59 protein-coding genes and 3 pseudogenes (1 of these 62 cut by a window edge) are annotated in these 56,812 nt (G+C 39.1%); 14 read left to right on the top strand and 48 right to left on the bottom strand.

Annotation, left to right across the window (positions count from 1 at the left end; genetic code table 11):
• On the bottom strand, positions 1 to 677 hold the 5' end (the start) of the coding sequence (locus ACOT8F_RS18615; RefSeq protein WP_421653441.1) for a penicillin-binding transpeptidase domain-containing protein. The gene continues 1,321 nt to the left of window position 1, outside the view; only the first 677 of its 1,998 coding nucleotides appear in the window; it begins with the start codon at positions 675 to 677; its stop codon lies off the left edge, out of view.
• Between the two features lie 750 nt (positions 678 to 1,427).
• Here ACOT8F_RS18615 and ACOT8F_RS18610 point away from each other — a divergent pair.
• Positions 1,428 to 2,762 carry an APC family permease gene (locus tag ACOT8F_RS18610; RefSeq protein ID WP_421653440.1) on the top strand — a complete coding sequence of 445 codons (1,335 nt, stop codon included), beginning with the start codon at positions 1,428 to 1,430 and terminating at the stop codon, positions 2,760 to 2,762.
• Between the two features lie 180 nt (positions 2,763 to 2,942).
• Here ACOT8F_RS18610 and hutG read toward each other — a convergent pair whose 3' ends face one another.
• The 5 genes from hutG to hutP form a co-directional block, all read right to left on the bottom strand.
• The gene (gene hutG / locus ACOT8F_RS18605; RefSeq protein WP_421653439.1) at positions 2,943 to 3,884 is read right to left on the bottom strand and encodes a formimidoylglutamase; all 942 of its coding nucleotides are present in this window, start codon (positions 3,882 to 3,884) and stop codon (positions 2,943 to 2,945) included.
• On the bottom strand, positions 3,838 to 5,133 hold the full coding sequence (gene hutI / locus ACOT8F_RS18600) for an imidazolonepropionase (protein WP_421653438.1): 1,296 nt from the start codon (positions 5,131 to 5,133) through the stop codon (positions 3,838 to 3,840). Before hutI ends, hutG begins: the two co-directional genes overlap by 47 nt.
• A 5-nt stretch (positions 5,134 to 5,138) precedes the next feature.
• Positions 5,139 to 6,806 carry a urocanate hydratase gene (gene hutU / locus ACOT8F_RS18595; RefSeq protein ID WP_421653437.1) on the bottom strand — a complete coding sequence of 556 codons (1,668 nt, stop codon included), beginning with the start codon at positions 6,804 to 6,806 and terminating at the stop codon, positions 5,139 to 5,141.
• A 19-nt stretch (positions 6,807 to 6,825) separates the two neighbouring features.
• Positions 6,826 to 8,355: a histidine ammonia-lyase gene (hutH, locus tag ACOT8F_RS18590; RefSeq protein ID WP_421653436.1), complete on the bottom strand. Its 1,530-nt coding sequence runs from the start codon at positions 8,353 to 8,355 to the stop codon at positions 6,826 to 6,828.
• A 102-nt stretch (positions 8,356 to 8,457) separates the two neighbouring features.
• Entirely contained in the window at positions 8,458 to 8,895 is a 438-nt protein-coding gene (hutP, locus tag ACOT8F_RS18585) for a histidine utilization transcription antiterminator HutP (RefSeq protein WP_421653435.1), read from the bottom strand.
• A gap of 205 nt (positions 8,896 to 9,100) precedes the next feature.
• Here hutP and ACOT8F_RS18580 point away from each other — a divergent pair, with 205 nt between their 5' ends.
• A complete protein-coding gene (locus tag ACOT8F_RS18580; RefSeq protein ID WP_421653434.1) occupies positions 9,101 to 10,210 on the top strand; it encodes an NAD(P)/FAD-dependent oxidoreductase in 1,110 nt (369 codons plus the stop codon).
• 44 nt (positions 10,211 to 10,254) lie between these two features.
• Here the strand turns inward: ACOT8F_RS18580 and ACOT8F_RS18575 are convergent, their stop codons facing one another.
• The 3 genes and pseudogenes from ACOT8F_RS18575 to ACOT8F_RS18565 form a co-directional block, all read right to left on the bottom strand.
• Positions 10,255 to 11,133, bottom strand: coding sequence for a TRM11 family SAM-dependent methyltransferase (locus ACOT8F_RS18575; RefSeq protein ID WP_421653457.1), 879 nt, complete (start codon positions 11,131 to 11,133; stop codon positions 10,255 to 10,257).
• Positions 11,134 to 11,452: 319 nt separating this feature from the next.
• Complete coding sequence (locus ACOT8F_RS18570) at positions 11,453 to 11,713, bottom strand: DUF1292 domain-containing protein (RefSeq protein ID WP_421653433.1); 261 nt, start codon at positions 11,711 to 11,713, stop codon at positions 11,453 to 11,455.
• A 54-nt stretch (positions 11,714 to 11,767) separates the two neighbouring features.
• Positions 11,768 to 11,846, bottom strand: a pseudogene (locus ACOT8F_RS18565) (nucleotide excision repair endonuclease); the annotation flags it as partial.
• A 170-nt stretch (positions 11,847 to 12,016) separates the two neighbouring features.
• Here ACOT8F_RS18565 and ACOT8F_RS18560 point away from each other — a divergent pair.
• A complete protein-coding gene (locus tag ACOT8F_RS18560; RefSeq protein ID WP_421653432.1) occupies positions 12,017 to 12,331 on the top strand; it encodes a hypothetical protein in 315 nt (104 codons plus the stop codon).
• A 139-nt stretch (positions 12,332 to 12,470) separates the two neighbouring features.
• Here ACOT8F_RS18560 and ACOT8F_RS18555 read toward each other — a convergent pair whose 3' ends face one another.
• Complete coding sequence (locus ACOT8F_RS18555) at positions 12,471 to 13,028, bottom strand: recombinase family protein (protein WP_421653431.1); 558 nt, start codon at positions 13,026 to 13,028, stop codon at positions 12,471 to 12,473.
• A gap of 1,155 nt (positions 13,029 to 14,183) precedes the next feature.
• The gene (locus tag ACOT8F_RS18550; RefSeq protein WP_421653430.1) at positions 14,184 to 15,059 is read right to left on the bottom strand and encodes a LysR family transcriptional regulator; all 876 of its coding nucleotides are present in this window, start codon (positions 15,057 to 15,059) and stop codon (positions 14,184 to 14,186) included.
• A gap of 174 nt (positions 15,060 to 15,233) precedes the next feature.
• On the opposite strand from ACOT8F_RS18550, the gene gpmA reads away from it, so the two are divergent.
• A complete protein-coding gene (gene gpmA / locus ACOT8F_RS18545; protein WP_421653429.1) occupies positions 15,234 to 15,965 on the top strand; it encodes a 2,3-diphosphoglycerate-dependent phosphoglycerate mutase in 732 nt (243 codons plus the stop codon).
• Between the two features lie 96 nt (positions 15,966 to 16,061).
• Here gpmA and ACOT8F_RS18540 read toward each other — a convergent pair whose 3' ends face one another.
• Positions 16,062 to 16,823 carry a MerR family transcriptional regulator gene (locus ACOT8F_RS18540; protein ID WP_421653428.1) on the bottom strand — a complete coding sequence of 254 codons (762 nt, stop codon included), beginning with the start codon at positions 16,821 to 16,823 and terminating at the stop codon, positions 16,062 to 16,064.
• A 318-nt stretch (positions 16,824 to 17,141) separates the two neighbouring features.
• Between ACOT8F_RS18540 and ACOT8F_RS18535 the strand changes: the two genes are divergently transcribed.
• Entirely contained in the window at positions 17,142 to 17,543 is a 402-nt protein-coding gene (locus tag ACOT8F_RS18535; protein ID WP_421653427.1) for a DUF1761 domain-containing protein, read from the top strand.
• A gap of 58 nt (positions 17,544 to 17,601) precedes the next feature.
• Here the strand turns inward: ACOT8F_RS18535 and ACOT8F_RS18530 are convergent, their stop codons facing one another.
• Positions 17,602 to 18,426 (bottom strand): COG4705 family protein, encoded by an 825-nt coding sequence (locus ACOT8F_RS18530; protein ID WP_421653426.1) that lies wholly within the window; start codon positions 18,424 to 18,426, stop codon positions 17,602 to 17,604.
• A 704-nt stretch (positions 18,427 to 19,130) separates the two neighbouring features.
• On the opposite strand from ACOT8F_RS18530, the gene ACOT8F_RS18525 reads away from it, so the two are divergent.
• Positions 19,131 to 19,337, top strand: a complete 207-nt coding sequence (locus tag ACOT8F_RS18525; RefSeq protein ID WP_421653425.1) for a hypothetical protein — start codon at positions 19,131 to 19,133, stop codon at positions 19,335 to 19,337.
• 204 nt (positions 19,338 to 19,541) lie between these two features.
• Here the strand turns inward: ACOT8F_RS18525 and mnmH are convergent, their stop codons facing one another.
• Both mnmH and selD read right to left on the bottom strand, forming a co-directional pair.
• The gene (mnmH, locus tag ACOT8F_RS18520) at positions 19,542 to 20,600 is read right to left on the bottom strand and encodes a tRNA 2-selenouridine(34) synthase MnmH (RefSeq protein ID WP_421653424.1); all 1,059 of its coding nucleotides are present in this window, start codon (positions 20,598 to 20,600) and stop codon (positions 19,542 to 19,544) included.
• Between the two features lie 23 nt (positions 20,601 to 20,623).
• Positions 20,624 to 21,673, bottom strand: a complete 1,050-nt coding sequence (selD, locus tag ACOT8F_RS18515) for a selenide, water dikinase SelD (protein WP_421653423.1) — start codon at positions 21,671 to 21,673, stop codon at positions 20,624 to 20,626.
• A gap of 180 nt (positions 21,674 to 21,853) precedes the next feature.
• Here selD and ACOT8F_RS18510 point away from each other — a divergent pair, with 180 nt between their 5' ends.
• Positions 21,854 to 22,924: a permease gene (locus ACOT8F_RS18510; protein WP_421653422.1), complete on the top strand. Its 1,071-nt coding sequence runs from the start codon at positions 21,854 to 21,856 to the stop codon at positions 22,922 to 22,924.
• Positions 22,925 to 22,984: 60 nt separating this feature from the next.
• Here the strand turns inward: ACOT8F_RS18510 and ACOT8F_RS18505 are convergent, their stop codons facing one another.
• From ACOT8F_RS18505 to ACOT8F_RS18475, 7 genes and pseudogenes are all read right to left on the bottom strand, one after another.
• Positions 22,985 to 23,965: a DUF2705 family protein gene (locus tag ACOT8F_RS18505; protein WP_421653421.1), complete on the bottom strand. Its 981-nt coding sequence runs from the start codon at positions 23,963 to 23,965 to the stop codon at positions 22,985 to 22,987.
• Positions 23,958 to 24,872, bottom strand: coding sequence for an ABC transporter ATP-binding protein (locus ACOT8F_RS18500; protein ID WP_421653420.1), 915 nt, complete (start codon positions 24,870 to 24,872; stop codon positions 23,958 to 23,960). The genes ACOT8F_RS18505 and ACOT8F_RS18500 overlap by 8 nt, the downstream gene beginning before the upstream one ends.
• The gene (locus ACOT8F_RS18495; RefSeq protein ID WP_421653456.1) at positions 24,869 to 25,672 is read right to left on the bottom strand and encodes an SGNH/GDSL hydrolase family protein; all 804 of its coding nucleotides are present in this window, start codon (positions 25,670 to 25,672) and stop codon (positions 24,869 to 24,871) included. The genes ACOT8F_RS18500 and ACOT8F_RS18495 overlap by 4 nt, the downstream gene beginning before the upstream one ends.
• 157 nt (positions 25,673 to 25,829) lie before the next feature.
• On the bottom strand, positions 25,830 to 26,348 hold the full coding sequence (locus tag ACOT8F_RS18490) for a GNAT family N-acetyltransferase (RefSeq protein WP_421653419.1): 519 nt from the start codon (positions 26,346 to 26,348) through the stop codon (positions 25,830 to 25,832).
• Between the two features lie 297 nt (positions 26,349 to 26,645).
• Positions 26,646 to 27,842 carry an MFS transporter gene (locus tag ACOT8F_RS18485; RefSeq protein WP_421653418.1) on the bottom strand — a complete coding sequence of 399 codons (1,197 nt, stop codon included), beginning with the start codon at positions 27,840 to 27,842 and terminating at the stop codon, positions 26,646 to 26,648.
• A 97-nt stretch (positions 27,843 to 27,939) separates the two neighbouring features.
• Positions 27,940 to 28,200: pseudogene (locus ACOT8F_RS18480) on the bottom strand (CBO0543 family protein); the annotation flags it as partial.
• A 21-nt stretch (positions 28,201 to 28,221) separates the two neighbouring features.
• Positions 28,222 to 28,419: a hypothetical protein gene (locus tag ACOT8F_RS18475; RefSeq protein WP_421653417.1), complete on the bottom strand. Its 198-nt coding sequence runs from the start codon at positions 28,417 to 28,419 to the stop codon at positions 28,222 to 28,224.
• A 138-nt stretch (positions 28,420 to 28,557) separates the two neighbouring features.
• On the opposite strand from ACOT8F_RS18475, the gene ACOT8F_RS18470 reads away from it, so the two are divergent.
• Entirely contained in the window at positions 28,558 to 29,550 is a 993-nt protein-coding gene (locus tag ACOT8F_RS18470) for an LLM class flavin-dependent oxidoreductase (RefSeq protein ID WP_421653416.1), read from the top strand.
• Between the two features lie 426 nt (positions 29,551 to 29,976).
• Here the strand turns inward: ACOT8F_RS18470 and ACOT8F_RS18465 are convergent, their stop codons facing one another.
• The 4 genes from ACOT8F_RS18465 to ACOT8F_RS18450 all read right to left on the bottom strand — a co-directional run bounded on the left by ACOT8F_RS18465 (position 29,977) and on the right by ACOT8F_RS18450 (position 31,569).
• The gene (locus ACOT8F_RS18465) at positions 29,977 to 30,255 is read right to left on the bottom strand and encodes a DUF3219 family protein (protein WP_421653415.1); all 279 of its coding nucleotides are present in this window, start codon (positions 30,253 to 30,255) and stop codon (positions 29,977 to 29,979) included.
• 43 nt (positions 30,256 to 30,298) lie between these two features.
• Positions 30,299 to 30,694, bottom strand: a complete 396-nt coding sequence (locus ACOT8F_RS18460; protein ID WP_421653414.1) for an IDEAL domain-containing protein — start codon at positions 30,692 to 30,694, stop codon at positions 30,299 to 30,301.
• A 71-nt stretch (positions 30,695 to 30,765) separates the two neighbouring features.
• Positions 30,766 to 31,194, bottom strand: coding sequence for an RrF2 family transcriptional regulator (locus ACOT8F_RS18455; protein ID WP_421653413.1), 429 nt, complete (start codon positions 31,192 to 31,194; stop codon positions 30,766 to 30,768).
• Between the two features lie 75 nt (positions 31,195 to 31,269).
• Positions 31,270 to 31,569 carry an iron-sulfur cluster assembly accessory protein gene (locus tag ACOT8F_RS18450; protein ID WP_421653412.1) on the bottom strand — a complete coding sequence of 100 codons (300 nt, stop codon included), beginning with the start codon at positions 31,567 to 31,569 and terminating at the stop codon, positions 31,270 to 31,272.
• Between the two features lie 155 nt (positions 31,570 to 31,724).
• Between ACOT8F_RS18450 and ACOT8F_RS18445 the strand changes: the two genes are divergently transcribed.
• Together ACOT8F_RS18445 and ACOT8F_RS18440 are read left to right on the top strand one after the other, a co-directional pair.
• Positions 31,725 to 31,916: a hypothetical protein gene (locus tag ACOT8F_RS18445; protein WP_421653411.1), complete on the top strand. Its 192-nt coding sequence runs from the start codon at positions 31,725 to 31,727 to the stop codon at positions 31,914 to 31,916.
• 83 nt (positions 31,917 to 31,999) lie between these two features.
• Complete coding sequence (locus ACOT8F_RS18440) at positions 32,000 to 32,464, top strand: YndM family protein (protein ID WP_421653410.1); 465 nt, start codon at positions 32,000 to 32,002, stop codon at positions 32,462 to 32,464.
• 907 nt (positions 32,465 to 33,371) lie between these two features.
• Here ACOT8F_RS18440 and trhO read toward each other — a convergent pair.
• A complete protein-coding gene (trhO, locus tag ACOT8F_RS18435; protein ID WP_421653409.1) occupies positions 33,372 to 34,346 on the bottom strand; it encodes an oxygen-dependent tRNA uridine(34) hydroxylase TrhO in 975 nt (324 codons plus the stop codon).
• Between the two features lie 246 nt (positions 34,347 to 34,592).
• Complete coding sequence (locus tag ACOT8F_RS18430; protein ID WP_421653408.1) at positions 34,593 to 36,083, bottom strand: TerD family protein; 1,491 nt, start codon at positions 36,081 to 36,083, stop codon at positions 34,593 to 34,595.
• Positions 36,084 to 36,617: 534 nt separating this feature from the next.
• Here ACOT8F_RS18430 and ACOT8F_RS18425 point away from each other — a divergent pair.
• On the top strand, positions 36,618 to 36,788 hold the full coding sequence (locus tag ACOT8F_RS18425) for a hypothetical protein (protein ID WP_421653407.1): 171 nt from the start codon (positions 36,618 to 36,620) through the stop codon (positions 36,786 to 36,788).
• Positions 36,789 to 37,038: 250 nt separating this feature from the next.
• On the opposite strand, the gene ACOT8F_RS18420 is transcribed toward ACOT8F_RS18425, so the two are convergent.
• The 10 genes and pseudogenes from ACOT8F_RS18420 to ACOT8F_RS18375 form a co-directional block, all read right to left on the bottom strand.
• On the bottom strand, positions 37,039 to 37,470 hold the full coding sequence (locus tag ACOT8F_RS18420; protein WP_421653406.1) for a VOC family protein: 432 nt from the start codon (positions 37,468 to 37,470) through the stop codon (positions 37,039 to 37,041).
• Positions 37,471 to 37,931: 461 nt separating this feature from the next.
• On the bottom strand, positions 37,932 to 38,507 hold the full coding sequence (locus ACOT8F_RS18415; RefSeq protein WP_421653405.1) for a molybdenum cofactor guanylyltransferase: 576 nt from the start codon (positions 38,505 to 38,507) through the stop codon (positions 37,932 to 37,934).
• A gap of 26 nt (positions 38,508 to 38,533) precedes the next feature.
• Positions 38,534 to 39,538, bottom strand: coding sequence for a GTP 3',8-cyclase MoaA (gene moaA / locus ACOT8F_RS18410; RefSeq protein ID WP_421653404.1), 1,005 nt, complete (start codon positions 39,536 to 39,538; stop codon positions 38,534 to 38,536).
• A 183-nt stretch (positions 39,539 to 39,721) separates the two neighbouring features.
• Positions 39,722 to 39,955: a MoaD/ThiS family protein gene (locus tag ACOT8F_RS18405; protein WP_421653403.1), complete on the bottom strand. Its 234-nt coding sequence runs from the start codon at positions 39,953 to 39,955 to the stop codon at positions 39,722 to 39,724.
• Between the two features lie 6 nt (positions 39,956 to 39,961).
• Entirely contained in the window at positions 39,962 to 40,486 is a 525-nt protein-coding gene (gene mobB / locus ACOT8F_RS18400; protein ID WP_421653402.1) for a molybdopterin-guanine dinucleotide biosynthesis protein B, read from the bottom strand.
• Positions 40,471 to 41,739 (bottom strand): molybdopterin molybdotransferase MoeA, encoded by a 1,269-nt coding sequence (locus tag ACOT8F_RS18395; protein ID WP_421653401.1) that lies wholly within the window; start codon positions 41,737 to 41,739, stop codon positions 40,471 to 40,473. Before ACOT8F_RS18395 ends, mobB begins: the two co-directional genes overlap by 16 nt.
• Positions 41,740 to 42,090: 351 nt before the next feature.
• Positions 42,091 to 42,267: a diguanylate cyclase domain-containing protein gene (locus ACOT8F_RS18390; protein WP_421653455.1), complete on the bottom strand. Its 177-nt coding sequence runs from the start codon at positions 42,265 to 42,267 to the stop codon at positions 42,091 to 42,093.
• Between the two features lie 416 nt (positions 42,268 to 42,683).
• Complete coding sequence (locus tag ACOT8F_RS18385; RefSeq protein ID WP_421653400.1) at positions 42,684 to 43,121, bottom strand: hypothetical protein; 438 nt, start codon at positions 43,119 to 43,121, stop codon at positions 42,684 to 42,686.
• 351 nt (positions 43,122 to 43,472) lie between these two features.
• Positions 43,473 to 45,626, bottom strand: a complete 2,154-nt coding sequence (locus ACOT8F_RS18380) for a type IA DNA topoisomerase (protein ID WP_421653399.1) — start codon at positions 45,624 to 45,626, stop codon at positions 43,473 to 43,475.
• 153 nt (positions 45,627 to 45,779) lie between these two features.
• Positions 45,780 to 46,908: pseudogene (locus ACOT8F_RS18375) on the bottom strand (zinc-dependent alcohol dehydrogenase).
• A gap of 154 nt (positions 46,909 to 47,062) precedes the next feature.
• Between ACOT8F_RS18375 and ACOT8F_RS18370 the strand changes: the two are divergent.
• Positions 47,063 to 47,686 (top strand): flavodoxin family protein, encoded by a 624-nt coding sequence (locus ACOT8F_RS18370; protein WP_421653398.1) that lies wholly within the window; start codon positions 47,063 to 47,065, stop codon positions 47,684 to 47,686.
• Between the two features lie 224 nt (positions 47,687 to 47,910).
• Here ACOT8F_RS18370 and ACOT8F_RS18365 read toward each other — a convergent pair whose 3' ends face one another.
• Positions 47,911 to 48,687, bottom strand: coding sequence for an SDR family oxidoreductase (locus ACOT8F_RS18365; protein ID WP_421653397.1), 777 nt, complete (start codon positions 48,685 to 48,687; stop codon positions 47,911 to 47,913).
• Positions 48,688 to 48,875: 188 nt separating this feature from the next.
• Between ACOT8F_RS18365 and ACOT8F_RS18360 the strand changes: the two genes are divergently transcribed.
• Positions 48,876 to 49,631: a (S)-benzoin forming benzil reductase gene (locus ACOT8F_RS18360; RefSeq protein ID WP_421653396.1), complete on the top strand. Its 756-nt coding sequence runs from the start codon at positions 48,876 to 48,878 to the stop codon at positions 49,629 to 49,631.
• A gap of 205 nt (positions 49,632 to 49,836) precedes the next feature.
• Here ACOT8F_RS18360 and ACOT8F_RS18355 read toward each other — a convergent pair whose 3' ends face one another.
• From ACOT8F_RS18355 to ACOT8F_RS18325, 7 genes are all read right to left on the bottom strand, one after another.
• Positions 49,837 to 50,196, bottom strand: a complete 360-nt coding sequence (locus tag ACOT8F_RS18355; protein WP_421653395.1) for a YrdB family protein — start codon at positions 50,194 to 50,196, stop codon at positions 49,837 to 49,839.
• A complete protein-coding gene (locus ACOT8F_RS18350) occupies positions 50,193 to 50,777 on the bottom strand; it encodes a TetR-like C-terminal domain-containing protein (protein ID WP_421653394.1) in 585 nt (194 codons plus the stop codon). The genes ACOT8F_RS18355 and ACOT8F_RS18350 overlap by 4 nt, the downstream gene beginning before the upstream one ends.
• Positions 50,755 to 51,501: an MBL fold metallo-hydrolase gene (locus tag ACOT8F_RS18345; protein WP_421653393.1), complete on the bottom strand. Its 747-nt coding sequence runs from the start codon at positions 51,499 to 51,501 to the stop codon at positions 50,755 to 50,757. Before ACOT8F_RS18345 ends, ACOT8F_RS18350 begins: the two co-directional genes overlap by 23 nt.
• Before the next feature lie 454 nt (positions 51,502 to 51,955).
• Entirely contained in the window at positions 51,956 to 52,864 is a 909-nt protein-coding gene (locus ACOT8F_RS18340; protein ID WP_421653392.1) for a VanW family protein, read from the bottom strand.
• Between the two features lie 543 nt (positions 52,865 to 53,407).
• On the bottom strand, positions 53,408 to 53,869 hold the full coding sequence (locus ACOT8F_RS18335; protein ID WP_421653391.1) for a GNAT family N-acetyltransferase: 462 nt from the start codon (positions 53,867 to 53,869) through the stop codon (positions 53,408 to 53,410).
• A complete protein-coding gene (locus ACOT8F_RS18330) occupies positions 53,866 to 53,988 on the bottom strand; it encodes a hypothetical protein (protein ID WP_421653390.1) in 123 nt (40 codons plus the stop codon). Before ACOT8F_RS18330 ends, ACOT8F_RS18335 begins: the two co-directional genes overlap by 4 nt.
• A gap of 106 nt (positions 53,989 to 54,094) precedes the next feature.
• Positions 54,095 to 54,463, bottom strand: a complete 369-nt coding sequence (locus ACOT8F_RS18325) for a thiol-disulfide oxidoreductase DCC family protein (protein WP_421653389.1) — start codon at positions 54,461 to 54,463, stop codon at positions 54,095 to 54,097.
• A gap of 535 nt (positions 54,464 to 54,998) precedes the next feature.
• Here ACOT8F_RS18325 and ACOT8F_RS18320 point away from each other — a divergent pair.
• Positions 54,999 to 55,214 carry a CsbD family protein gene (locus ACOT8F_RS18320; RefSeq protein ID WP_421653388.1) on the top strand — a complete coding sequence of 72 codons (216 nt, stop codon included), beginning with the start codon at positions 54,999 to 55,001 and terminating at the stop codon, positions 55,212 to 55,214.
• A 35-nt stretch (positions 55,215 to 55,249) separates the two neighbouring features.
• On the opposite strand, the gene ACOT8F_RS18315 is transcribed toward ACOT8F_RS18320, so the two are convergent.
• Together ACOT8F_RS18315 and ACOT8F_RS18310 are read right to left on the bottom strand one after the other, a co-directional pair.
• Positions 55,250 to 55,444, bottom strand: coding sequence for a hypothetical protein (locus tag ACOT8F_RS18315; protein ID WP_421653387.1), 195 nt, complete (start codon positions 55,442 to 55,444; stop codon positions 55,250 to 55,252).
• A 90-nt stretch (positions 55,445 to 55,534) separates the two neighbouring features.
• Positions 55,535 to 56,539, bottom strand: coding sequence for an aldo/keto reductase (locus tag ACOT8F_RS18310; RefSeq protein WP_421653386.1), 1,005 nt, complete (start codon positions 56,537 to 56,539; stop codon positions 55,535 to 55,537).
• Positions 56,540 to 56,812: the final 273 nt, after the last annotated feature.

Genomic DNA, 56,812 nt, shown 5'->3' with positions numbered 1-56,812 from the left:
TTCAAAGGTACAAAATAACCAGGTTTAACCCAGGACTGATTCAGCTGCTTCATAATCTCTGACTCAGACATTTGTAGTTCCTTTGAAAGCTTGGAAAGAATCTCTGTTTTTTTATCCATCATCTTTTCCGGTATCAAGCCGATTTGATAAACCTTTCCATTTTCGGCAAGAGGGCTTCCATTCCTGTCGTAAATTTGCCCTCTCTTCGCATTAAGTGTCCGGACGCTGACCTTCTCATTCCCTATAAGCTGCGGGTATATGTAGCTCGGATCCCACTTTATGTACCAATCTGATTTTTTATCCCGCTCTTCTTTTACTAGAACCGCTTTTTTCTCAAAACTGACAGGCCCAGCCATCGTATCCATTTTAATGGAAACCGGTAAAGAAACTTGTTTCTTGTCCTTTGAATCCTGAGGTTTCTCAGGCTTCAGGTACGTTACCTTAAGATGATTGACTCCTGTCCCGCTATAAATCTTCTTATAACGGCTAACAAATTCTTCTTTGCTGGTCGACTTTTGAACATCAGAAGATAAGTCATTGTACATCCCTTCAAAGTTCCCGCTGTTCCATAGCCTTACATATTCCTGAAATTTGTCTTCCGGTTTAGGCTGTTCCGTACATGCTGAGAGCAGCAGAATGAAAACTGCCGGAATGAGTGCTGCGATTATTTTCTTCAATGACCCCGCCCCTTTTCTGTAAAAACGATATTAAAAGTATATCATAGGGAGAGGATTATTCTGGTAATCTACATTTTGCATACGAAATAAATTCCATAAGATTTTTATAAAAGGCACCTTTCTTATACTTTTTGTGGCTAATAACCCTAAAATTAGTTCTATTATTTCATATCTATATGCAAGTTCACGGCCAAGAAATTGAGCTTTAAATGCAATTTTCGAACCAATAGCAAGCGGTTTTGGAGACAGTCATTCTGCAGAATGTATATTTACATACAAATCAGGCGCTTTGTCAGGGTTCGCTGCATAGTTTGATACAACCTCAAGAGGACAATGAATACCTATTCTGTAAGGCTCTTTTCTTAAACTTTGTTGCTTTTCTATATAAATAATTCTATACATTTATACATCTGCTAATTTTAAGAAAAGATGCCACGAAGCCTATCTATAACCGTTTTCTAAACAAAATACGAAGAGCAACAACCTTTGCGAAAAACAGTCTTCTGTAAAAATATCTCTCTTTTTTGAATAAGGTTGGATGATGAATTTATTATTGTATTTCCAGAAAAATAAACATTGAATCAAATTTTTCTGTGTGCTAAAATTTGACACAATGACGTTTAATTAAACATATTAGGTTGAGTAAGTATATATTTGATCCCAATTTACTATTTTAAAATAAAATTTTTTTAAATTTTTTGTGAATTTTCTCACATTATATTAGACATCAAAGAAATTGGAGTGATGATTTTGTCTCAGCAGCACCTGAAAAAAGAAATAGGCTTCTTTGCAGCTTTAACAACTGTAATTGGAACAGTTATTGGAGCTGGCGTGTTTTTTAAACCCACTGCGGTTTATGGATTTACCGGATCATCAAGCCTAGGATTGCTTGCATGGGTGATCGGCGGAATCCTGACGATATGTGCCGGTTTAACAGCAGCCGAACTCTCAGCCGCAATCCCTGAAACAGGCGGCATGATGGCCTATTTAAAGAGGACATATGGCAACCTGACTGCGTTTTTGCTCGGATGGGCACAAACCGTTATTTATTTTCCAGCTAATATTGCAGCCCTTGCCATTATTTTTGGCACACAGGCCATCAGTTTGTTCGGACTGAGTGCAAATGATCATAAATTGATGATTGTTGGAATTGCCATTGTGACAGCTATCTTTCTAACTTTTATGAACTTTTTAGGGGCAAAGGCAGCAGGCGGAATCCAGACAGTTGCAACCATTTGCAAACTCATCCCTCTAGTACTCCTTATCATATTTGGGATGCTGCATAAAGGCGATGTGCCTTTTCAGTTGTTTCCTGTTGAAGCAGGCCCGGATAAAGCCTTTTTATCAGCTTTAGGATCTGGGCTGCTTGCTACGATGTTTGCCTATGACGGCTGGATTCTTGTCGGCAATATTGCTGGTGAAATGAAAAATCCGAAAAAGGATCTCCCAAAAGCCATTATTTTAGGATTATCAGCAGTAATGGCCATTTATCTCCTGATCAACATTGCCTTCTTAATGGTCATGTCTGCTGGCTCTCTTGCAGGGACAGATACTCCTGCTTCACAGGCAGCGCAAATCATTTTTGGCTCAATCGGAGGAAAACTTGTCAGCATCGGTATTCTCATCTCCGTTTTCGGTTCCATTAATGGTTATGTGATGACTGGAATGCGCGTACCTTATGCAATGGCGATGGAAAACAAACTGCCCTTCAGCAAATGGTTTTCAGTCTTAACCGTAAATAGCCGTGTTCCGTATAATTCAGGAATATTTATTTTATTGATTTCTATTGTCATGATGCTGATTGGCGGATTTAATACGTTAACAGACATGCTCGTTTTTGTAATTTGGATCTTCTATACAATGACATTTGCTGCTGTTTTGATTTTACGGAAAAGAGAACCGGACCTTATTCGTCCTTATAAAGTGCCTTTTTATCCGGTTCTGCCGATCATAGCTATTATCGGGGGATTGTTTATCGTCATCAACACCCTCTTCACACAGCCGCTGCTAGCCATATACGGGCTTGGAATAACAGCATTAGGCCTTCCTATTTATTACGCAATGCGGAGCAAACATATAAATTAAATTAAAAGCGGTACAAAGGAATATTCCTTTTGTACCGCTTTTATTTATGGCTGTTTTCAGAAAGATATGCTATTCGTATTGGTTTTGTGGGATCTTTTCTTAAAATTTCAGTCTAACTGGCAGGTTTATTAAAAAGGAGATAGGAAAACAACAAAGTTTAAGAAAAGAAAAGAGCCTTATTTATCTGTACATAAACCTCATCATTGCATGTGCTGCGAGGCGGCTTGTTATATCACGGAAATCCTTCGATGGATCAATTTCAACTATATCCAGCGCTTTTACTTTTTCATGCTTGGAAGCAGCAGATATAGCTGTTAAAAGCTCTCTGCTCGAGAGTCCCCCAGGACCGATAGCAGGACAGCCTGGAGCAAAAGCCTGATCCACCGCATCCATATCCAGTGAAAGGTAGATGTGATCTGTCTTCTGCGAAAGCCTGCTGACTTCCTTCATTATAATCGGCAAGATGCCTTCTTGCTCGACATCCCCCATAGTATATACCTTAATTCCCTTTTCCTTTGAATATTCATGGTACTGATAGGCATTTGAAAAGTCTCTGATCCCAATCTGAACAAGATGATGGCCCTTTATCACCCGATCTTCAATCAGACTTCTAAACGGTGTCCCATTCGTCCTTCCCCCGTCTTCAAGATTCCGCACATCATGATGGGCATCAAATTGAATGACGCCAATAGTACCGAAATTTTCTTGAAAAGCACGTATAGATGGAAAACTGACACCATGGTCTCCTCCTAAAAGGATATACCGGTCACATGCCTTTACTTCAAGCATTTGCTTAACACTAATGTAAAGCCTCTCCAATGTTTCTCCTACTTCTATCGGATGGGTTAATACATCACCAAAATCTATAATTGAATGATCTTTAAAATCTGTTTTTCTTTCTCCTGAATAAGTGGAATAAGCCCCTAGACAGGATCTTATTCTCACAGGAGCTTCTGCTGCCTGTGAAGGAGAAATAGAGGATTTTGAAAATGGGAGGCCGATAATGCCTGTTTGTCCTTTCATCCCTTTTTCAAATGCTTTTATCGTTTCATTGACCTTTGTGACATACTGATCTTTAAAAAGAGCTGGTTTCCCTGGCCGCAGATAACGGAATGGTTCCATAGGGCATTCTCTCCCATCTTTTTATGCCGCTGCAATAAACGCTTATTGCATGGTTTACCCCAAAATGATAAGGAAGGTAATGAAAGTTTGGCACATCCCAAATGACAAAGTCTGCTTGTTTTGATGCTTCAAGCACACCTGCTTCTCCTCCAAGCCCTATCGCATGTGCTGCATTGACAGTTACAGCATTCCAGATTTCTTCTGCTGACATTTTAAGCTTTAGTGCAGCAAGTGACATAATCATCTGCAGGTTTTCTGTCACACAGCTTCCAGGATTAAAATCAGTTGCAAGAGCAACTGCCGCACCTGAATCAATCATTGTCCGAGCCTTAGCATATTGGTCTTTTCCTAAGTAAAAAGTCGTTCCAGGTAGCAGCACAGCAACCGTATCACTGTTTCTTAATGCTTTAATTCCTTTATCCGAAGCAGCAACAAGATGATCAGCACTCGCTGCACCTAATGAAACAGCAAGTTCAAGACCGCCGAGCGGATCTATTTCATCTGCGTGAATTTTAACGCCAAATCCTTTATTCTTAGCTTTCTCCAAAAACCGTTTGGATTGTTCAATGGTAAATACGCCGGTTTCGCAGAAAATATCAGCGAATTGAGCAAGGTCTTCCTTTTTAATTTCATCTAGCAATCCGATCATTTCGTCCAGAAACAAATCTTCTCTTCCCTTATAGTAAGGCGGAATAGCGTGAGGCCCCAAGAAGGTTGAAATCAGCTTTACGGGATAAGTCTCCTGCAGGCGTTTCACCGTGCGAAGCTGCTTGAGCTCTGTTTCTCGATCAAGTCCATACCCGCTCTTTGCTTCCATAGCTGTAATACCAAAAGAGATCATCCTCTCCAAATGAAAAGCTGCTTTTGCAGCTAATTCTTTCTCCGTTGCCTGTTTCGTAGCAGTAACTGTAGATAAAATGCCTCCCCCTTTTGCAAGAATGTCTAAGTAAGAAACTCCTGCCTGTTTCAGAGCAAGTTCATCCTCCCTGCTGCCTCCGAATACAAGGTGGGTATGAGGATCAACAAGTCCAGGTGACACTACTTTTCCTTCTGCATTTATCCGTTCATTTGCATCAATGCCAACAGACTCCTTATTCTTGCCGATCCATAAAACAAGGCCGTCTTGAACAGCTAAAGCTGCGTTTTCAAGGATCGGAAGGTTTTTCATTTCCTCGCCTTTTAACGGTTTTCCAGAAGCTTTCGGGAGAAGCAACTGACCAATATTGTATATAAGTAAATCAGCCTTCAAATTGTTCACTCCTTTCTAGAATGTATCATTGGAATATCCACGCCTTTATCAGCTGCTGTTTCAATGGCTTTTTCATATCCCGCATCCGCATGGCGGACAATTCCCATTCCGGGATCAGTTGTCAGCACCCTTTGAAGCCTCGCTTCAGCAAGATTTGTGCCATCTGCCACTGCAACCATGCCGGCATGGAGAGAATACCCCATACCGACACCTCCGCCATGATGAACAGATATCCATGATCCGCCTGCAGCAACATTGATCAGAGCGTTCAAAATAGCCCAGTCTCCTACTGCATCGCTCCCATCCTTCATTGCTTCTGTTTCGCGGTTAGGAGAAGCTACGGAACCGCAGTCCAAATGATCCCTTCCGATAACAACCGGTGCTTTTAACTCACCTCTTCTAACCAAATCATTAATGGCGAGCCCCATTTTGACTCGTTCCCCATACCCAAGCCAGCAAATCCGAGAAGGAAGCCCTTGAAATTCCACTTTTTTCTGAGCCATCTCTATCCAGCGAAGAAGGGGCTCATTATTTGGGAAGAGCTCTTTGATCAAAGCATCAGTTCTGTAAATATCCTCTGGATCACCGGACAAAGCTGCCCAGCGGAACGGTCCTTTTCCTTCACAAAAAAGCGGTCTGATGTAAGCTGGAACAAATCCCGGGAAGTCAAAAGCCTCATTTAAACCTTCATCCTTTGCCACTTGGCGGATATTATTGCCATAATCAAAAACAACAGCACCGATCTTCTGAAATTCAAGCATGGCCTCTACATGCTTCGCCATGGAAGCAGAGGCTTTTTTTACATAAGTTTTCGCATCAGTCCTGCGAAGCGATTCTGCTTCCGCTATTGAAAGACCTTCAGGAATATATCCATTCAGCGGGTCATGAGCAGACGTCTGGTCCGTTACAATATCAATCGGAACGTTTCGCTTAAGCAGTTCATGATGAATAGCTGCTGCATTCCCTTCTAGCCCGATGGATAAAGCTTCTCCTTTACGTTTTGCTTCAAGGGCCCAAATAAGCGCTTCGTCCAGACTATTTGTCTTTTTATCACAGTATTTTGTTTTCAGCCTTTTATCGATCCTATCAGGATCCTTTTCTACAGCAATACATATTCCGCCATTCATTGTGACTGCAAGAGGCTGTGCACCGCCCATTCCGCCAAGACCTGCTGTTAGGGTGATGGTTCCTCTTAACGATCCGCCAAAATGCTGCCTGCTAACTTCGGCAAAGGTTTCATATGTTCCTTGCAGAATCCCTTGAGTCCCAATATAAATCCAGCTGCCTGCCGTCATTTGTCCATACATCATCAGCCCTTTTTGATCAAGCTCGTGAAAATGCTCCCAGTTCGCCCACTTCGGTACAAGGACAGAATTAGACAGCAAAACTCTCGGTGCAGCAGCATGTGTTTTAAATACCGCGACTGGCTTCCCAGACTGAATCAGCATTGTTTCATCGTTTTCAAGCCTCCTGAGCGTTTTCACGATAGCGTCAAACGCTTCCCAGTTTCTTGCGGCTTTTCCGATTCCGCCATATACAACCAGGTCTTCCGGTTTTTCCGCAACCTCCGGATCCAAGTTGTTGTATAGCATTCTGAGCGCAGCTTCCTGTTCCCACCCTTTACATTCCAGTTCCAATCCTTTTTTTGCACGAATGACTCGTTTTGTTTCCATCTCTCTTCCTCCTTTATCTCTAAAGAATGATTGCTGCCGTGTATTCATTTTTTAGGGCCGTCCATCCAGCTTTCTTTTTTTTAAGCCATTTTGCCATTCGTTCAATATCATCAGAAAATACCCGGTCTTCTTTAATGGAAGGCACGATCTTTCTTGCTTCAAGGTAAAAGGTTTTCGTTAATGGTGCCATCTGATCTATTCCCCTGTACTCCGCTGCCTGAAGAGCGCAAATGCATTCAATGGCAAGCACTCTTCTTACGTTTTGGATAATGGTGTAGCAGTGACGCGCTGCAATCGTCCCCATGCTCACATGATCCTCCTGGTTGGCTGATGAAGGTATAGAATCGACACTTGCCGGATGGGCAAGCGTCTTATTTTCAGAGACCAGTGAAGCTGCACAGTACTGAAGAATCATAGCTCCTGACTGCAAGCCGGGCTCTGGACTTAAAAATGGCGGCAAATCATTTAATTGCGGATTAACAAGCCTTTCAATCCTCCGTTCAGAAATGCTTGCGAATTCCGCCATGGCAATCTTCATAAAATCCATCGCAAGCGCAATCGGCTGGCCGTGAAAATTCCCTCCTGATATGACGGTGCTGCCTTCGTCAAATATAAGGGGATTATCTGTCGCAGCATTGATTTCAATTTCGAGTTTTTCTTTTACATAATCGAGTGCCTGCCAAGAAGCGCCATGTACTTGCGGAATGCATCTTAAGGAGTAAGCGTCCTGTACCCGTTTTTCTCCCTGACTTGTCGTAAGCTTGCTTCCTGCAAGCAGGTTTCTGATTCTTTCTGCGACATCACACTGCTGCTTAAACCCTCTTGCTTCATGAATGGCAGGATGAAAAGCATCCATTATGCCCTCAAGCCCTTCCAAAGTAAGAGAAGCAATCATTTCGCTCTGATATCCAAGATCACTTGCTTCAATGTAGCTGATGGCCCCCATTGCTGTCATTGCCTGAGTCCCGTTAATGAGGGCTAACCCTTCTTTAGCTTCAAGCTGAACAGGAGAAATATCTTTTTTCTTAAAAACTTTTTTGGTTTCATAAATTTTGCCGGAGTGAAAGACCTTTCCTTCTCCAATCAGAACAAGCGCAAGATGGGATAATGGTGCAAGGTCTCCAGAAGCGCCAAGTGACCCCTGCTCTGGGATATAAGGATGGATTTTTTCATTCAATAAGGTTAAAAGCAGCTCGGCAATCAAAGGACGTATGCCGGAATATCCTTTTAACAATGCATTGAGTCTAAGAAGCACCATAGCCCGTGATACGGTCTCTGGAAAAGGATCTCCGACACCGCAGGCGTGAGATCGTATTAAGTTCAGCTGCAGCTGATTCACATCTTCCCCGCCGATTATGACATCACTGAATTTTCCAAACCCAGTATTAATGCCATAGGTTATCTTCTTAGACTCAACAATTTTTACAACAGCTTCTCTTGCCTTCTTCACCTTGTACATGCTCTCTTCGCTAATGAAAACTTGTTCTTTGTCAAGGCAGATTCGCCTGACTTCTTCAAGTGTCAGAGTTTCACCTGTCAGCATGATCATGTTTTCTTCCTCCCTAAATAGAAAAAGGAGACGATAATGGCATCATAAATACCATCATCGCCTCCTCATAACTAATGAACTATAGGCAATGTACCGTATTATTCAAATGTGATTAATTCCAAGTCCAACTGTTTCATGTTCAAGGCCTTTAACAGGTGCGCCAATTGTGCCGTAAAAGGCAACCGCAATCCATTCACCCTCGAATTCATCTTCATAAGGCCTGCCTCTGACAATGGCAAATCGAAGACCTACCGTTCTGCTCGTTTCACCAATTCCAGGCTGTCCTCTTGTTACTCCTTCTATCCCTTCCATCACAGCATGATAAAGGGCGTGGGTTTCCCTGTAAACGCTATCATGAATCAGCCCATTTCGTTTCGCGGCTGTTTCAACTGCAGCAATCACTTTTTGCATATTCATTGAGCCGACTTTACCCTCACAAAAACGGATATTCTGAAAAAGCGGCTTGAATGAAGTCAGCTCCTCTTCAGTCAGTGCAGCAAGAAGGATCGCCATTTTCCCTATTTCTGAAGTGAGACTCATAACAGCCCTCATTTATCTGAATTTTCCCTATTTACTAATAACTTATTTTATTGTATTGGTTTATTCCTTGTACTGTCAATCCATATAGGAAATTTTAGTTTGCTGCCAAGTTATTAGATTAGTATAGTAAAGGAAATGAGTCCTCTGGCATTTTCAGCAAAACTTTTATATAGTAGAAGGAATGGAGAAAAAAAGGATGGTAACGATGAAAAAATATATTGTTATCGGAGCGGGAATTTTAGGGGCTTCAACTGCCTATCATCTGTCCAAAAAAGAGTGTGATGTACTGATTATTGACCGGAAAGATCATGGCCAGGCTACCGCCGCAGCGGCAGGGATTATTTGCCCATGGATTTCACAGCGCCGCAATAAAGCATGGTATGAGCTCGCAAAATCAGGTGCAGCCTACTATCCTCAATTAATAAAAGAACTTGAAAAAGATGGTGAAATAGAGACAGGATATGCAAAAGTCGGTGCCATCAGTCTTCATCAGGACCCAGAAAAGATTAACGCGATGGAAGAACGGACTAGGAAACGGATACCTGAAGCACCTGAGATCGGAGAACTTAAAAAGCTTTCACCGGCAGAAGCAAAGATGCTTTTTCCAGCAATTAAAGACGATTTGGCAGCTCTTCATGTCAGCGGTGCAGCACGAGTTGATGGCCGGGCACTAAGAGATTCTTTGCTCAGAGCAGCCCAGAAAAACGGAGCGGTATTGATCTATGGCGATGCTGCTTTAAAGTATGTGGGTGCTCAAGTAACAGGAGTGATGGTTAATCAGGAATTCATCCCCGCTCAGTCGGTTATTGTTTGTGCTGGGGCTTGGGCATCAGATTTACTTAAGCCGCTTGGCATTGAATTAAAAATCAGCTGCCAAAAAGCGCAGATTGTTCATTTGAGGCTTGAAGGTGAGAAAACAGATGAGTGGCCTGTTGTGATGCCGCCGAGTGATCAATATCTTCTTGCATTTGATTCAGGCCGTATTGTAGCTGGTGCCACACATGAAAATACTGAGGTTTTTGATCCCCGTATTACAGCAGGAGGTTTAGCAGAGGTTTTTCAAAAAGCGCTTCAAACAGCTCCTGGGCTTGAAGAGAGCACCTTCTTAGAAGCGAGAGTCGGTTTCAGGCCATTTACAGAAGGGTTTCTTCCTGTAATCGGCTCTTTTTCGGGATGGGAAGGACTGTTGTTTGCAAACGGCCTTGGTGCATCAGGGCTTACAATTGGTCCGTATTTGGGTTCAGAGCTTGCGAAGCTCGCTAATGGAGAAAAGCTTGAAATTGATTTAAAGAAATACAAAGTACAAAGCTATTAAATGCCTTCATACAAAGAAAACAGCTGGAATGGAGCAGCTGTTTTTTATATACACAAGAGTACTTCTCTGGAAAATTGATTTTTAATAGCGAGTCCTCTGTCGATAATTTCAAATCCTGCTTTTTTTACTAATTCATCAATGGGATCAATGGTTACAATAACGGCTCGATCAGCAATACGCCTTGTATGCTCAATGATCGATTTCTGCTCTTCTAATGTGATATGAGTATACAGGTTATAAGGCAAGTCAATAATGGCTGCATCATAATGCTCTGTCACTTCCGCAATCGGTCCAAAGGTCACGTCTCCATCAAGACCAAAGTGAGCGATATTTTCTCTTGCACCACTCGCTGCAAGTGGATTAATGTCACGTCCTTCAATATGAATCCCCATGGATAAAGCTTCAACCAGGACATTGCCAATCCCGCAGCAAGGATCAATTGCCGTTACACCCTCAGGGTTTGGAACAGCAATATTCGCAACAGACCTTGCTACTCTTGTGCTTAGTGCTGTGGAATATTGACGGGGTTTTTTCATATGCTTCAGCCACATAGCTTCGCTTTTCTGATATGCTCCGAAATACCACTTTCCATTCCATAAAATGACGCCGAAAAGATGATCAGGGTTATGAACATCCGCTTCAGCCGTAATAACGGCCCCGAGCTCTCTTTCAGTTGCCCTTAGTTCATGATAGGAAAGCTGTTTTGAATCCTCCATGCTCATCTTTGAACAAATAATTTTAAACGTTCCCGCGCCCAGATCAATATGCTTGATTTGTTCTTTTATCTCATCAAGTGTTTCCCCTTCAAATAAAACGTCAATCCGCTCTCTAATAAAAGGGCTTCTGGCTGGTAAGATCTGAATCTCGCTTTGAAAAACATTCCCTTGAGGTTCTTTTCCAAAAAGCGAGCGCAATTCAAGCATGCAGAGGGAATATTCCTCTTCACTGTAAGTATAGGTGTAAACAAACTGTTTTGTTTGATTCAATGCTATCCATCCTTCAAAAAGAAAGCCATTCTTGTTTTAGTTTATATCATTGGCTGTTTTCGCAGAGATTGTTGTTTTTCGTACATGCTTTTATCACGCATTTAGACTAGCATCGGGGCATCTTTTCCTAAAGTTTTTGCCATCCCAATGGTTTCGAGGACTAAATATAGGGTCATGAGCAACAAAGTTTAAGAAAAGAGCCTTAAAAAAAAGCCTTATCATTTAAGAAAGGGGGTATTTACCCCCTTTCTTGTACTCAGCCTATTTGGTTTTCAAAGGCAGCTGTCACTTCATTAAATTCTTCATCACTTTCAATTTCAGCCAATTCCCCATCGTCTTCGACCCTTAAAAAGAATAGCTCAATATCTTCTTCTGTTTCCTTTTGAATCTCTTCGGAAAAACTGACGGCAACATACTGTTTCCCTTGAATATCTGCTGTAGCAAGAACCTCTAGCTCTTCTTCCTGCCCATTTTCATCTTCCATTAAAAAAATGTCTCCAACTTCAACTTTATCCATGTCTCATCCTCCTTCTTATATGTAAGTTTGTCCCAAAATGTCCTCTGGATCGCTTTATTTATAAAACACTTTATCAAATATTATATTTAGCCTGAAGGGAATTAATCGCAAACGTCTCATAGATTTCCCGCATCAAGGTGTTGGAAAACTGATTTTTATCATAATATCTCATTTCCTGGATTATCCTCTATAATTTATTTCATGAACTAATGTATTATCTCATACGAGCGTTTACTATACCACTCATTCCTTAATGTGATACGCTGTATGTAACGCTTAAGAAAGATGGGAGATTATAAGCCTTTGAATCCAAAAGACATGCAAGATCAAATGATACAAAAGTATCAGCGTGATGAGCAGATGATGATACTGGTCTTTGCCCAGTGGTGCGTGAATCATGATTTGGACCCTGAAGAAATTTATATAAAAGCCTACCCGCATCAGGAGAAAAATACGGCATTAAAAAATGCAATTGATTTAACAGTACCAAAAGAAGAAGCAGGAGAAATCTCATTTGATACCCTGATTGGTGTTTTATCCCTCTTTGGGAATGACGATTTAGCTATTGCTGTTACGGAAGAAATGGAGAAACCGGAAAAAAATAAAGGAAAAAGGTGATGATTTTCTACCGATTATCACTCTTTTTCAATTATTCTGCAACAGCAGCTAATTTCTTCCCTCATATCTAGCTTTATTCTCTTTTGTTTTCAAAACGTGCTATTACCTCATATACTTCGCATTTCGTTAATGTAACGATTCATTCAGAGGACTTCTTCTGTTCTATATATCTATAAATGGTCGCTCGTGCTAAACCCGTTGCTTGAGTAATCTCCTTCATCGTATTTTCCCCTGAACGATACAATTCATAAGCCTTTTCCTTAAGGTGTCTGTTAGCTTCTTTCCTTCCTAGCTTAACTCCCTTCTCTCTCGCGTTTTCGATTCCCGCTTTTATCCTTTCAACGATTAGCTCCCTTTCGAATTCTGCGCAAACTTCAATCATATGAAAGACCATTCCGCCTCTTTCTGACGAGGTATCAATGTTTTGTTTTAAGGAAATAAGATCAATTTCTCTCTCCTTCAGCTCATTTGTTATTCGATGGAGATCTTGGATGCTTTTCGCTAGTCTATCAAGTTTGTATACGATTACAATGTCTCCTTCTCTTGCGTATTCCAGCATTGCTTTTAGTCCTTCTCTTTCTGTGTTGGTTTTTTTGTCAGTAAAAAGCTTATGGCATCCAAATTCGGTAAGTAAACTTATCTGTTTATCCAGAGTTTGTTTACCAGTAGACGCTCTCGCATAACCCAATTTAGCCATTGCCTCTTCTCCTTCCATATATTATCAATTACTTAAAATGTATCATAAATACGTCTCTTTCATTTACATTTATTTTAAAGAGATATATTTTTGAGACAATTTTATATTTTTAGTACAATACTCCTGATTTTGTATCTAAAATATATGATTTCCAGATAAAAAGCAAAATTGTGGACAACTGATGATTGCAGGGGATAACTTTATTTCATTCATGTTACAAGCTGCAAATCATATTTTTGTATCATAAAGAAGTAATTTTGAAACATTCAGAAAAATTGTGGATAACTGATGCCTAGTGTGAATAAAATTATTTCATTCATGTTACAAGCTGCAAATCATATTTTTGTATCATAAAGAAGTAATTTTGAAACATTCAGAAAAATTGTGGATAACTCATGGATCCAGGGGATAACTTTATTTCATTCATATTACAATGCTGCAAATCATATTTTCGTATCATATATAAGTAATTTTGAAACATTCAGAAAAATTGTGGACAACTGATGCCTGGTGTGAATAATATTATTTCATTCATGTTACAGGCAGAAAGCAAATAAAAACCACAGCAATGCCGTGGCAACATATCATACCTATTAGTGAAAATTTTGGCCCTTTCATAAGCTACAGGGGTATCAATAACAAACAGGATAATCCCTTTATCATTTACAAGCAGCTGTTTTCGATTCGGGATTTTTCCCCTTATCGTCTGTGCCTATTGGTCCCCCTCTATCTTTGTCTGCCACAAATTACATGGGAAGCAGGTATAAGAATCCATTATTATTCTGGTTTGATAGCCGGTATTATTCATCGATCATTGGCACGGGTTTAACCTATGTCACTTGCATAGAACTGAAATATTTCGTGACAGTATGCACCACTTTTAGACAGGTGACTCACTTGAGAAAGTCGAAATATATAAAAGGCAAAAATATTTAAAAGATATCTTTACGAATATCGACGAAATCACAAAATAAGCTGCTTGACAGTTCCCCCCTAGTTGCTGCCGTTTTTTGTTGCTTACTCTCTTTCTGTTTGCCTTTACAGTTACATGCTACGCTTATTTTAATATGAAAAATAAGCGTACTCCCTCCCCCGGGGAAATATCAAATTTACTTTAGATGTGTACCATAAGCAAAAAGGCAAAATTACAAAAATTCATGTGTAATGTTCGTTTAACCATAAGGTCGATGCTGCTATAAATTTTTCGGCAGCTGGCGGAAGATTTTTGAAGGATATCGAACCAATGCCGATGGAGGAAATTGCTCGGTCATCTAAAAGGGGTATTTTTTTTACACCTTCAGGCAGATTATGTAAAGCGATGTCTGGCAGGATGGCTACACCAAAGGAGTTTTTTACCATCGAGATAACGGCATGTTCATCATCTAAATGAAAAGCAATTTCAGTAGAGAGTTTATTTGATTTCAAAATGTTATGGATGATTTTAAGGGAAGAATTTTGGAGAATCAGCTTCTCTTCCTTTAATGCATTTGGCTTTACAGAATTTTCAGCACCAAGATGGTGGGTTTCCGGCACAACACAGTAAAACGCTTCTCGCTTTAAATGGAGAACCTCCAGATCGGCAGCAGGCAGCATTAAAAAACCGAAATCTACAATCCCCTGAGAAATCCACAGAGAGATTTCCTCCTGTTTCCCCTCCACGATGTCTACTTTTATATGCGGATATTGATCCATGAATTTTTTCAATATTCCAGGAAGCCATACAGCACAAATAGATGAAAATGTGCCGATCCTAACAGTCCCGATTTCTAGTCCTCTTATTTCTCCAGCCTCCTGAAGCATTTTTTCATTCAAATATAAAATCTCCCTAATATATAACAACATTCGCTCGCCGTTTACGGTTAGCCTGATGCCTGCTTTATTCCGGGTTAATAAGGAAAACCCCAGCTCTTTTTCCAAGCTGGAAATGGCATGACTTACCCCTGATTGGGAAATATTTAACGATTCACTTGCTTTTGTTAAGCTGCCAAGTTCTACTACTTTATGAAATATTTCATATTTACCAATCGACAAATTCATCCCTCTTTATATTAGTTTTACTCATAATATAACATAAAAAATGAATTATTTTCATTCGTGGAAGTCTGTCAAAACCTCTATTAGATGAGTCAGATAGTAAGCCGGATAGAAAAGGTTTAAGATGCTTACATTAATAAATAAAACTCTTTCTTTCAAAAGGAGAAAACGATGATTAAGCTTGTCTTGATCCGACATGGACAGAGTGTTTATAATTTGGAAAACAAATTTACAGGATGGACAGATGTTGATTTATCCCCTAATGGTTTAAAGGAAGGTCGCAAAGCTGGCCAAATATTAAAGGCGCATGACTATTGTTTTGATATTGCTTATACATCTGTTCTAAAAAGAGCGATTCGAACACTTTGGATCGTTCTGCAGGAAATGGATTTAATGTGGATTCCTGTATACAAATCATGGAAACTGAATGAACGCCATTACGGGGCTTTGCAAGGTTTAAATAAGGAAGAAACAGCGAAGAAATACGGAAAAGAAAAAGTCCATCAATGGAGAAGGTCAATGAATGAACTTCCTCCTCCTATAACTAGAACCGACAAGAGATATGAGGGCTTTGAAAAGCAGTATAAGCATGTTCAGGAAAAAGACCTGCCTCTTACTGAAAATTTGGCGGCTACTGAAAAAAGAGTGCTTGCTTACTGGAATGAGGCCATTGCACCTGAAATAAAATCGGGTAAAAAAGTGATCATTTCAGCTCATGGCAACACCATTAGAGCACTAGTTCAATATTTGGACCAGATCTCCTCCAATGGAATTGCTGATTTAAACATTCCAACAGGTGTACCATTGGTTTATGAATTGGATGAAAACTTAAAACCGCTGAAGCATTATTATTTAGGCATGCAGGGTCCTTTACGTTCAGATGAGGTAGAAAAGTTGTTCTAATCAGTTTTAATACCGAATGATGGAGACACATTAAACTTCTTAGAAAATATAATATGAAAAAAGAGCGCATCCACTGAATGCACTCTTTCTTCATCATTACTTTTGTCCGGTATAAATATGAATGGCATCCCGCAGAAACTCTGCCATTCCAGGCTGAATTTCATCATAGTTCGCTTTGAATCTCTCATCCTGAACGTACATATTCGCAAGTCCCGCATGTGCTTCTTTGCTGTATTCCGTCCAGTAAATCTTCAGCCATTGCTTGTGAAGATCTGCTGCTTTTTGTGCTTCATCACTTGCAGGATCTCCCGTCTTGTAAGCATCAGCTAAGAGCGATTTATATTCTTTTTCCAGCCGTGCTGCTTTATCAAATTGTTCCTGAGTCATATTTTTTAATTTCTCATTCGAGCGGTTCACTGTATTTTCCCCGTATTTTTCACGGATTTCTTTGCCATATTTTTGTTCATTATCATCAATCATTTTTTGCTTAAATCCTTCAAATTTTTCTTTATCACCCATCTTCATTCTCCCTTCAGAAGCAGCGATCGTCTTCTCAACATTTGAAATCAGCAGATCCAGCTGCTTTCGTTTTTGCAGGAGCTTTTCGCGATGTTCAATAAGTGCATTTGAACGGTCAAAATCCGGATTAGCCAGAATTTCCTGAATTTGTTCCAGACTTAAGCCGAGTTCCCTGTAAAAGAGAATATGCTGAAGTCTGTCTACCTCTTCTACCCCATAAATTCTGTAACCTGATGAACTCATTCTTGCCGGCTTAAGAATGCCAATTTCATCATAATATCTGAGGGTTCTGGCCGTTGTTCCTGATAATTCTGCAAGCTTTTGCACGGTATATTCCATCTGATCACCTCCTGATAAATTTACTTTACACCTTTACGCTGCGTGAAGGTCAATGGCCATTTTAAAAAAAATCATATTTGCTTCTTCTTCTTTTTAAAAATTTGTTAGAATTTCTGCTTTAAAGGACTCATAATAGAAATTGATTTCATTTCAATTGTCAGCACAGGCAAGCGCTAGAAGAAGACTTATCTTATTCTGAAGGAGGAAAGTACGATTTATCTGAATGAAAGTTACCAGTTTAATACGTAAAAATACAAATTAATTGAGTGTTAAACCAAATTACACAGCTATGAACCAAAATAGAGAAGGAGATTCATCATGCTTACAAATTGGCATCATTTAAATTTATTGGCTATTCTAGCAGGCGGTTTCCTGTATATCATCTATGGCACGATTTATTATTCTATTTTTTTATCGGACAGGAAAAAGAGCAGGCCAGAAGGATTGTTTGAACAAATGAAAGGACCTTCAAAATATATTTTTTCTATAGTAATTGCCTTTATCAGTTCATTTTTAGTATCCTTTTTGATACAAGCTTCGGATTCACATACAGGGCTTGAAGGAGCATTAACGGGCTTCATCATAGGCTTCCTTATTTCGATGGTATATTTTAAAAATTGCTTATTTGGCCTCATGTCTAAAAAAGCATTTTGGATCGCCATTGGTGATCACCTAGTTGTATTTACTTTACTTGGATTTTTACAAGGGTTTATCCTTTAAATATGAAAAAACCCCTTCTTATTTTTCAAGAAGGGGTTCTAAAATTTAACGAATCTTCTTATTCGCTGTTCTTTTCCATTTGCAATGGTGTTGTTTCGTCTACTTTTGATCTTGAAAGATAAATAACCAAAGCTAGGATAATGACAATAAATATAAGGCTTGTACCAGTGGTTCCAAGTCCAAGACCGCCTTCTTTGTGAGGCTGTGAAAGGTAGTCTCCTATTGAAGCACCAAGCGGACGAGTCAGAATGTAGGCAATCCAGAATGCCAGCACTCCATTCATTTTGAAACTAAAATAGCCGATAGCCGTAATGGCGATAAGTGCTGCAAAAATAAGGCCTGATTTCCAATAGCCTAAGTTCATTCCCTCAGATAAAAGATCTCCTGCAGCTGTTCCTAAAGCAAAGGTGAATAGAATTGTGAGCCAGTAGAATGCTTCTCTTTTCGTTGTGTAAATGGAGTGAATAGACAAAGTCTTTTCACTTGCATACCAGGCAGCAAATGTAGCGATCAGGAGAATACTGAAAACAATGGTACTAACCTCAAGCGGAACGCCAAAATTGTCTGTCAGATTATCGGTGACGAGTGTGCCGACAACACTAATTAGTAAAACGGAGCTCCAGTAGATCCAAGGAATATATTTTCTTGCCTTGAATTGAAAAATCAAGAATACTACTAACAGAATGGTGCTAAGTAAGGTCGTATTCGTAAGACCAAAATTTAAATTCATGTTTAAAAAGTCTGCCCCTGTCTCACCAACTGTTGTAGCCATGATCTTAATAATCCAGAAGAAGATTGTGATTTCCGGAACTTTGTTCAGCATCTTTCTTGCTGGCGATAAAGATTCTAGCTGCAATTCTTGTTCATCTTCGAAATTCCTCATCAAAAAAACCCTCCTCAGTTCTTATACTTTTGGCTCAGTTAAAGCTTAATGCTGATTTTTATTCCTTGTTGATTGGAGCGGGTGCTGAGACTCCCGCTTAGTAAAGCGTGTCAAGGGAGAACCCCGCAGGAGCAAAGCGACGAGGAGGCTCTAAGGTAAGCCCGCTCAAGCTTGAGTGCCTGCTAGCTGCAATCAACAGCCAAGTTTAAAAGAGCCATTCTTTTAAATAGTAAAATTCACGATTACATTCTTTACTATAATCACTCGGAATAAAAACAAGCTGAAAAAGGAATAAGAGTTTGATGAAAAATTTATCATATATTTGCTACTTCCAAAAGCAAACAGCGAATAAGAGGCCAAAACCCATGCCTCTATCCAGAAGTGCTTCATCCCGTAATCAAATGTGATATGTAAAACAAAGTCGCTGCTATGAGAAAAAGCAATAATAAAATCCCCAAATAGATTCTAAATCGGACTGTTCTCAAATTCGCTCCCCTTTTCTGCTTATATGCCTTTATTTTGACGCATTCTATGTCCCTTCTTACTTGTAACTTAAAGTTAGGTTGGGTAACATAATTATTGAATGAACAAATCTATAAAATAACCGCTAATATAGCTTTAACTGTCAGAGCTTTTTTAATGCATAAAGGTTGCTCATTAAATCACTGCTGATGTGTTGTATAGTTTAGAAAGAAGGTTCAATCATGGAAGAGGGATTAATTAAATGCAAAAACTGCGGAGCTATCATTCCTTACGGTTCTGTTGAATGTCCAGAATGCCACATACAGAATCCTGTTCCAAAGTCAGAAAAAGTGAAAAATAATTTGATTATCTTTTTTGCAGGCGTTGTCATTTTGCTCGTCCTGACAATGGCATTTGGTGCGCTTAATTCTTTTTTTAAATTCTTTTAGGAAGGCTCTTTTCTTAAACCTTGTTGCTCATGGCAAAAACTTCAAGAAAAGATGCCCCGATGCGTGATAAGAGCATGTACGAAAAACAACAATCTCTGCGAAAACAGCCTTGCTTAAACTTTGCAGAAGTAATCTTTACGAAAAAGCCTCTGAAAAAAAGAAAGGCAGATGATCTTTGAAGACCATCTGCTTTTTTTGTTAAATTCACCTTTTGCCGCTTGAGGCGGGTGAAAAATTTAAACGCAATATTTTTTTAATTTCCTTTAAAGCTTCGTCGGAATTGTTAACTTCTAGAACGATTTTATGATCTTCAGGGTATAGCCTTGCTGTATGGTCATATCTTGGATCATAATAAAATTCCAAAAGAAGCTTTATAGCAGATGAGAATGCTCCAGAAAGAAGATCCTCTTCAATTTTTGCTGCTACTGGTGTATGAATTCTGTTTTTTATCATACGAAAGGCTTGCAGGCATTCTTCTTGGTGGTCTTCTGGCTGGTAATCCTCTAAAATGTGTCTGACTCTTTCTTCTAATGGAATACTTACAAAAATTTGTACCGCTTCTTCCTTTTTTTCCATAATGCTTTCAGGCAAAATCACTTTGCCGACTCTTTTGCTTTCAGCCTCAAACAAGACATACGGAGATTGATTTAAAGTGAGAACTTTTTCTGCAAAAAGAGCATCAAACATCTTTTGGTTATGAGGATCCAAGCCAATTTGACCAAAAATAGACCCTCTGTGATTAGCCATTCCTTCAAGATCAATGACAGGATAATCTTCATCCTGCAGTTTGTTCAGTATCTTTGTTTTTCCTGATCCGGTATAGCCGTTCAGTACATATGCCTTTGGAGAAATCTTCATATGTTCAATTGTGTCAACAATCCACTTTCGATAAGCTCTGACACCGCCATGAAGACGATAGGCTTTGATCCCCATTAAATCCAGAACCGTAGCAGAAGTTCTGCTACGCATTCCTCCGCGCCAGCAAAAAACCGCCTTTTCTCCTTCTATAGCAGCAAATTCTTTTATAAAAGCAGGAAGTTTGCGCGAGACCACTTCCAGCCCTTTATCTTTTGCTGCCTGTACACCGGTTTGTTTGTACAGTGTTCCAATTTCGGCACGTTCTTCATCTGTAAAGAGCGGGATATTGCAGCTTCCTGGAATCGTTGCTGCTCTGTATTCAGAAGGAGAACGCACATCAATTAAAACAAGCTTTCTTTTTTCTCTTATTTTCACCATTTCATCTACCATAATGTCCTGAAACAATGCCTAAACCGCCTTTCTATTCGTTAAGAAACAACTATATGACCTGGGTGGTCTTCAACCACTTCTCCAATTTGTGCCGCTTCAACACCAGCTGTTTTAAGATCATGCAAAAGAGCATCTGCGTCATTTGGGGATACGGAGATTAAAAGTCCTCCTGATGTGACGGCATCACATAAAATCCACTGGTCAATCTGATCCATAGCTTCAGGGAAAGTAACATCCCCTTCTAAGTGGCGGTAATTATTTTTAGTTCCCCCAGGAATAACTCCCTGTTCCGCAAGCTCCCTTACACGCGGCAGTATAGGAACCTTATCGCTATAGATGTTTAAACCTTTTTTGCTTCCTTTCGCCATTTCAGAAGCATGTCCTAGAAGACCGAACCCGGTTACATCTGTACAGGCGTGCACATCAAAAGCATCCATCTTTTCCGCTGCTGTTTTATTCAATGCTGCCATAACACCAGTTACACGGTTAATTTCATCTTCTGACAGCAACTCTCTTTTGATAGAAGTTGTCAAAATGCCAACTCCGATCGGTTTCGTTAAAATGAGCTTATCTCCTGTCATTGCACCTGCATTGCTTCTTACCTTATCAGGATGAACAAGACCAGTGACGGCTAAACCAAATTTTGGTTCTTTATCTTCAATGGAATGGCCGCCAACAAGTGTCGCTCCTGCTTCTTTTAATTTATCTCCAGCTCCTCTAAGAATATCAGCGAGGACTTTTTTATCTAAATCAGCGATTGGAAACGCTACGATGTTAAGTGCAGTCAACGGTTTACCACCCATAGCGTATATGTCACTGATCGCATTGGCAGCAGCTACTTGGCCAAATGAGTAAGGGTCGTCGACAATCGGGGTAAAAAAATCAACCGTTTGAACAAGAGCTAATTCATCACTAAGACGGTATACCCCCGCATCATCGCTTGTGTCCAACCCAACAAGCAAATTTGGGTCAGCCGCCGCAGGAGGCAGACTGCGGATAACCTCCGCAAGGTCAGACGGGCCTATTTTACATCCGCATCCCCCTTTTGTAGATAAGGAAGTCAATTTAATCGAACCAGATTGTGTCATTTATATCAGCCTTTCTTTTTTTAAACTACATTCAATAAACCTATTATAAAGGAGACTGCTGCAAAATATAATAAAACAAGCTTTTGAAGAAAGTTTCAAGTAAAATTCATGCTCAGCACTGGTAAAATGATATAATGGTTTAATTGACATTATACTACTATTTAAAGGAGGTTTTAAAGAATGGCGCAATTACAGTCCACTTTAGCACAAAAAGGAACAGTCAATAAAAAGGTCATCTGGTTTGCTGCAATTTTCCTCCTATTCGCTGCAGCAGGGCTATTCTATGTAAAGTGGTACCCTTATTATTTTAAAAGCTTTTCCGCTGCTGCTACCCATTCTATAGGCAATTCAATCCTTGGAGACCCCTCTAAACCAGCATCCTTTTCATGGGATAGCGCTGTCTCTTATGCTCTTGCTTATTTTAATGCTGTCTGGAAAGCTGCAATCTTAGGTATTTTACTTGGTTCTCTCATTCAGGTGCTTCTGCCGTCTCAATGGCTTATCAAAGTACTTGGAAAGACATCATTCGGAAGCACGGCAGCAGGAGGGCTTGCATCTATTCCCGGAATGATGTGTACATGCTGTGCAGCCCCTATGGCAGTCGGTCTTAGAAAAAAGAAGGTTTCCGTTGGAGCTGCACTGGCCTTTTGGTTAGGAAACCCGGCGATAAATCCAGCTACACTCGTGTTCATGACTTTTGTTTTATCATGGAAATTTACTCTTTTGCGTCTGGTTTTTGGCGTTATTCTGACTTTTGGCGTCAGCTACTTGGCAAATCACTTTATAAAAGATTCTGAGGAAGTTGATCTTGACCAGCTGATGGAAAAAACAGAAATGGAACAAGAAGAGCCGTTTTTCGTAAGGTGGATGAAAAGCATTGGAATGATGCTTCTTTATATTGTTCCTGCATACGTTGTCTCCGTTCTATTGGTTGGAGCAGCCCGTATTTGGCTTTTCCCGCATGTCGGTGAAGCAGCAGCTAACAGTATTTTAGTTGTGATTGAGTTTGCCATTGCAGGCATGCTGTTTGTCATTCCAACTGCAGCTGAAATTCCAATTATTCAATCCTTTCTTGCTTTCGGTCTTGGCACAGGACCAGCTGGAGCGCTGCTATTAACTTTACCATCTATAAGTCTTCCGTCCTTATTAATTGTTGGCAGGTCTTTCCCTGCGAAGGTTCTTATTTTCACAGCAGTTTCTGTAGTGGTACTCGGTATACTTTGCGGTCTTACAGGAATGCTTATCCTTTAAGAAACTATTAAAAACAGCGCCGGAAACCCTATTCTGGCGCTGTTTTTCCTATTCAAATCATTAATAAACATCTTTCCTTGTAAAAAAGAAAAAAGAAACGATGAGTCCAAGTATGGCCCATATGAGCAGGACAATCATCGAAAAGCCGAGTGTCATGCCTTCGATTGGCGGAGCCATACCGCTGATATAATCTGTCAGTCTAAGGTTTACCATAAACAGATACTTGGCAGAGTCCCATGAAGAAACCATGTTGGATAAAATAGCTCCTGCAATTAACGAAGCAAGCATAACGCCCATGACAGAAGCTGTGCTTTTCATCAATGCAGAAAGACTAAATGTTAGCGTGCCGACTATAATAGCTACAAACCAGACCAGTCCGAAATCTATAAAGATATACTGCCACTGGCTCATCATATGAACTCCGCTTGTCATAAGCTCCGATCCTTGAATCGAAAATCCAGTTAGGACAGGCAGGTTCCATCCTCCATATCCCATTGCCATTCCTGAGATGAGAAAGGATAACACCCCTACAGAAAGGACAATAAAGGAGATAGCTAGCAGTAGGGTCAGGTATTTACTCAGCAGAATCTTCCATCTTTTAATCGGTCTTGTTAACAAAAGCTTGATCGTCCCGTTTGTCGACTCAGAGGAAACAATGTCACTTGCGATGACCATGACCATCAGCGGCAAAAGCAAATCAATGGAATTTTCGGCGAACGTTTTCATAAAGGTTGGAGCACCGGGTGCAGTTGGATTAATATTGTGATCCAAATAATACTGCTGCTGATTCATCCGGATGTGCAGAAATTTTTTCCATTCCCCTGAAATGCCACTGGAGCTTAATCTGTTTTGGGTATTAATAATTTCCTGCTGAACTTGAGTGCGCCAATCATCTGTCCCTGCTTGCTTGACTGCTTCCTCGTGCTGCCTGACTTGAGCATAAGTAAACAGCGCAACCAAAACGGCAATGATCGCCATAATAATGAATAGCCTTTTTTTGCGGACAATTTTAATCATTTCGTTATAGATAAGATTAATCAATTGTTTCACCTTCTGTCAGTTCAATGAAAAGGTCTTCTAATGCAGGAATTTTTACCTCAATTCCATTTACCTTCACTCCCTCTTCAACCAGACTCTCATTCCAAAAGGCAATTTGACTCTTTTCATTAATCGTTACAAGTGTACTTTCATTTTCTGAAAGGATATCTGTTTTTTCAGATAGTATTTCTCTCGCTTTATTTATTGGAGAGGCATGCCAAATCACTCTTTCCTTTTCTGTCAGCAGGGCAGAAACAGAATCGATGCGCAGAATATTCCCTTTAGACATGATGGCAACTCTGTCGCACATTAATTGAATTTCGCTTAAAAGATGGGATGAAACGAGGACAGTTAGGCCTTCCTTTTCAGCAAGAAATCGGATAAATCCCCTCATTTCTCTTATCCCCATTGGATCCAGGCCATTTGTTGGTTCATCTAAAATAAGAACTTTTGGACTGCTGAGCAGCGCCTGTGCAATACCAAGCCTTTGTCTCATTCCAAGAGAGAAAGTGCTGACCTTGTCATCAATACGGTGCTCCAGCCTAACAAGATGAACAACTTCATCAATTCTTTCTTTTGTCACACCAGGAATCATTCTGCGGAAATATTCAAGATTTTCTCTTCCGCTTAAATAAGAGTATAGTTCAGGGTTTTCTACAATACAGCCAATATTGCGAATGGCTTTTGTAAAATGCTTTTCCAAATCATATCCGCAGATCGAAATGTGTCCTGCAGAAGGTTTGATTAAGCCTACAAGCATTCTGATCGTCGTCGTTTTTCCTGCTCCATTTGGACCGAGAAAACCGAAAACCTCGCCTTTTTGAAGTTCAAAGCTAAGGCCTTTTATAATTTCCTTTTTTCTGATTGTTTTCTTGAGTCCGCTCACTGAAAGCGTAATATTTTTTGTCATTTTGCCTTGCCTCCCCCGCTGAAAACGATGAGGGATGACAAGCGTTCTCCTATCAGTTTATAGCCCTCGCTGTTTGGATGAAATTTATCACTGTACAAAAAGTCATTCACATTCTGCTCAAATAAATCAAAGGTGGGAACAACAATCGTTTTTTTGTATTTTGAGGCCTCTTCGGCTGTGTAATAGTTCCAATTTATTACGATTTTAGAGGTTTCTTTACTGCTTGAAAGATCACTGAAAGGATTATAAAGCCCAATATAAAAAATGGTTGCTTCAGGATTTATTGATCGAATTTGCTTGAAAATATGATCAAGTCTTTGGAGAAAAGCTGAACGGGTGCTGTTGATAGCAGAGCTTGATAAGTCATTCATGACCTTGCCGCCGTTAAATAAATCATTCCCGCCAATTGTCATGACAACAGCATTAGCATTTTTAATCTGACGCTGGATTTCCTGCTGTTTCAGCTGATTGGCAAGCCCGGTAGATGTCTGTCCCCCAATAGCAAGATTAGTCAGCTGGATTTTTTGCTTAGTTTTACTTTTCAGATTATCCATCAGATAACCGACATACCCTTTGCCGCTTGAATCACCGATTCCTCTTGTCAAAGAATCACCAAGGCCGACTATATGATATTCCTTGTCCTGATCCTGATCAATCGATTTGCTGCCCTCAGCCATTTTAGGAGGAGGCTCAGGCTTTTGGAAAAACTGGCTGTTAATCGTCCAGCCGAGACCGGCAATCCATAAAAGACTTGCTAAAAGCGAAAGGATTGCAATGAATTTTACACTATTCATTTCTATTTTGAACACCTTTCCAATTAAAGTGCAAATATTACTCCTATTGTAACGCTAAACAAGGAAGAAGGCTTACTACAGTGTTTTAGAATGTTTTATGATAAAAAAAGAGCTTAGCACTAAGTGCCAAGCATTTACCACAATCTGCCCTTGAAACGTGGAATCAGTTTGTACGAATCCAGTACCTCTTCACAATATTCCCATTTTCCTCTATGAAATCCGATTCAAAAACTCCGCCATTTTTAAGTATGGTTTTTTCTGAAGCTGTATTATCTCCATCACAAGTAACCAGCGCATCTTGTATTCCCATTTCTCTCGTTTTCTCTAAAGCTAATGAAAGGGTAGCCGTCGCATAGCCTCTTTGCCTTTTTGAGGGGGCAACACCATACCCGATATGCCCTCCTCTTTGAAGAAGATAGTCATTTAACCGATGCCGGATATTAACAGCCGCTACAATTTCAGATTGCTCATTCTTTAAAAGGTAAGTTGAATTAGGAACAAAGGTCTCCTGAACATTTTCTTCCCTTTCCTGATCCCGACAATAAGCCACTTGATCTTGAAATGAACTTGGATCTCTTCCGATAATCCATGGAACAATTTTTTCTCCGCTTATCATCCAATCTTGATAAAATGCCATATATTCTTCTTCTAATTCTATTGAAGGCTTTACAAGTTTCAGCATACGGCTCCTCCTTTTTTTCATTTGGCTCTTTTAAACTTGGGTGTTGATTGCAGCTAGCAGGCACTCAAGCTTTAGCGGGCTAACCTTAGAGCCTCCTCGTCGCTTTGCTCCTGCGGGAGCGGGGTGTCTCCCTTGACACGCTTTTCTAAGCAGGCGTCTCAGCACCGCTCCAATCAACAAGGTGTAAAAATCAGCATTAAGCTTTAACTGAGCCTTTCATTTAATTAACCCCATAAAAAAGTAAAAGTCATTGCTATGTCATTTTTTATGCTTTATCCAGAATACTGATATGAACGGCTATCTTGCAAGTTTTAATCTGTCGCTTGGCAAAAATATGGCGAGCAAACCAGCTGCAAGCGGAAGGACAGAAAGGACCGAAAAAACAGCAGCCACACCTGCCATATCGGAAAGCCCACCCATTAAAACAGAACCGATTCCTCCTGCACCAACTCCAAAACCAATTGCCAAACCTGAAGCAGCAGCTATGTTTCTCGGCAACAGCATTTGCATATATACAACTGTAACCGAAAAGGAAGATAGAACGCTTAGACCAAACAAAAGCAGATCCATCACCGATAGCACACCGGTTAAATGCGGAAAAAGCAAAGCAAATGGGGTGGCTGAAAACAGCGAAACAACAAGCAATCGCTTAAAACCAATCTTATCAGACCAAATTCCCCCAATAAATGTTCCTAAAGCACCGGCTCCTACAAAAACAAAGTTAAGAAGTTCTGACTGTTCGATGGATAGTCCTTTTAAGTAAAAAGGCAAAAAAACAACAACGCCGATTTGGCACCAGGAACGCAAAATAATAATGAGAACGAGAATAATAACACCAGGAATATTATTTTTGCCAGGTATCTCTTTTTTCTTTTGGCTGTTCTCTTTTACCTTTTCCCCCATCCACCCCAATATTTGAGCAGTTACTGGAATGGAAAGAATCGCTAGCGGTATAAGCCACAATAGCCCGTGAATTCCAGTATGAATGAGAAATAACGGGATCATCAAAGGACCAAATGCCTGTCCTGCATTTCCTCCGACTTGAAAAATGGCTTGTGAGAGACCTTTTTGAGACCCTGCAGCAAGATGGGTGCCTCTAGATGCTTCAGGATGAAAAGCTCCAGAACCTAGCCCAGATAAAGCAATAAAAAACAGCAGCCAGCCAAAAGACGGTGCTGCCCCTGTAAGGGATAAACCCATAATGGAAAGAAAGACCCCTCCTGTAAAAAGCCATACCCTCGGTTTCTTATCAGCCATTGCACCGAATAGCGGCTGAGAAACGGAGGATGTCAGGTAAGAAATCAGAACGATTAACGATGCCTGGGTATAGTTAAGGACGAGATCCTGCTTGTAGAGGACGACAAGTGCAGGCACCATACCAGTCGTTACTAAATCATTTAAAAAATGGGCGCCGCTAAAGGTGAATACCGCTCTTTTATAAAAAGGGATTTTTATCGCAGCAGCTTTGGAATGGCTTTCATTACTTTTTATCATTTTGTTCAACTCCGTATCTAGTATCACATTCTCCTTCCTTAGTTTACCTTTTCATTTTAATGAGCACTAGTGAATTGCTTCAGGATTGCTGTTCTCCTCAGGAGCTGCCTTTTCGAATAAGAAACATTAAGAGCCGAATGATTAAAAAAGAGCCAGTAATGGAAGATAAGGTATAACGCCAGTTCCATGCTTTTTTGTATTTCACCAGCCTTGTTTTCTTTTCAAGCCAATATTCTAATGCTGTTATTCGAATACTAAAGTAAAATACTTGTTTTAAAGCTTCAATCAGACGTGAATTATTGGTAAACTGATTGTAAAACACGCACATTAGCGGAAACAGCAAATAGTCAAAAAGGACACTTGTATTAAATGATTAGGTTTAGGAGCCGAGCCGGACAGGATATTTTACGTATCCCTTTTTCACTGCTGCGTTATCTGCAAGAGAAGCGAAATAACTTTTCATAAAAAAAACGAGCAGCCAATCCTTAAGCGGTTGTCTTTTAAGTACAAACAATAAAGAGGCCAACCCAAAAAGGTAAAGAAATTTTAAGGTGTTTTTTTCGAATTTGTTCTTCATTTGCTTCTTCCCTCCCTAAAGTATGTCATTAGATTGACCATTTCCAGAGGAACTTACGCTTTACAAAGCGGATTCGTTTTTCTTTTTCATTATTTTATTTATGATGGGAGAAGCACTTGCAAGAAAGAAGGTATTGATATGAATCTTAGTATATTGGATCAATCTCCAATTCTTTCCGGTATGACGGCACGGGATGCTTTGCGCGCTTCCGTGGAGCTTGCAAAAGCTGGAGAAACATTAGGATATACCCGTTACTGGATTGCAGAGCATCATAATCTTTCAGGGTTAGCGTGTCCTTCACCGGAAGTGATGCTTGGAATTCTTGGAGAAAACACTACTTCTATTCGCATTGGGTCAGGCGCTGTGCTCCTTCCCAATTATCGTCCTTATAAAGTAGCAGAATCGTTCAATCTGCTTTCAACCCTTTTTCCAGGAAGAGTGGATCTTGGAATTGGCAGAGCGCCAGGCGGATCTGCAGAGGCATCCATTGCTTTATCAGGCAATTTTTTAAAAAATGTGGCAGAAATGCCTGACAGATTAAAAGAGCTCTTAAGCTTTTTATATAATAACTTTCCAGAGTCCGACCTTAACTCAAAAATTTCTGCTTCCCCATTGCCGTCTGTTCCTCCAAAGCCCTGGCTGCTTGGAACAAGCGAAAAAAGTGCTCTTTTAGCAGGAAAAAACGGAACAGCTTATGCATTTGGACATTTTATGAGCGATAAAGACGGCGCCGCTATCGTAAAAAGCTACAAAGATACGTTTATTCCAAATGAGCAGCTTCAAAAATCGGAAGCAATCGTGACGGTTTCTGCAATATGTGCAGAAACGTCCGAACAAGCAGAGGATTTAGCCAAGAGCTTTCTTGTTTGGCAAATACAGCAGCTAAATGGCTTAAGCAAATGTTTGCCTGCATTAGGTGAAGCAAAGAAGTATTTCCTGTCTGCAGATGAAAAACAAATTTATGAAAAGATGAAGAAGAAAATCATTATTGGAAATCCAGCACAAGTAAAGCAGCAGCTTCTGGAAATTCAAACCAGCTATAATGTAGATGAGATCATGATTGTCAGCATCACTCCAAGCTACGAAAAACGGATCCGCTCCTATTCCTTAATTGCTGAAGAATGTTTGTAACTTCTTTTAAATAGGCTCTTTTCTTAAGGCTCTTTTCTTAAACTTTGATGCTCATGACCCTATATTTAGTCCTCGAAACCATTGGTATGGCAAAAACTTTAAGAAAAGATGACCCGATGCTAGTCTAAATGCGTGATAAAAGCATGTATGAAAAACAACAATCTCTTCGAAAACAGCCTCAAAGCTCTATTAAACTTGGCTGTTGATTTCCGCTTCAGGCGTTCGCTTTCCGAGGGCGTTTAGGTAAGCCTACTCGGTGCTTAGAACCTGCTTAGATCTTACCTACCCGCTATCCCGCAGGATTCTCACGCCTTCCGCTGCAATAAACAGGTGTTAAAAAATCAATATCATGCCTGCCTTAACACAGCCAAATACAAAAAAACAGACAGATAAGATACTTATCAGTCTGCTTTTTTCTCATATTTATTATTCAGTCAATCCCAAATCAAAATCACCAATTGAGTTTTCTTCATATAAGTTTGTAACCGAGGTAGAATAGTGATAAATGGTCCCCTTGAATGATAGATCCAGTTCAGGAACCTTCACCGTAAAAGAATTTTGATAAAGCAGAGTTGTCACATCATGATATTCTTTCCCGCTATTTACTTTAAAGTGAAATCTAACTTTTTTCTTTCCATCAATACTTAACTCTTCAAAGTCAAATACTTTAAAGGAGATGTCATTTAAAATAACTTCGTTGACCACGATGACTTATCCCTTCCTTCCAGACGGCTTTGCTTCATATATATTAACCTCTAGTATCTCTTTTATTAAAAAGGTAACCCTTGCTCGATGCAGCATTTATTTTTTTGTCAGTTTGAATTGCCGGGACGTTATCTGATTTCAGCTGCGAAGTCAGCTCCATGAACCATTCTTCATCCCCTGCAGCAAGGGCGACATCAATAAGCTGTAAAAGCTGTTCTTTATGAATAGCCTTAGTAATCGCAGTTTTTTCAACCCATTTGTTTAAAAGTCCAATCGTTCTTCCAACCAGATGGGAATTATCACATTGTACAACTTTTACTTTTATCACGCCATTGGTTGGTTCAATCGCTTCGATATAGCCATGAATTAATTCTCCGCTTTTCAATTTGCCTCTGATCCAATCTCCAATTAGCAAAGTAAGTTTGTCAAAGCTGGACATGATCTGCTTCCCCTCTCTCAATAAGTTAATAGTTAATCTGTAATTTAATATTGTACAGTTAGTGTAAAATTTTAAACCTTGCTTGGACTTTCTTTTACTTTTTGAAGAAGAGAGCTTATTGTAACATTGCTCAAATATTTTTCCAAATGTATCTCTGCTTCATCAAATACAGTGTCCATTACAATCTGAATATTAGATGATACCGGGCAAGCTTCGGCAGGATCTCCTGTAGACCAGCTTGGTTTTATTGTTCCGCAGGAAACGCTTCGATAAATCTGTGCTAAGGTTATTTCATCGGGATGAGCTTGAAGGAAGTATCCTCCTCCTATACCCTCTTTCGTGCGGACAAATCCTTTTTTGCGCAAGCTGCTCATAATTTTTCTAATTCTAGCAGGATTGGTAGAGACATTTTTTGCAATAGATTCACTGCTTGCCATGTGATCCGGTAAATAAAATAAATAAACTAAACTGTGGACGGCAATGGTAAATTCACTATTCATTGCAAGTTACTCCTTCCAAAGGCTTACTGTAATACTAGTGAATACAGTTTAGAAAATCAACTTTGCCGAACCAAATTAATGCTGGTCCCCGCCTTTTGATGGATTCGTGATAACAAATCCTTCTTCTGGAACGTAATAATATTGGATCCAAACACCATCTAAAAATTCCTGGTTTTTATCAAGCAATACTTTAATTCCTTTATCTGTTTCTACAATTTCATCGTTTTCTGATGGTGTATCCAGGCCGATTTCATAGTGAGCATGATCACCGTGCATATGAGTTACAGAAACACGCACGAATTTATTTTCGCCTTCTTCACTGCTTAACATTTTATTTAAAACCTTTGTTGCGTTTCGGTTAATTTTCGCGTTCATAGTAAAAATCTCCTTAAGGGTTAGATGTAATAAAACCTACTATACCAAGAAAAGTCTTCCTATCAAAATAAAAAGTCTTTTCGATGAAAATTTTTCACAATTTTCCAAACTTTATTCAGAATTCCTGTATTATAATTTTATCAGGAGGAGTGCAAATGACAATTGCGATTATGTTAGTGGTTCTGGTAGGAGTTCTGTCCTTAATTTTTACCATTTTAATCGGCGGAAAAGGGGAAAAAGAATATACATCTTCCACAAAGAAAAATCTGACAAACCTTACATTCATCTATGTGCTGTTAGCATTTATTCTGATCGGCGGTCTTGGCCTTTATTTATATTTTAAATGACCAGGAAAAAACAGGATAGAATAGCCTCCTTAATGTATGAAATGCTCTTTTTTGATCAAACTGAGTAAAAAAGGAGGTTTATAATGAAACATTTAACTGTTCTCATTATCAAGTTTATTGCCGCTATGATTGCATTTGCTGTAGGGCTTGATTTATTTTTTGATGCTACCATTGTAGATATTCTCTCGTTCAGCTTTATTCTGACAGTGTTCTCTTATATTCTAGGTGACCTGATCGTATTACCAGCTCTTGGAAATGTTCCAGCTGCTGTAGTAGATTTTGTCCTAACCTATATGAGTGTCTGGATTTTTGGAAGTGTCCTATTGAATGGATACATTCAAATTGCCTGGGGCAGTGTCATCTCAGCTATCATTATTACGGCAGTCGAGGTACCTCTCCATAGATACTTGCTTTCCAATGTCATTAAACGAAATGTAAGAGATAGAAATTCTGGATATGGTTTTAACCGGAAACTGGCATATGGAACTGAATTTTCAGAAGAGAATGCTATTCCTAAAAAACCAAAAAAGGAAGACAGTGATCATTAAATCACTGTCTTCCTTTTTGGGCCGGATTGAAAAAAAGTTAATGAAAAGGACATTGCAGTGAAAAAATCTTAGACCGTTAAACATATAAAAATGTATTTTATTCATTTTTATTTTGACAAAAGGAGCTTCCCTTTTATCATTTCTTTGTCCATTCGCGCACATTGGACAAGGAATTCTAAGAGAAACAAACATTTTGTAGAACGTTTATATGTTTCAATTACAGTTAATGACGGTATTAAAATAATAAAGAAAGGGTTTTCCTATCAGCTGGAGGTTTTACAAATCCACTTATTAAAAAGGAGTGATAAAAATGGTTATTCGTGCAGGAAGCTGGAGAATGTTGACTGTTAAAGAAAAACTGTTCATCCTAAAAGCTGTTAGCCATAAGATGAAGTTCGCTCATGAATAATATCCTGTTTCAATTAAACAATCTTAATTCAGAACCTTCCATCTCAAAATGTTCCCGCACTCAAACGGTCAGTTTCAACTATAGAAAAAGCAGCATGGCCATTAATGGGGATACTGCCCTTTTCCATTTAATATTTAAATACTTTTACATGGCTTTCAGGTGACCGGAACTCTTTTCTGAAGGCTCAGCTGTCGGCTTGCATGAAAGGAATTTGGCTCTTAGTTTCAAACTGGCAGGTATTCCCCATTCTTGTTAAATCTGCTGATCAATCTAAGGATTATAATGCTGTAAGGAGTCACCAAAACCTTCACTTTCAAAACTAGTCCATACCACATATTGAAGCATTTCAGAGGATTGCTCTATTTCTCCCTCCTCATTTTCCTCTCCTATTTATTTTACAGTAATTTATTCAATGAATGAACAATCATTCATTTTATTTTCAACATAAAAAAACTGGCAGAATAAAGACGAAACGTCTTATCTGACAGTTTTTCAAAATCAGCTCATTACAGGCATCATTTTTTCAGCTTTTAATTCTTCAAGCTTGCGGTTAACATCCTCTTCAGTCAATCCATGTTCTTTCACATAAAGATTCATAGGATGAACTAAACATTCTTGAGAACAGCTGCGATAATGCTTTTCTTCATTTTCGACAGAGGCCAAAATTTGCTTGTTGCAAACAGGGTTTGCACAATTTGTATATCTTTCACATGGATCGCCGGTAAAATAATCTTTACCAACAATGACATGTTCTTTATGGTTAACTGGAACACTGATTCGCTCATCAAATACATAGCATTGTCCGTTCCAAAGTTCTCCCTGTACTTCAGGGTCTTTACCATAGGTAACAATTCCGCCATGAAGCTGGGCAACATCTTCAAAGCCTTCTTTAAGCAAGAAGCCGGAGAATTTTTCACAGCGGATTCCGCCAGTGCAGTATGTCAAAATCTTCTTGCCTTGAAGCATTTCTTTATTTTCACGGATCCAGTCAGGAAGCTCACGGAAAGCTTGTATATCAGGCTTAATGGCTCCTCTGAAATGGCCAAGGTCATATTCATAATCATTGCGGGCATCAAGAATAACGGTGTCTTCTTGCTGCATAGCTTCAAAAAATTCTTTAGGGCTGTAATACTTTCCTGTAATTTCTTTAGGATTCACATCATCTTCAAGCCGAAGTGTGACTAATTCATTACGAGGACGAACATGCATCTTTTTGAAAGCGTGCTGATCTGCTTCATCAATTTTAAAAATCATATCAGCAAATCGAGGATCATTTTTCATTTCAGTCATATAGGCTTCGGTCTGTTCAATTGTTCCCGAAACAGTCCCATTGATCCCTTCCTTTGCCACAAGAATACGGCCTTTGAGTTCCAGCTCTTTGCAGAACTTCAAATGCTTTTTGGCAAATTCCTCTGGATCTTCAATTGTTACATAGTTGTAGTAAAGCAATACTCTGTAAGGATTAATTGACATTTCTTTATCACCTGTCTATTTATATTTGCAAGATATAAATGATCAAGCTCAGTTTATCTTAGCAACAAATTATATTACATGAAAATGAATTGTTTTTCAAGAGGAAATTTCTTCTGCTAATAAATCCGTTATCAAAAAAATTATTGTGGCTATTTTTAGCGCACTTGCTGTTTCAAAAGTCTATCACGCTGCACCATTTCTGATCCGTTACGACATGATGGGTTTTTTTGTCTACGGTTTTTTCACTTAGGACAAGAATTCTGACGGGTTTAAACCCAGCTCCCGGCAAATATCTGATACAGTCTGCTGCTCTGATGGATCAAAATTGCCATCCGCGAATCCTATGGCAATGCTATACCGCACAACAAGTCTGCCAATTTCCGGCTTAGTCCGGATTCTTCCAAGAGCTTTAAGTGCCTCCGCTCTTCCAATCATCCAATCTCTTTCAATGGAAGATACAAAATAATTAAATCGGTCAATGACCTTTTGAGTGTCAAAAACTCTTAGCTCCTGGCTTGAGTGTATAAATTCATGCACTTTCTGCCGTTCAGACTGAGATATGTTTCCGTCTGCCATGCTGACTAAAGCACAGCCTGAAACGACTGCATCCAGCACATCCTGGTTTTTAAATCGGAGAAAAAGATCCTGAGCATTTCTTTTTTGCTCATTTGCCCAGGCAGCAACATCCTTCTGCTCAGGCGAAAATTTATGAAAGCATTGTCCGCATTTAAACTGAACCTTATTTCCTCCAACGAATCCTCCGAGCAAGCCAACTGGTCCAAGAAGCAGCCCCCCTACAGCCGCTTTTCCAATACCAAATCCTTTTTTCCCGGCATTAAGATTTGTTGAATGGCATCGAGGACACGAAACCTGGCCTTGACGGCCTCCAGTATACTGATTCTGGTTCATGGGATTTGATGAACCTCCGTAAGGAGCATTTTGAGGCGTCTGGTAAGTCATTGAATTTGGCTGGGCATAAGATGGCTGAAAAGGATTAGGCTGCTGCTGGTATGTATTCATTCCTCCTTGCTGAGGATACCCTTGATTGTGCTGCTGTTGATACCCTGTTCCTGGCGGCTGGTTGCCGTAGCTTGGTTGATTCGGCTGAAAAGTGTGATTGAAGCCTGTTCCCTGCTGCGGATGAACAGTTGCAGGATCATCTTCAACATTCACACCGAAGTTTCTGCAAAGGGCTGCAAGTCCTCCTTGGAATCCGCTTCCGACTGCGTTGAATTTCCACTCGCCATTATGGCGATACAGCTCAGCTGCAACGATGGCTGTTTCTACGAAAAATTCCTGACCTAAATCGTATCGCAGCAATTCTTCTCCTGAGTCTTCTTTAAAAACACGTACATAAGCATTGGATACCTGTCCAAAATTTTGCCCTTTAACTTGAGCATCATGAATCGTAATCGTAAAAGCTATTTTTTGAAAAGACTGCGGCACACGGCTCAAGTCTACTTTAATCAATTCATCATCAAGCGATCCTGTACCTGTACGATTATCCCCGACGTACAATACAGAGCCGCCTGCCCCACTCGGATTATTATAAAAAACAAAGTCATTATCAGAAGGGACTTTACCGTTTTCTCCGAGAAGAAAAACAGAAGCATCTAAATCGTAATTCGTCCCGCCCATTCTGTTAACGTCCCATCCTAACCCAACAGAAATGTTTGATAGCCCGGGATGCGTTTTTGTTAAATCAACTTTCTGGCCTTTTCGCAGCGTAACTCCCACTAAAATCTCCCCTTAATTGTTTCTAGGAATATAGTCTTTTATCCATTCTATCATTAGATATTTCCGAACCCAAGAATAAACAAAGCATATATGGAAATATGTCATGCTTTTTCCAATTCTGATGATTTAATCATAATAGAGACTGGTTACACTGAAAGCAGATCGTTTGGATCGCCTTTCACAATCCGTTATTCTTTTTAGAAGCATTTTTCACAATGATTGCTGCTTGTTTAAAAGGGTTTTGAAAAAGCATAAAGATTAGATTCGGGGCATCTTTCTTAAAAATTTCAGCCTAACTGACAGGTAAATTCAATATAAAAGGCTGTTTTCACAGAGATTGTTGCTATTCGTAAAAGTTCTAACCACGCATTTTGCCTTGCTTCGGGGCATCTTTTCTTAAGGATTTTGCCAAATCAAGGGTCGTTTAAAAGAAATTTGGAGTGAGGAGCAACAAAGTTTAAGAAAAGAGCCATATAAAAGATGGAAAAGCAACAAAGTTTAAGAAAAAAGTGGAATTGACTGGCTATTTTCGTCATGTGTGCGGATACGGATGAAGAGGCTGAAAAACTCGCCATTTCCCAGGATTTGCAGCTTCTTCGGATAGAAAAAGGGCTGGACAGCAAATTCCTCCTTATGATGAAGCAGCATCCTATGCTTATACTGATTCTTATAGAGAAAAAATCAGGAAAAACAGGAATCGTATGATTATTGGTTCTAAAGAAAACGTGAGTTGAAAGGCTTTTAAGGCTTGAGGTATTATACCAAATTGAAGAATTTATGATTCTCAAAAACGGACATCGTTTTGAAGATCGAAAGAGATCTTATGAACTTTTGGCAGAATTCTACATACAAATTGGATAGATCTCTGCCTTAACGAAAGAAGAGAATCCCAATGTAAAGGGACTCCCTGAAAACATAAGGACTTAGCAAAGTTCAGTTTATTAACCAAAAGTATTTAGAATGAGAGCATGGCACCTCTTTCATCAAATACTGCGGTTGGATTCCAGGCCACTTCCCATAAATTGTTTTCAGGATCGGAGAAGTAAGCTGTCCTGCCTCCCCAAAAAGCATCACCAGGTTCTTTTAAGACCCTGCCATTTACCTTCTTAATCGTTTCTATTACCGAGTCTACTTCATCGGGAGTTTTCACATTAATAGCCATGGTAAATCCTTTATAAGTACCGGGTGCTGCCTTGAAGCTTACTCCTGCATCTTTTTCCAGCTCTTCTATTGGAAAAATGGAAAGCAGCACACCTGCTGTTTTGAAGACTGCATATGAATCAGAACTAATGTCTGTTTCTTCCCACTCTAAGCTTTGATAAAAGGCTCTTAATTCTGGCACACTTGAAGCTCCAATTGTTAATAACGTTATTCGCTGCGGAATCATGCTCTTACCTCCAAAAAAATACTTAGCTGCTTTACCTATTCTTCAAAAACAGCCATTCCCCTCAAAGGAGATTCGTATATGAAAAACCCTAAGAAATTTACATTTATGCAGAAAAGGGCAATTTCCTTTAATCGGTTCAGAGTGGTCATATCTTCTTTTCTTAATAAAGGATGATTTTTGACAGCATTCCTTCACTCCCCCTAAAATTTCAGACAGTGAAAGTTTCCCTTTGTTTGGCTATATAAAACGTTTACTTTTTTGAGTTTGAATCCTGCTATATAACATACTAATTAAAAAACCTTGCTATTTTTTAATCAGTATGTTATATTTCTAAAGCGATGAGCTGAGTTGTATAAGCCGATAAACACTTCCTTTATGGAAACAAACGAATGTGGCGTTTGGTTTTTCGCCTCAACACGCGAAAGACGCCTGGATATCCAGGCGTCTTTTCTAATACCTTCTTATCCCAGTTGGTCTAAGCTTTTTTTGTCATTAATATTCAAAAAAGCAGATTCATCGAATGTTTTTTCCTCTAAATAAAAAGTTTTTACCTCATTCAATAAGTCACGCATACTTCTTTTATCTTCTTTTAATAATTTTTCTATTACAGGTTTCACAGAACGGCTGTATGCCGCTATTAAAGGCTGAAGCTTTTCATCTGATACAGGCACAATCGCCTGCATCTCTTTTTCAATCGAATCTTTCAGTGTCCCGATCATTTGTTCCTTTAGCAGCGGAGTATCACACGGAACAACTAAGTACCAATCTGCAAGATTACTTTTCATTGCTGAAAGAATCCCTGCCAGAGGTCCTTGCCCTTTGTACTCTTCCAAATCCAGAATCACGTTTGCCTGATATTTGTCTTTAATGCTCTCAATGAAGTCAGGGTGACTGACAATCGTGATGAAATCTGTGTGACAGCTGAGTGCTTCGATTGAGTGATCTAGAAAAGAGGCACCATTATACAACGCCAATGCTTTATGTTCACCAAATCGCCTTGATTGTCCACCGGCAAGCACGATGCCTGCTACTTTCATTTCTTATCCAACTTTCTGTCTGTGGTTTATCCACCAATATAGGACATCTCAATTTTTTTCTTATTTTTAGCTGTTTCCTCTGTTCGCTCATCAGAATAACGATCCGTTCTGCTGTTCCAGATTGCTTTAATCTGCTGTTTTATCTCATTATCAGATGCTGTGGATCTAAGCAGGGACCTCAAATCAAATCCTTTGTCAGCAAACAGACAAGTATAGTATTTTCCTTCTGCAGATATTCTGGCCCGCGTGCAGGAGGAACAAAAAGAATGAGTAATAGATGAAATAATACCAATTTCAGCGCTGGAATTCTGATAACGGTATCGTTTTGCTACTTCGCCAAAATAGGCAGGCTCGAGGGGCTCGAGCGGAAAATGATCTCTAATCTTTTGAATAATCTCATCCTTTGAAATAACCTGATCCATTTTCCAGCCATTTGTTGATCCAACATCCATAAATTCTATAAAACGCAAAGGGATTTCTTCCTTTTTCCAAAAAGCGGCCATTGGAACAATCTGATCGTCATTCATTCCTTTTTTTACTACCATATTGATTTTGACTTTCAGCCCGGCATCTTTGGCTGCAAAAATTCCCTTTAAAACAGGCTTCACGCTTACAGATCGCCCGTTGATCTTTTTGAACACTTCATCTTCTAAAGCATCCAAGCTGACATTGACTCGATCAAGACCGGCTTCTTTTAAATTGTCAGCATATTTAGGAAGAAGCATAGCATTTGTCGTTAAGGCAATATCCTGAATTCCTTTTATATTTTTTAATTGTTTAATCAGTAAGTGCAAATCTTTTCTAAGAAGAGGCTCTCCGCCTGTAAGACGGATCTTTTCTACTCCCAGCTCTGAAAAAAAACGGGCTGTTTTCTCAATTTCTGAAAATGACAGCAGTTCATCTTTCTCAAGAAACCGAAAATCAGGTCCGAAAATTTCAGCAGGCATGCAGTACGTGCATCTGAAATTACACTGATCGATTACAGATATACGAATGTCTCTTAATGGTCTGTTCCATTTATCGGTAATCATCGCTATTCTCTCCAAACATAGACATTATTAAAATTGCCGTTTTCTTAAAAGTCTGGTGCTATTCGTTCTGCTAAACACACGCTTAAGGATTAGCTTCGTGGCATCTTTTCTTAAAAAGATAAAAGTTCCTTGTTCGGTACATTTATATAGATGAAAAACAACAACGTTTAAGAACCATACAAATTAACCTCCGCTGACCGGAGGTATGAGGGCAACTGTTGACCCAGCATAGACAATCTCTGAAGGATCAGCGTATTCCTCATTTACTGCAACCATCAGTGAATCTGGAAGCTGTAATTGATGTTCTCTGCTTATTTCTTTAAGAAGCTCATCTACACTTATTTCTTTTATATCAAGCTTAAATTCGCCTTGTCCTATTAAATCTTTAATGCCTGCAAAACATAAAACGGTAATCATTTATATTTAGCCCCGCCTTTGTTTAATATAATCGCTGAACCAGCGTACTATAAGATGATCATCATCTCTATGAAAATAAGGAAAGCTGTCATTTTGTGAGGTATATTCAAAAGAAGTAATGACAGCAATAATGTTATTAAGCTCCTGGATCAATTGGAAGTCTTCATTGCTTCTGAGCAAAACAATTTTTGGATAATCTTCTTTTTTGTATCCTTCTACAAGAATAACATCCATTTCCAGTGCTTTGTAAAGCATTATGATTTTATCAAGCTTTATACCTGGTGAGTTAAGAGCAAGCTGAAAAACCCCTTCACCTTCTACACCTGCTGCAATAGCACCAGCCTGTAAGTGCATCTCACTGTCCTTCATTCCGTTCAAAGAAGGTGTTCCTCCATGGCCATGATGTTTTATGGAAGACATTTTCCAGTTGTTTCTTTTCCCCTCCGCAAGCAGCTTGCAGGCCAAGCTCGTCTTACCGCTATTTTGATAACCGACAATCTGAACAACTGGCAAATCTAGCTCCAAGGCCATACATCCCCTTCTAAGCCTTCGTGAATCAGCACATCTACTGTATCTCCTTTTTGAAAGCCTCTTGTTCCTCCAGGCAGCATAATGAAAGAATCAGAGGCAGCCAGAGAACTCACAGCACTTGATTTATCAAAACCGCTCGGAGTCACCTTTACTCTGTCCCCTTCAATGCTCAATGCACTTCTTATAAAGCGGGTAAAGGGATTAGGTTTAGGAAAATCCTCTGTCAGCGTTGCCTGTAATTTTAATAGGTGAGGCTTTTCTGAAAAAAGTCTCGATTTAATGACTGGCTTAACAAATAATTCAAAACCGACGAAACAAGCAGATGGGTTTCCGGACAAGCCATACAAGAGGATATCGCCTTTCACTGCTGCTGTTGTGACACTGCCTGGCCTCATGGCTACTTTATTAAACAAAACTTCAGCTCCGAGCTTTTTATAAACGTCAGGCATGTAGTCATAATCGCCAACCGAAACGCCGCCTGTTGTGATAATCATATCAAAGTTCTCAGAAGCATTTTTGATCGCCTCATAGCATGTTTCCAGATGATCAGGGAGCTTTCCAAGCATGAACGGCTTCCCTCCAGCTCGGATAATTTGGGCATAAAGCATGTAGGCATTACTGTTCCGAATCTTCCCCGGCTTCAATTCTTCTCCTACATCAAGAAGTTCGGTCCCAGTTGCAAAAATGGCGACAGACGGCTTTTTCGCCACACTTATGCATTCGTAGCCAAACGTTGCAAGAAGAGCTATAGCCCCAGGATTGATCGATTCCCCTTTTTTTAACAGCACCGTTCCTTTTTTAGTATCTTCTCCTGTAAAAGAAACGTTGTCACCAGGCTGATATGAACGTTTAATACTTATGTATGACTGATTTTCTTTATTGTATTCCTTAGCAAGCTCAAGCATGACTACAGCATCACATCCTTCTGGCAGCTGTGCGCCTGTCATAATCCGAATGGCTTCATAAGGTCCAGGAATATTTTTTGCAACAGATCCCGCTCCAATTTCTTCAATCACTTTAAAATGCACTGGTTCCTCACTGCTTGCATTACTCGAATCCTGTGCTCTGATAGCAAAACCATCATATGGAGAGCGGTCGAATGGAGGGACATGATGTGTTGCAGCTACATCCTCTCCAAGCGTTCTGCCGTATGCTTCTAGAATCAGTACTTTTTCCGTTTCTCCCTGTTTTTTATAGCCTATGACTCTTTCTACTGCTTCCTCCACTGGAATGGGGCGTCTTCTTTCCAGCATAACGGCTCAGCTCCTTATTAACATAACGTTGTTATATTCCCGAATCACTCGTTAACTTCTTTTTTACCCTTTAACCTTCTTTAAATAACCTGATCTGCCAAAATATTTTTTTATGTAAAAATAGAGCAATTAGAGCCGCGGCTATTCTTAAAATAAATGCAAAATACACATTACTCTTTTGAAAAGACGACTTTGTTCTTCCTAGTGCTATTTGCCCTATAAAGAGACGTATCCGCAGATTTTAAAACTTCTTCTGGATTTAGGCCATCACGAGGCCATATATCCCTCCAATGCTGCAGCTAATTTGAATGACATTTCCTTCAATAAGGAAAGGCTGATGGATAGCATCAGTCAATTGTTTTCCAGTTTCTTTGCCATCTTAAGAGGTTCTGTATCACTAAAAAGAATAATAAATTCATCCCCGCCAAGACGGATACAAGTCCCTTTATCTCCTGCAATATCCATCATTCTGGCTGAGACACCAATAAGAAGCAAATCACCTGTATGGTGACCATATGTATCATTTATTTCCTTAAATCAATCCATATAAAGAAAAAAATAGATTTATTTGTTATTTTGTTTCTATAAGACCCTTATCTATTTTTAGATACATACCAATCCCGTTGGCAAGCCGGTAGCGGATCATGATATGCAAGCTCTTTCATTTTTTCCAATTCTGTTTCCTTCTTCGTTAAAGAAGCTACTAGATTCCGTAGAGATGAGGAGTGTTTTCTTTTAGCTGATTGAGCAGATGATTTAAAAGTATTTTATTTTTGGATTGGTTAATAAATCTTACTAACCAGCCACCTTTTATTTTACATGATTCGAAATTCAAACAGTTATAAATTTTCCATTTATTAAAAGTTCTTTTGGTATTGAGACCAGCTATTAATAGTAAATTTTATGTCCTTTATTTCATTGATATTAAGACCAACTTATATAACCTATTCAATCCAGCTTTCCAGCTCACTGAATAAAGCGTCTATGAGTCCATTTATTTTAGGGTCATTTCTTCGAAGGAGGGCTTCAAGGCGCTGCATCAATTTCACTGCATCCATTTCTTTTTCTAATAATGCGATCTTTTCTTCCCTTTCTTTGTCATCACGTTCATCCTCTTTAACGAGCAGTATCTTTATTTCTATCTTTAATAAAGAATCCAGTTCCCTCGCAAAATGATAAGAATCTGCTAAAAAATGTTTAGGGAAATGCAGGTATTCACTAAGTGCAGACAATCTTTTCTCTGGTATTGGCCTTCGTTTTTTTATCCAATCAGAAAATTGCTGAGGAGTAATCGAAAGTTGCTTCCCAACAAAAGAAAAGGTCATTTCTTTTTTGTTTAGGATGTATTCTAATGCAGTAGATGGAGACATTTTTTTACTCATTAACTCCCTCCTGACGTAGTTTATGTCGATCATACTCATTAGACATAATTTATGTCAATTAAAGCCTTGTGACGTAATTTATGTCAAGGGAATTATCGCTCTTATTATCAGGATAGATCAAGGAGATAGAAAAAGCCTTCTCAATAAAGAAGACTTTTTCTATAAATTTTCATTTCTTGAACCAGCTTCGCTGATTCTTATTTTAAATAATAGAGTGATCAAAAAAACCCTCCATTTAATTATTTTGTCTAAAATATTAATTGCTCCCCTATTCGATTATGGTATAAATCGTAGGAGTAATTATTGTGCTTTATCTTCGGTTAGTTTACATAATAATTTTATTAATAACTTCTACTTAAGAAAGTCCATTTTCCAGCTGAAATACTCATTATCTGTATTTTTTTCATATCTCAGTTTTGCATCAAACGTATTTCCTTTTTTGCTTTTAAGTCCTTTAACTGTGACAGAATGATTTTTCAACAGATTTTTTACCATCGTTTTCGTTACTTTTTTCTGCATGGAAGCGAGAAACTTATCATTTTTCCAGATAACATATTTGCATCCGCTTTTCCATCCGCTGCAGCCATATCCTTTTTTCCCCTCTATAATGGCTTTCCCGCATAAAGGGCATTTTCCCAAGCTTTCCATCTTTTTTTGCGCTGATTGGACTTCACTTATAATAACCTTTTCGAAACTTTTAATCCTTTCGACAGATTCAGCTGTAAAACGGAAGACAAGATGTAAAAATTCTTCGCGCTTTACTTTTTTCTTTTCAATGTCAGAAAGCGTTTTTTCAAGTTTTCCTGTGAATTCAAGATCAAATAATTCTTTAACTGGGAGGGTTTCGACTAACTTCACCCCAAGTTCCGTGCAGACAAGATTTTTGTTTTCAGCCTTAATATATCCGACTTCTTTTAATTTTCTGATGGTTTCTGCTCTTGTAGCTGGTGTTCCGATACTAAATCCAGACAGAATGCTTCCCATAAGCTCTTCATTATCTTCATCTTTATAAGCCTTTCCGCACGTTTCCATTACCTTTAGCAATGTCATTTCAGTATGGGGCTTTGGCGGCTTTGTTATATGATCTTTTATTTCATAATTTACAGGCTGTACATTTTCATTCAATTGGACCATAGGGAGCAAATTGTCCTTCGATTTAATTTTCTCTGCCTTTTTCCATCCTTCAATAAGCTGAACTCTTCCTTTGGAGATAAACTGATGCTTCTGTTCCCCTAAAGGAACTTCTGTTATCAATCTCGTTTCTTCATGCTCCGCAACCGGCATAAATTGCATAACAAACCGGTTTCTAATGGCGGTATAGACGATCTCTTCATCCCGGGTCAAAGATTTTGGTTTTAGATAAGTTGGAATAATTGCACTATGGCTTTCTACTTTTGCATTATTAAAAATTCGTTTCGATTTCATGAACTTAATTTCATCTTTAAAAGGATACTCTTCTTTGACAGCAGCTAATACTTTAGCTGTCTTCTCAACTAGGCTCTCCTCTAGGGCGTTGCTCGAAGTCCTTGGATACGTGATAAACTTTTTTTCATATAGCGACTGGGCTGTTTTTAAAACCTTGTCAGAAGTCCAGCCTTTGTATTTGTTTGTGATATATCCTTGTAAATTTGACAAATTAAAAAGATAGGGAGGAAATTCTTTTTTTCGCTCAACTTTCTTTTCTTTTATGAAAGCCTCTTGACCGGATAATTGTTCAGAAATGGCTTCAAGAATATGTTTCTCTTTAAATTTTTCTTCCCCTTTTACGGAAAGTGTCCCTTCGTATAATTGTTCCGTTTTCGTTTTAAAGCGGCCATTCAGCTTGTAATAGGTTTCCGGCTTAAAATTTTGAATCTCTTTATCTCTGTCATAAATGATTTTTAAAGTAGGCATGAGGACTCTGCCTATGTTCAGCGCTTTTCCGGCTCCTTGCTGAAATTTTAATGTAGCGGCAGAAGTTAAGTTAATTCCGATCACCCAGTCTGCCCATTGTCTGCTGAACCCTGCATGCTGAAGGGAACTCATTTCTTCGTTAGATTTAAGATCTTTTAATCCCCTCAATACCTCTTCTGGTGTCCATTCATTTAACAGGAGTCTGTATACGGCTTTCTTAGATTTCTGATAATAAATGATACTGTCGCCGATAACCTGTCCTTCCCGATCATAATCACAGGCTGAAATGATAGAATCCACATCACTTCTTTTCATAAGGGATAAAATTGTTTTCAGCTGTTTTTTTGCTCCCATATCCGCTTTTTCTCTATTTTTCGGATCACTTTTTACTTTATAGTGAAAATACTCGGGTATAAATGGGAAATTCTCCATCTTCCATTTAGACATTTTTGTGTCATAGTCTTTTGCATCATATAATTGAAGCAAATGGCCAAATGCCCACGTAATGATGTATCCATTCCCCTCAAGATAACCATCCTGTTTATTTTTGATTTTTAAAGCATCGGCAATATTTTTAGCTACCGACGGTTTTTCTGCGATTATTAGTTTCAAATTTTCATCACCTTATTTTCAAGCTTCGTGAAAATATCTTATCATACAATTTGATCGGTGAATAAGAGGGAAAAATAAGTTTAAGATGGGTAAAAAAAATATATAAAAAGCTTGCCATATCGTAAGGCAAGCTCCCATTTTCCTCATATTTCATTATGGCTTAAGGACAACTTTAATGTTGCCGTCTGATTTTTTATCAAATATATCATAAGCTTTCGGGGCATCTTCTAAACTCATTTTATGTGTAATAATATCTGTAGGATCAAATTCTCCTTTTTCAATCATATCATAAAGCATTGGCATTAAATGAATGACTGGCGCTTGTCCCATTTTTAAAGAAACGTTTCGTGAGAAGAAGTCTCCAAGCGGGAATCCGTCAGCGGGTGCACCGTAAACGCCAGTAAGCTGCACTGTTCCGAATTTACGAACAGCTTCAGATGCAGTGATAATTGGGCTAATGCTCCCCTTTTGGCTGCCAAAAGCATTTTTTAGTTTTTCTTTTGCAGGAAAAATGCCGTCCATTCCAACACAGTCGATGACAACATCTGCCCCGCCTTCTGTGCTTTCATTCAGCATCTTGCCAATTTCATCGTAATCATCAAAGTTATACGTTTCAACATTGTTCGTCTTTATAGCATGTTCTAATCTATGAGCTACATTGTCAACTGCGATGACCCTCTTCGCACCTTTCATCCAGGCGAACTTTTGAGCCATCAAGCCAATAGGACCAGATCCAAGAATCAATACAGTGTCCCCGTTCTTCACTCCGCTGTTTTCAACACTCCACCATGCTGTTGGCACTACGTCAGATAGGAAAAGAACACTTTCATCCTCGAGCTCACTGCTTTCAGGAACGACAAAAGAAGTAAAGTCTGCATAAGGAACTCTTAAGAATTCCGCTTGGCCGCCCGGATAGTTTCCGAATTGCTTTGAGAATCCGAATAACCCTCCGCTGTCTGTATGAGGATTGGAGTCATTGGCTTTCCATTTGATTTTCGCAGAAAAAACATTTTCCGCAGCCGATGTTAAATGGAATGACAACACGATCTCCTTTTTTTACGTTTTTTACTTCAGGGCCTATCTCTTCAACAATCCCCATTGGTTCATGTCCAATGACATAGTCTTCCTCAAGCGGAATCGCTTTTTTATAGAGATGTAGATCAGAGCCGCAAATTCCTGTAGCCGTAATGCGGACAACCATGTCATCTCCCTTTTGAATTTTAGGATCTTCCACATTAATAACTTCCACTTTTTCTTTGCCTTGATAGGTTAAAGCTCTCATTGATTCTTCACGCCTCTCTTTTTTTGGATATTTATTCTTTTTCCTCTTTCTCATTAAATAAACATCTTAAATATAAGAGTTTCACTCTATTAGGAAAGTGGTAGTGAATTACAATGACATAGATAAAATCCGGTTATATTGAGGAGGAGTAAAGATGAAGGTATTATTTTTCAATTGTTCCTTAAAGCCAGGTGAGGAAACATCGAATACGGACGCATTGTACATGAAGGTTAAAGAAATCATGCAAGAGAAAGAGCCCGAACTGGATTTTGAGAATGTAAGAGTTGCCGATTATCATATTCCACTTGGCATTGTTGACAAGGTTAATGATCAAGATGAATGGCCGCATTTACTTGAAAAGATAAAATCTTCAGATATTTTTATTATAGGGACTCCAATCTGGATGGGCGTTCGAGGAACACTTGCTCATATTGTATGTGAAAGAATGTATGGCTCCAGTGAAGAAACCAATGATAAAGGGCAAGCCTTTGGCTATAATAAAGTGGCCGGTGTCATTGTTACCGGAAACGAGGACGGCGGTAAACATGCTGGCAGAGATATCCAGTTTGATCTGAATCAGGCTGGCTTTACCATTCCGCCAGGCTCATTAACCTATTGGGTCGGAGATGCAGGCCCTGGACCAAGCTTCATTGAGGCTGAAGGATGGTCAAATGAATTTACGCAAAACATTGCAACCGAAATGGCTTATAATTTAATTCATGTGGCAAATAGTTTGAAAAAGCAGCCGATTCCTGCTGAAGGGAATGTCATGAGCTGAAGAATTAAGGATCTTTGCTTAAACTTTACTGCTTTTTCACGATATAAATAAATACCGAAGAAGTATCCACCTGCAAATGTTAAGAAAGATGCCACGAAGCTTATCTTCATGCGTTTTCTAAAACCGTACGTATAACAACAATCTTTGCGGAAACAGCCATAATGAAAATCAAATGCACTAAAAAAAGCACTTGGCGAAAGTGCTTTTTTATTTTTTTATCATCATCATGATCTTTTAAAGCCTCCTTCTGAATGCAGGACTTGTCCTGTAATCCAATCTCCACTGGAGCTTACGAGAAAGGAAATAAGCTTTGCAGCATCCTCGGGTGTACCCAGACGATTAAAAGGAAATTTAGGCAAAAGCTTTTCCTTAAGATTTTCTGTCATCCATCCAGTATCCGTGGGTCCAGGATTTATAGCATTGACAGTAATGCCTTTTGAAGCAAGTTCTGAAGACAGCGTTAATGTAAGGGCTTCAAGAGCCCCTTTCGTAGCAGCGTAGGCAATTTCACCCGGCATTGGACCAAGGGATTGTCCTGAAGTCAAATTAATGATTCTCCCCCCTTTTCTGTCATTATCAAATTTCCTGGCAAATGCCAGACTTAGCATGGCGGCCGCCTTTACGTTTACCATATAATGCCTGTCCAGTTCCTCCTCCGTCATGGTTAAGTAATCAGTGTGAGAAGAGTAAGAGGCATTATTAATTAAGATATCGGCTCTACCAAGCTGATTGACAGCTTCATCTATTATTTTAGTCCAGGAGTTTGATTCACTTAAGTCTATTTCCATTGAATAAACTCTTACACCAAGCAGACGCAGCTCATCTTCAAGCACTTGAGGTTCATTTTCCCTCATCTTCCATGGCATTTTTTTATCATAATCCGGCCAGTAAGTAAAAAAAATATCTGCACCCTCCGCAGCAAGCTCTCTGCAAACAGCTGCTCCTATCCCCTGTAAACGGGTAGCTCCTGTCACAATGGCTGATTTTCCAATTAAGTTCATGAAATCCTCCGAAGAATTTGGCTTATTTTCCCTATTCCCCCTTTTTGATAAAATTACGGCTTAATTAGAGAGTTTTTTCGCTTTTATTCTTATCTATTTAAGCATTGAACAGGTAAAATCATGCCATTATCCTGTATACTGTACCAAGATTACATACTTTGTCTGAATAAAATAAGGAGGGTGTTTCAATGAATGTCTATATTATTACCGGTACGAGCAGAGGGCTAGGAGAATCCATTGCGGAAGCATTGCTTGAAGAAAATAATCATTTAATTTGCATTTCAAGAAAAGCTAATGAAAAACTTGAAAATAAAGCTAGGGAGAAAAATGCAAAATTTGATTATGTGGAATTTGATCTTATGCATACAGATGAAATTGAAGGTTTAATGGAGAATATTTTCTCTTTAATTAATCTAAAGCATACGGATTCCATTTTCTTGGTTAACAACGCTGGAATGGTTCAGCCTGTTGGACCTGTTGGGAAAACGGCTGCAAAGGATATCTCAATGAGTGCCCAAATTAATCTAATCGCCCCAATGATTTTATCCTCCTGCTTTATTCGACATACTTCTTCTGCAAGCATTGAAAAAAGAATCATGAATATTTCCTCTGGAGCCGGCAGAAAACCGTACTTTGGCTGGAGCAGTTATTGCAGTGGAAAAGCAGGACTGGATCATTTCACAAGAGTTGCAGCGGAGGAAACAAAAGATCAACAATACGGGGTAAAGCTCATATCCATTGCACCGGGAATAATTGATACAGGCATGCAGCAGGAAATTCGATCTTCAAGCAAGGAAGATTTTCAGCTTTTGGATAAATTTATTGATTACAAGAAAAATGGCGATCTGGCGAGTGCTGCTGAAACGGCTGATAAATTAATTCGTGTCCTTCACAGCTCTGATTTTGGACTCGAGGATCCGATTATGGACGTTCGCCATCTATAACATCTAAAGGCTGACTCACAATTTCGGAGTCAGCCCTATTGTTTTTTAGGAATGGCTGTTTTCGTAAAGTTTGTTGCTATTCATAATATTATAGAACACGTATAAAGACTAACTTCGTGGCATCTTTTCTTAAAATTCGCAGCCGTATATTGGTCCGCAATCATCTAAAATAGCTGAGAAAGCAACAATGTATAAGAAAAGAGCCTTAGTCCTCCTCAAACTCTTTTTCCCATGTAACCAGAAAGGCTTTATTCATAATAAATAATAAGAGAAGGAGTCCGCCCAAAACTGGTTTCGCCGTAAAAAATAGGGACGATGCTCCAATGGTAAAAATAAACAGTTCAAATCCAATCCGATTATACCCTTTTAGCCGCCGTTTTGATTTAGGTGCTGCAAACCTTCCCCAAAGTATCGCCGCTATCAAAGCAGAACCTGCAGCAAGAATGATTTTCATAGCAATGCCCTGACCTTCAAAAATTCCCCACCTGAAAAACGCAGCCAGCACTGCCAATTCAAGAAAAAATCGCAAGGTTAATTGAGACATTCTCCAAGCATTCAATTTCAAGATCGTTCCCCTTCTTCCATCTTGGCTTTTAAGCCGTATAGATAGCTGGAAACCGCAAATTCAAGACTTATGGATAAATCAAGTTCCATATTAAAACCTTTGCCCTGTTCAAGAGACGCAAAGCCGTGCAAAATGCTGCGAAGCCCTCTGACCGAATGAAAAACATTATCACCTTTTAAATGAAACCCGCTCATGAGCTGAACCACTAAAGTTAAAACCTTTTCTGCAGCAGCCAAAACTTCAGGGTCATTCGGATTAGGTGCTTTCAATATAGATTCGTAAAGTCCAGGGTGATAAAGGGCAAAAAGTAAGTAGGCCTTACTTGCAGCAAGGATTGCCTCGTATTCTTTGAGATGTTCGCTTGCTTCACTCATTTCTTGAAACAAGCTTTCCAACCCGTTTATCGCGAGTCTTTTCTTTAGCTCACCTAACCCTTCAATATGGTTGTAAAGAGAAGGCGGACGAATGTTGAGCGCGTCAGCAACCGAAGCGAGTGTCACAGCTTCATACCCATTTTTATCAGCGATCCCCTCAGCTGCGGCTATTATTATGGTCTCGTTAAGTCCTGCTCTTGGTGACATGCTCAGGCTCCTTTTTCTTCGATAAATAACGCTTTGCGGCTGCTATTGCTGCTTCCATTTCTTTTGAAGGATCACATAAAATAGATCCGTGCCCGCACGCCAAAGCAGATGGATTGAGGTTCAAGAGTTTTTGAGCGCTTTTAATGGATTCTTCTAAATTCCAGGTTCCCCAAGCAGGAAATGGAAAAAAAGGCTGGACCTTTCCTGAAACGGCAAGACCTCCTCTTGTCTGCATAGCATCTCCAGCTATCAATATATTTGCGCGTGTATCATAAAAAGCCATATGTCCAGGTGTGTGACCAGGTGCAGCGATGGCCTGAAGCGAACCAATCATTTGGCCATCACTAATAAAATGATCAGCTTGAGTTTTTAAATTTTTTGGAGCTCCCCCTTTAACAGGAAATCCAGGTTCGTTTGGATCTGTAGTTTTATCCCCTCTCATTAATCTCGCGTCTCTTTTAGAGATGTAAACAGGAATATTAGGCAAAGCAGCCGCTAGTTCATCTAGAGAACCAAGATGATCCTCATGAGCATGTGTCAGCAAAATCCTATTGATGGGTTTACCGATCTTCTCAGCAGCTTTCATAATCCCTTTCGCACTGAATGGCAGTGCCGCATCAATCAGTGTTAAATCATCCTTCTCTTCAATAAAATAGCAATTAACAGGAAACAGCCGCGGCAAAAATGTGATTTGATAAACAAATGATTCTTTTGTTATTTTCATGACTATTCTACCTCCGTAAAAACTAATGGTCTTAGTTTTAATATATACTAATAGCCTTAGTTTTGAGAAGGGCTTTTTTATTATTAGTTAATTATTTCGTTCGACATTTTTTTAAATGTACGGATTTAATTACTTTTTTTGAAATTAGCTGGCTATTAGGCTTCATCCTGCCTTTGCAGCTATTTGAACTAATAATAGCTCGGTCTTATTTGGTTTTGGGTTCATAATCAAGTTGCCATTAGGCATCAACTATCCTAGTGTATGATTTTCGTATCGAACATAATTTATAGGTAATCTTTGCATGAATATATCTATTGCATAAGGCTCTCAGGATCCATCATCTGTCTGTTTTCCTTTCTGCTTCCCCCAACTCCCCACTATAAATAAGAACTCTTTTGAATTTCTATTAAGCTAACAAAAAACCAATCCGCTCATCTCGCAGATTGGTTTTTTGTTAGCTTTTTATTGTATTTGGAGCAGCCAGTACCTGGACCTCGATCCATCCAGCTTTTTTATCAACTGTGGCTTTTAATTTAACCGGGTAGCTTTTATTATTCATGAATTTAAAATCTAAAACCCCGTATGCAACGGTTGCATCTTTGCCCTCCGGAACATAGCCTACATGTTTGGAATGATGATGCAATTCCTCCATTTCGAGTCCAGCTTGTTCTACAGCATTGTAAAGGGTGCTTGATGTTTGGCAAACACCCCCGCCGATACCTTCTTTAAATTGTTTATTTACGATTTCAAGTGCCTTTTGGTACCCTCTTGCTTGCGTTCTGTCACCTACTACAAGATTAAAGTAAAAACGGTCTCCAGGGCCAAGTACAACATTATTAAGGGCTTTAGCTGAAATATCAATGTTTTCCGTTCTTCCTTTAATGCTGGCATTAAAAGTAGTTTTGTAGCTTCCTATCACTTGATTCATCGCTCCAATTTCACTGCTTGCAATCGTTGGTTTCGTTTCTTTAATTGGGAGCTGAATTTCATTATTAAAAGGACGTATATTTTTCAGCAATTGAACAGTTTCTTTTTCGTCCAAAATAATTCGGCTTTTTCCTCCAACCAGGTTGCCTTTTTCATCAATTCTTGCAGGAACCATTGGCTGATCTATCTTAGAAGCTAATTGGCCAGCAAGCACGCTGGTACTTACTTCCTTTTTATCTAATGGATTATAAGTAGCCAGAACGTTTCCATTTCGCTGATCCACAAGCTTAACGTTCATTTCATAATTTTTCATTACGAGACTATGCGCTGTATCAACAATATCTTTTGATGCTTTCTCTTTCCCGCTGCTTCCCCCGTTCATACTGCATCCGGCCATCATAAAAACAAGTACTAAAAACAGAACAATTCTGGGCAACTTTCTCTCTCCTAAAGAATGAATTTGTGTACTCTGTGAAGGATGATCAAAGATTCATAATCATTTATATATGTGGTATGAAAGGAAATAGTTGATTTGGTTTAAGTAATATCCAATTTTTTCAACTTACCTTAAATATTGGAATACACAAATAGATTTTACCATGTTTTTATAATGAAGCGCGTGTCATTTGACTTATTTTTGAAAATAATCATCAAACAAACTTTATTGGGAAGGCTGTTTTCGCAGAGTTTGTTGCTTTTCGTATAAGCTTTTATCACGCATTTAGTCTGGCTTTGGGGCATCTTTTCTTAAAGTTCTTGCCTAATCGGTGGGGTTTGTTGAACTAAAAATAGGGTGATGAGCAAAGTTTCTGTGCGCCTCAGCCCAGATGATAATGAGCTAATTGTTTAGACTGTCTTCTCGTTCCAATTGTTTCATTATTTAACTATTTATTTCAAACTTTAACAGTTTTTTCATTTGTGATGGGTAATGGAAAATAAAAAAAAGCTGAATCAGAAGCTCAGCTTTTTAAGGAAGTATTTAAAGGTATAGGGAATAATAAAAATGGTCTTGATCCTTCATATAGGAATGTTTTTCATAAAGCTTTTGGGCATTGCTATTTATTTTTTGTGTTTCCAGAGAAATCCTGACAGCTCCTAAAGATACTGCATATTCTTTGGCAGCATGCAGGAGACTTGAAGCGACTCCCATTCTTCTTGAAGATTCATTTACAAATAAATCATTTAAGATCCAGGTACGGTTAAGCCCTATAGAAGTAAAAGACGGATATAGCTGGGTGAAGCCTGCTGGAGATTGTTCCCCATTTATTTCACTTAACGCCAAAAGGATGACAGAATCTTCATTCTGCAATCTTTCCTTTAAAAACTTACGGCAAGCTGTAACGTCTTTAGGCTGTTTGTAAAATTGTCTGTATTCATCAAAAAGGATCGTGACAATATCAAGTTCACGAAGCCCTGCTTTAATGACAGTTATTTGACTCATCGTTTAGTCCCTTTCTGCTTCTTCATATAGTTTAATACTTTTAAATCAATCTTCCCATCTTCCTGTTCACGTTCTTCAAAGTTTTGGTTAGGATCATAGCCGATGATTGACAATGTCATTTTTCCCCTCCCCTTTCATTCTCTAATCATAGTGGAAAATTGGCTGATTTTTCAAATAGTAAGATATTAAAAAAAAAATCCCCGCTCTGTCAGCGGAGACACTAGATTAATCAAATTGCGGGACCTCATATCTTCCAAACCAGCGATAACGGTTTTTTGAAATGAACAAATACAGAGGCTGAAGAATTTTGTCTATAAACGGAAGAAACAACGGCATACTCAATAAGCGTGTAAGCGGTATTTCAAATAATATTTTTCTAATTGTATGAAAGCCGGAAAAAATCAAATTTGAGGATGAAACCATATAAATCTGATCATAAAGGTCGTTCGACCGAAGAAACGCATAAGGGCTTTCTTCAATTTCCTGGACTGCCATCCAGGAAATTCTTTTTTTCCAATCAAGCACTTGCAAAATTTTTTTTGTATGATAGCACAATGGGCATTGTGCATCAAAAAAGACTAAGTTTTTTGCCATGTCATCACCCTTTCTCTTGATAGTACAAATACCACTCCAATAAAGAGATCAAACCGGAAACTTACTTTTTTATTGACTTGTTGATTTTTTACACCTTGTTGATTGAAGCGGAAGGTGCGAGACTTCTGGGGGAAAAGCGTGTCTAGGGAGACCCCCGCACAGGAGCAAAGCGACGAGGAGGCTCTAAGGTAAGCCCGCTAAAGCTTGAGTGCCTGCTTGCTGCAATCAACAGCCAAGTGTGATAAAGCATTTTTATTAAGGCTTTTTTCTTAAACTTTGTTGTTTTTTCATCCATTTAAGTGATTATAGAGCATTTATACACTTGCAAATTTTAAGAAAAGATGCCACGAAGCTAATCTTTATGCGTGTTCTAAGACTTTACGAATAGCAGCAATCTTTGCGAAAACAGCCTTTTTTGAAGGCTTCCATCTCGTGTAAAAGCTGTTCGTGTCCATTGCAATGAGTACCCGAAACAGAGTGTTTGAAAGAAATGATACAGGGAAAATACATGTTATCAAATGGAGGTGCTTTTAAAATGAATAAAGATCAAGCAAGCGGAAACATGAAAAAAGCAGAAGGCGAAGCAAAAAAAGAATATGGGAAAATGACAAACAATCAATCAAAACAAGCTGAAGGCAGAATAGATCAAGTCAAGGGAACAGTACAAGAAAAAATAGGCGATGCAAAAGAAAAGGCATCAAAAGAATTTAACAGGGAATTTGATAAGCAAGTGAATCATAGAGAAAGATAGGCACTATAAAAGCCGGATCCTAGAAGGATCCGGCTTTATTTATCTTCTTTTTCTTCTAAATTGGACTTTACCTTTGATAAAGATTTTCCACTTAACCAATTGCTTAAAAATATGATCAGCAGCCCTATTGCTCCTATAATGATCAATAAACCAGCATTCACTATTCCAAGCCATAAAGGGATCTGCAGTAAAAAAACAATACCGATTAATCTAAAAAAAATTGGTTTCATATTTCCTCCTTACCATCGCATACTGATTATATCATTTCAGGCTGGAGGATTAAATTGGGATATCTGTTCCTGATTCATTCTTGCATCTGTTTACTTTTTCACTTTATCACGTGTAGGAGGAGCCATAAATTCTGGTCCTACCGGATCTTTAATCGTAAGATTAAGAATTTCATCGATATCTTTTTTAGCTGTATCATCAAGCTTCCAGTCCATAATCTCTTTTACAGCATCTAACTGGCTTGGCTTCCTTGCACCCCACAGTGCAATATCTGCACCTGGCTGATCAAGAATCCAGCGGACTGCCAGATGAATAACTTGCTTATCATAATGCTTTTTCGCATATTTATCTAATTGATCAACGGCTTCCAGGTATTTAGTGAATCGATCACCCTGAAACTTCGGATCGTTGTTTCTTAAGTCATCTCCTACAAATTCACGGGATTTTGACATTTTACCTGATAAAAGCCCTCTGCATAGACTTCCATATAAGAAGGTTGTTATTTCGTTCTTCATCGTATATGGGAGAATATCTTTTTCAATCTCTCTTTCAAACAAGTTGTACGGAGGCTGCAAGCCATGAAGTGGGGCATATTTTCTAAACTCGTCCATTTGTTCGATAGAAAAATTACTGACTGAAATGCTTCTTATTTTGCCTTTGTCCAGCAAATGCTTCATTGAATGAGCTGTTTCTTGGATAGCGGTTTTCGGATCAGGCCAATGTACATGATATACATCGATATAGTCAGTATTTAATCGTTTTAAGGAATCATCAATTTCCTTCTCAATTCTTGTTCCTGTAGCATTTCTGAATAATTCTCCATCTCTGTTCCAATCAAGGGCTACCTTAGTCGACAGTACGACTTTATCTCTTTTTCCATATTGTCTTATGGCTTCTCCTACAATTTCTTCTGATTTACCCAATCCGTAAGCAGGGGCTGTATCAATCGTATTAATCCCCATATTCAAAGCTTCCAGAATGGTTTCAACTGATTTTTTTTCATCAGTGCCTCCCCACATTGCTCCTCCAATGGCCCATGTGCCAAGAGCTATTCGGGATGCTTTTATGTCTGTGTTTGCTATTGTTGTCATTTCCATGTCTAACTTCCTCCTTTTCCTCTGCTCCACTCCATTAGAAGCAATAAGGAATGCTGTTACTACTAGTACCCTTGTGATGACGTTTTTAATCAGAGGAGTGTACATTGAATAAAAAAAACAAAAACGAAATCCAAAATGGATTTCGTTTCAGACTGTCGACAAACTCCTCGATTTTGAGGAGGATGTTGGCAGTTTTTTTGTATAATGAAAGAAGTAACTAGTGAGGTGATTGAAATGCTGTCTAAAAATAATCAAATGAATCGTGATCAAATG

This window comes from Chryseobacillus diguaensis (genome assembly GCF_049220665.1).
Lineage (GTDB): Bacteria > Bacillota > Bacilli > Bacillales > Bacillaceae > Metabacillus_B.
This window is presented reverse-complemented; position numbering and strand designations above follow the sequence as displayed.

Bases quoted from the DNA above. Each gene is read 5' to 3' on its own strand.
- hutU (WP_421653437.1), bottom strand. From the start codon at position 6,806: ATGGAAACAAAACGAGTCATTCGTGCAAAAAAAGGATTGGAACTGGAA.
- ACOT8F_RS18450 (WP_421653412.1), bottom strand. From the start codon at position 31,569: ATGAACGCGAAAATTAACCGAAACGCAACAAAGGTTTTAAATAAAATG.
- hutH (WP_421653436.1), bottom strand. From the start codon at position 8,355: ATGATCATGCTGACAGGTGAAACTCTGACACTTGAAGAAGTCAGGCGA.
- trhO (WP_421653409.1), bottom strand. From the start codon at position 34,346: ATGTCAATTAATCCTTACAGAGTATTGCTTTACTACAACTATGTAACA.
- hutG (WP_421653439.1), bottom strand. From the start codon at position 3,884: ATGGAACCATTCCGTTATCTGCGGCCAGGGAAACCAGCTCTTTTTAAA.
- ACOT8F_RS18365 (WP_421653397.1), bottom strand. From the start codon at position 48,687: ATGAACTTAATTGGAAAATCAGCCATTGTGACAGGAGCTACCCGTTTA.
- ACOT8F_RS18460 (WP_421653414.1), bottom strand. From the start codon at position 30,694: ATGTCCAGCTTTGACAAACTTACTTTGCTAATTGGAGATTGGATCAGA.
- ACOT8F_RS18420 (WP_421653406.1), bottom strand. From the start codon at position 37,470: ATGATTCCGCAGCGAATAACGTTATTAACAATTGGAGCTTCAAGTGTG.
- ACOT8F_RS18440 (WP_421653410.1), top strand. From the start codon at position 32,000: ATGAAACATTTAACTGTTCTCATTATCAAGTTTATTGCCGCTATGATT.
- ACOT8F_RS18370 (WP_421653398.1), top strand. From the start codon at position 47,063: ATGAAGGTATTATTTTTCAATTGTTCCTTAAAGCCAGGTGAGGAAACA.
- ACOT8F_RS18345 (WP_421653393.1), bottom strand. From the start codon at position 51,501: ATGAAAATAACAAAAGAATCATTTGTTTATCAAATCACATTTTTGCCG.
- ACOT8F_RS18315 (WP_421653387.1), bottom strand. From the start codon at position 55,444: ATGAAACCAATTTTTTTTAGATTAATCGGTATTGTTTTTTTACTGCAG.
- ACOT8F_RS18395 (WP_421653401.1), bottom strand. From the start codon at position 41,739: ATGCTGGAAAGAAGACGCCCCATTCCAGTGGAGGAAGCAGTAGAAAGA.
- ACOT8F_RS18470 (WP_421653416.1), top strand. From the start codon at position 28,558: ATGAATCTTAGTATATTGGATCAATCTCCAATTCTTTCCGGTATGACG.
- ACOT8F_RS18570 (WP_421653433.1), bottom strand. From the start codon at position 11,713: ATGGATAAAGTTGAAGTTGGAGACATTTTTTTAATGGAAGATGAAAAT.
- ACOT8F_RS18490 (WP_421653419.1), bottom strand. From the start codon at position 26,348: ATGCTGAAACTTGTAAAGCCTTCAATAGAATTAGAAGAAGAATATATG.
- ACOT8F_RS18575 (WP_421653457.1), bottom strand. From the start codon at position 11,133: ATGCTTGAATTGCGCTCGCTTTTTGGAAAAGAACCTCAAGGGAATGTT.
- ACOT8F_RS18555 (WP_421653431.1), bottom strand. From the start codon at position 13,028: ATGGCTAAATTGGGTTATGCGAGAGCGTCTACTGGTAAACAAACTCTG.
- ACOT8F_RS18385 (WP_421653400.1), bottom strand. From the start codon at position 43,121: ATGAGTAAAAAAATGTCTCCATCTACTGCATTAGAATACATCCTAAAC.
- ACOT8F_RS18500 (WP_421653420.1), bottom strand. From the start codon at position 24,872: ATGACAAAAAATATTACGCTTTCAGTGAGCGGACTCAAGAAAACAATC.
- gpmA (WP_421653429.1), top strand. From the start codon at position 15,234: ATGATTAAGCTTGTCTTGATCCGACATGGACAGAGTGTTTATAATTTG.
- ACOT8F_RS18330 (WP_421653390.1), bottom strand. From the start codon at position 53,988: ATGACATTGTCAATCATCGGCTATGATCCTAACCAAAACTTTGAAGAA.
- ACOT8F_RS18310 (WP_421653386.1), bottom strand. From the start codon at position 56,539: ATGGAAATGACAACAATAGCAAACACAGACATAAAAGCATCCCGAATA.
- ACOT8F_RS18405 (WP_421653403.1), bottom strand. From the start codon at position 39,955: ATGATTACCGTTTTATGTTTTGCAGGCATTAAAGATTTAATAGGACAA.
- ACOT8F_RS18530 (WP_421653426.1), bottom strand. From the start codon at position 18,426: ATGAGGAATTTCGAAGATGAACAAGAATTGCAGCTAGAATCTTTATCG.
- hutP (WP_421653435.1), bottom strand. From the start codon at position 8,895: ATGAGTCTCACTTCAGAAATAGGGAAAATGGCGATCCTTCTTGCTGCA.
- selD (WP_421653423.1), bottom strand. From the start codon at position 21,673: ATGACACAATCTGGTTCGATTAAATTGACTTCCTTATCTACAAAAGGG.
- ACOT8F_RS18445 (WP_421653411.1), top strand. From the start codon at position 31,725: ATGACAATTGCGATTATGTTAGTGGTTCTGGTAGGAGTTCTGTCCTTA.
- ACOT8F_RS18455 (WP_421653413.1), bottom strand. From the start codon at position 31,194: ATGAATAGTGAATTTACCATTGCCGTCCACAGTTTAGTTTATTTATTT.
- ACOT8F_RS18540 (WP_421653428.1), bottom strand. From the start codon at position 16,823: ATGGAATATACCGTGCAAAAGCTTGCAGAATTATCAGGAACAACGGCC.
- ACOT8F_RS18415 (WP_421653405.1), bottom strand. From the start codon at position 38,507: ATGAAAGTAGCAGGCATCGTGCTTGCCGGTGGACAATCAAGGCGATTT.
- ACOT8F_RS18350 (WP_421653394.1), bottom strand. From the start codon at position 50,777: ATGTCACCAAGAGCAGGACTTAACGAGACCATAATAATAGCCGCAGCT.
- ACOT8F_RS18525 (WP_421653425.1), top strand. From the start codon at position 19,131: ATGGAAGAGGGATTAATTAAATGCAAAAACTGCGGAGCTATCATTCCT.
- ACOT8F_RS18335 (WP_421653391.1), bottom strand. From the start codon at position 53,869: ATGAGTCAAATAACTGTCATTAAAGCAGGGCTTCGTGAACTTGATATT.
- ACOT8F_RS18535 (WP_421653427.1), top strand. From the start codon at position 17,142: ATGCTTACAAATTGGCATCATTTAAATTTATTGGCTATTCTAGCAGGC.
- ACOT8F_RS18360 (WP_421653396.1), top strand. From the start codon at position 48,876: ATGAATGTCTATATTATTACCGGTACGAGCAGAGGGCTAGGAGAATCC.
- ACOT8F_RS18325 (WP_421653389.1), bottom strand. From the start codon at position 54,463: ATGGCAAAAAACTTAGTCTTTTTTGATGCACAATGCCCATTGTGCTAT.
- ACOT8F_RS18580 (WP_421653434.1), top strand. From the start codon at position 9,101: ATGAAAAAATATATTGTTATCGGAGCGGGAATTTTAGGGGCTTCAACT.
- ACOT8F_RS18320 (WP_421653388.1), top strand. From the start codon at position 54,999: ATGAATAAAGATCAAGCAAGCGGAAACATGAAAAAAGCAGAAGGCGAA.
- ACOT8F_RS18485 (WP_421653418.1), bottom strand. From the start codon at position 27,842: ATGATAAAAAGTAATGAAAGCCATTCCAAAGCTGCTGCGATAAAAATC.
- ACOT8F_RS18425 (WP_421653407.1), top strand. From the start codon at position 36,618: ATGTGTGCGGATACGGATGAAGAGGCTGAAAAACTCGCCATTTCCCAG.
- moaA (WP_421653404.1), bottom strand. From the start codon at position 39,538: ATGATTACCGATAAATGGAACAGACCATTAAGAGACATTCGTATATCT.
- ACOT8F_RS18510 (WP_421653422.1), top strand. From the start codon at position 21,854: ATGGCGCAATTACAGTCCACTTTAGCACAAAAAGGAACAGTCAATAAA.
- ACOT8F_RS18475 (WP_421653417.1), bottom strand. From the start codon at position 28,419: ATGAAGAACAAATTCGAAAAAAACACCTTAAAATTTCTTTACCTTTTT.
- mobB (WP_421653402.1), bottom strand. From the start codon at position 40,486: ATGGCCTTGGAGCTAGATTTGCCAGTTGTTCAGATTGTCGGTTATCAA.